This is a genomic window from Neisseria wadsworthii 9715 (genome assembly GCF_000227765.1).
In the GTDB taxonomy this organism is placed as follows: domain Bacteria; phylum Pseudomonadota; class Gammaproteobacteria; order Burkholderiales; family Neisseriaceae; genus Neisseria; species Neisseria wadsworthii.
The window spans coordinates 2,127,558-2,185,228 of record NZ_JH165159.1; the positions used below are offsets into that span (position 1 = coordinate 2,127,558).

Here is a 57,671-nt window from a genome sequence, read left to right on the forward strand (position 1 = left end):
ATCGGCCAGTATCAAACGACGGTAAAACTCGGTCAGTTCTTCCCGTGGCAAGGCGGGTAAATGGCGGGTTTCCGCTTTGGCCAAAAAGCCACGCAATGGGGAGGTGAAGTTACGGTCGGTTATTTCTAACATGGCGGCATAGCCATATACGGCGGCTATCCATTGCCTGATTTTTTCAGCGGTGGCCGTTGCATTGCGGGCGGCTATACGCTCAATTACGGCTTTCATGTCTGATACGGTTGTACCGTCTATCTGTTGCCCTCCGATATACGGGAAAACGTCTTTTGAAAAGTGATTGAGAATGCGGGCGGCATTGTCGGGCTTCCAGCGGTGCAGATTCTCGCTATGCCATCGGCGCGTTATTGCTTCAAAGGTATTCAGTAGGGCGACCTGCCTCTCTTGCTTGGCATGTTGCTTGGCTGCGCTGGGGTCTTGCCCTGCTGCGATCAGGCGGCGGGCATTTTCGGCAGCTTCTCGGGCTTCGCTTAAAGACACGGTGGGATATTTGCCGATTGAAAGTAATTTTTCTTTGCCGTCTATGCGGTATTTCAGCCACCATAACTTCCCGCCCGCTGGTGTAACCTGTAAAAACATACCCTTGCCATCTGCTAGTTTGTATGGCTTGGCATTCTTTATTTGGCGGTCATTTAGCGCCATTTTTTGGGGGGATTGGGGGTATTTTTTAGGGGTGTTTTTTCAGATAACCCTAAATATACCCCCGTTTTTTGGTTTATTCAATTAGACGGGATTTTACTGTATTGGATAATTAAGGCCGTCTGAAAATGCCCTTTATCAGGCTGTGATCCTTGCTATACTTGAATCTTGGTTTATGGCATTAGACGGTATTAGACGTAAAAAAACAGCCCGAAAATTGAGCTGTTTTCTTTTGATGGTGCCGACAATGAGACTTGAACTCATACGACCTAAGGTCACCACCCCCTCAAGATGGCGTGTCTACCAATTTCACCATGTCGGCATAAATTTTATTGTGTGTCGGAAGCCGATTTTACCGGACTTGTTGCACCTTGTTGTTCCGTTTCTGCCGGAGCATTTTTCTGCTGTACCGTGCTGAAATCCAAACCATGTTTGGGAACATGAGTATTAATATATACCAAGCTCAGACAGCTGGCAAAAAAAACCGTTGCGGCAATAGCTGTGGCGCGGCTTAAGAAGTTTGCATTACCAGCCGAACCGAAAACACCTTGTGCGCTGCCGCTTCCACCGAATGTAGCGCCTGCATCCGCGCCTTTACCTTGCTGCATCAGCACCAAGATGATTACGGTAATCGAAGCAAAAATATTCAATAACCAGATAACGGTTTTAATGGTTTCCATAAATGTTCTTTAAGCATCTTGGGCGGCTTGGATAATCGCGGTAAACGATTCGTATTTAAGCGATGCGCCGCCGACCAAAGCACCGTCTACATGAGGAACGGTAAAAATCTCGGCTGCGTTTTTATCGTTTACACTACCGCCGTAAAGAATGCGGATATTAGCATCTTCTCCACATAATGACAAGATTTCGTTGTAAATGAAATCATGCATATCTGCAATTTGTTCTTTTGTGGCCACTTTGCCGGTTCCGATTGCCCATACCGGCTCATAAGCAACGGCGAAATGTTTGGTTTTAAGGCCTTTAAATACGGAAAGCTGATAGGCCACGGCTTCTTTCTCCCGGCCGTCTTCCCGCTCTTTTATACTTTCGCCTACACATAAAAGCGGCGTGAGGCCGACATTGAGTACGTTTTCGATTTTATGGCGCTGCACGTCGTTTTTTTCATTGAAATACAAGCTGCGCTCCGAGTGGCCGATTAAAACAATGTCAACACCTACATCTTTCATCATTTCGGCCGACACCTCACCGGTATAAGCGCCGCTGCCGTTAAAACGGCTGACATCTTGTGCACAAGTGTGGATTTTGTTTTCCAACACGATTTTAACGGCATTATGTACTTGAGATAAATAAACTGTGGGCGGTGAAATGCCAATACAGACATTGTCCATTTTGGGTAGAGAGCGCAATTTGTGAACCAACGCATTATTATTCTGCAACTGGCCGTTCATTTTCCAATTGCCGATAACCCATTTTTTGTCCCACATGGTTTGATTCCTTTCTTATCTCTTTTCAGACAGGCATTGCCGACGCTGCCGATTGTACCGCAAATTATTTGTAGCGTCTTGAAGTTTTGTAGCACGCTGTAATCCAACATGATATAGTAATCCGGTTAACGCGGCGAAAGGCTGAAAAGCCCTCCAACCAGCCACAGCTTCACCGGCAATCTATAATATTTTTAAGTAATACAACACACGATAATATCAAAAATGCACGAAATCACTTTTTCATCATCCGACAAATCGGAAATTTATCAGGAACTTCTGCCGCAAATCGAAGCATTGATCGATGGCGAGCCTAATTTTATTGCCAACCTTGCCAATATTACTGCCGTATTAAAAAGCGCTTTCGATTGGCTTTGGGTTGGCTTTTATTTGGTTGACAACGATAATTTGGTACTCGGCCCGTTTCAAGGGCCGCCCGCCTGCACCCGCATCGCCCACGGTCGCGGCGTGTGCGGCCAGAGCTGGGCGCAGGCACAAACGATAATTGTTCCTGACGTGAACCAGCATCTCGACCATATCGCCTGCTCTTCGCTTTCGCAATCCGAAATTGTGGTGCCTGTTTTCAATCAGGCCGGGCAGGTCGCTGCCGTCTTGGATGTTGATGCTGAAGAAACCAACCAATTCGACCAAACAGATGCTGAATTTCTACAAAAAATCTGCCATCTAATCAGTCGGCAACATTTTTCTAAAGCATAATCTAAATGCCTGTCTGAAAATGCAGTTTACCGTTTTATTATCCGCTCTGGTATTTTCAGACAGGCATTGTTGTTAAAACGAAGGCAAAAGCATTATAATCAGCGCCAAACCACTATTCACACTATAAAAATCAATGGAGTAAATCAATGGACTTTCAAAAAGCACGTTTCAACATGGTAGAACAGCAAATCCGTCCGTGGGACGTGCTGGACTTTGATGTTCTGGATGCCTTGGATGCCATTCCGCGCGAAGAATTTGTGACTGAAGAGCAGAAGCCTTATGCCTATGCCGATGTTTGCCTGCCTCTGCCAAACGGCGGCAAAATGCTGGAGCCTAGAATTGTTGCCCGCTTGATACAAGGTCTCGCATTGAAAAAAGGTGACAATGTATTGGAAATCGGCACCGGTTCAGGCTACGCCACCGCGCTTTTGGCCACACTTGCCGAGCAAGTGGTATCCATCGATATGGATGCAGGCCAGCAAACACTCGCAAAAGCTGCATTGGATAAAATAGGCTTAACCAATATCATTTACCAAAATGGCGACGGTTTGGCCGGGCAAGTGGGCGGCGCACCGTTTGATGCGATTTATGTCGGCGGCAGCGTACCGGATGTGCCTGAAGTGTTGAAAAGCCAATTGAAAGACGGCGGCCGTTTGGTGGTTATTGTAGGCGGCTCGCCAGTTCAACATGCGCTTCAAATCACGCGCAACGGTGATGAATATACTTCGTTTACTTTATTTGACACTTCGGTTACAGGCCTTCAGGCGCCTACCGTTGCCAAGCCTTCGAAATTTCATTTTTAAAAGTCTGTCATTCCCGCGAGCTGCTTAAATAAGCAGCTTGTTTTTATAGCGGGTTTGCATACCCGGCAGGAATACGCCACACTTAACACACTCACCCGATTATGAACGATATTGTCCAACTCTCCCCCATTGAACTAAAGGCCTTTCTCTCCAAGCATCCTGATGCGGTTTTATTGGATGTTCGCGAAGACGAAGAAGTGGCTTTTTGCAGCCTGCCGAATCATGTCCATATTCCGATGAATATGATTCCTTTGCGCCACAATGAATTACCCGACGACAAGGCCATCGTGCTCTACTGCCACCACGGCATACGCAGCCTGCATTGCGCCATGTACCTGGCCGAGGCCGGTTTCGATCAACTTTACAATTTGAAAGGCGGAATTGATGAATGGTCGCAAACCGTGGATCCCTCCGTACCGCGCTACTGATTCTATCCGGCATTTCCCAGCACCCTACAAACCAGACAACACCCTGCTAAACTCATGAAAATATCAGTTTAGCCAAATTTTTAAGCCTACTTAAATCAGTTTAACCAAAATAAAAATACCGCTTAGTTGATTTTTCAACCGAATATCTATAATATGACCGCCTGAGCATCAGCTTCACAACAACATAACAACAGGCTCATTCTTTGAGATTTTAAAGGCAATGCCTGCGTTTTAAGGCTATTATCCTACAACTACGGTGAATAAAATGCGTAAATTACTTACTTTATTTTTTGGCGATCCTAAAAATGTCGTATTAAACAGCAAAGAAGACATTCAAATGCATGCCGATAAATTGAGCATGTTGACTGATGAAGAAAAAGAAATTTTGACCGATTATCTAGCTCATGCCGAAGTGAACCAGCGTTTGCCCGGTACTGCTAAAAACCCCAATTACCGGTACGGCGTAAGCGTGGGTCAGGCTATAGACAAACAAAAATACCTAACCAATTAAAGCAGCCAATCCGGAAAACACAGAAATGCCTGTCTCAAACTTTTTCAGACAGGCATTTATTATTACCCGGCCACATCTATACAAAGATATTTCAATTCCAAATATTCATCCACACCGTATTTGCTACCCTCGCGCCCCAGGCCGCTTGATTTTACGCCGCCGAACGGGGCAACTTCGTTACTGATCAAGCCTGTGTTCACGCCCACCATGCCATATTCCAAGGCTTCGCCCACGCGCCATTGGCGGGCGGTGTTTTCCGTATAAAAATAAGCGGCCAAGCCAAATTCCGTATCATTGGCTGCGGCTATCACCTCTTCTTCGGTTTCAAACCGGAATACGGGGCACAAAGGGCCGAAGGTTTCCTCGGCAGCCACTTTCATACCGGCATTCACATTGCATAACAAAGTCGGCTCGAAAAAAGTGCCGCCCAAGCTGCTGCGCTTACCGCCGACCAAACATTTTGCGCCTTTGGCCAACGCATCTGCGATATGCTCTTTAACTTTGGCAACCGCTTTTTCATCAATCAACGGCCCTTGGTTTACGCCCTCTTCCAAGCCGTTGCCCAGTTTGAACGCGGTCATGCGTGTCGCCAACTTGCTGCAGAACGCATCATAAACCGAGGCGTGTGCATACACCCGGTTCGTGCAAACACAAGTTTGGCCGCTATTGCGGAACTTGCTGGCCAATACGCCTTCTACTGCTTTATCCAAATCGGCGTCTTCAAACACAATAAACGGCGCATTGCCACCCAGCTCCAAGCTGAGTTTTTTAATCTGCGGTGCGCTCGTTTCAAAGATTTTGATCCCGATTTCGGTCGAACCGGTAAAGCTGATTTTGCGCACGGTTTCATTTTCGGCGAATGTTTGGCTGATTTCACCCGCGCTGCCGCTCACCACAGCCAGCAAATCCTGCGGGATGCCGGCTTCGTATGCCAATACCGCCAACGCATACGCGCTCAAAGGCGTGAGGCTTGCCGGCTTAACCAACATCGCGCAGCCCACCGCCAAAGCCGGAGCCGCTTTGCGGGTAATCATGGCGGCCGGGAAATTCCAAGGCGTGATTGCGGCGGCTACACCGATCGGTTGGCGGATCACCAGCAGCTTCTGCGTGGGTTTCACACTGGTCAGCACATCGCCGTCGATGCGGCGCGCTTCTTCGGCAAACCAGCGGATAAAGCCTGCCGCATAATCGATTTCTCCGCGCGCTTCCGTGAGGCTTTTGCCCTGCTCCATCGTCATTAGGCGGGCGAGGTTTTCTCGATTGCTTTTAATCAAACCGTACCATTGCCACAAAATATCGGCGCGCTCCAATGCGGTTTTGGCCGCCCAAGCTTTTTGCGCCGCCGCGGCGCGTTCAATCAAAACATTGAGCGCGGCTTTATCAGTTTTACGCACATAGGCCAGCGTTTCGCCCGTGGCAGGGTTGTTCACTTCAATTCCCTCTGCCAACGGGGAAAACGAAACATCCGGATGCGTTAATAATGGTTTTATCGTTTTCATAAATCCTCCAAATGATGATGCCTGTCTGAAACCGTTTTACTTTGCAAACCACATGCGGCTTGTTTTCAGACAGGCATGCTCTCCAGTTAAGCAACTTGATTTGCCATACAACATTCAGTTGCAGCCATCATACGCCTCACACAACCTGCACGCAATTTACCGCCTCAGCATAATGCCGTACAAAGAGCCGCGGGCATCAAGCGATTCATGCTATATTTAAGGCCTGTCTGAAACCTTTTCAAACAGGCCTTTTTCATTTCACCCGACACAATCCATGAGCAAACACATCCTTCTCGGCATCAGCGGCGGCATCGCCGCCTATAAATCCTGCGAACTTGTGCGCCTGCTGAAAAAGCAAGGCCACCGCGTTACCGTTGCCATGAGCCGCGCAGCGGCGGAATTCGTATCACCGCTCACGTTCCAAGCGCTCAGCGGCAACCCCGTTTTATCGGAAACGCACAACGGGGAATCGGGCGGCAACGGCATGGCGCATATCAACCTTACCCGCGAAGCGGATATTTTTCTGATTGCGCCCGCCAGCGCCAACACCATCGCCAAAATCGCCAACGGCATTGCCGACAACCTGCTCACCAACCTTGCCGCCGCACGCAAATGCCCGCTGGCCGTGGCGCCCGCCATGAATGTGGAAATGTGGTTCAACCCCGCCAACCAGCGCAACATCGCCCGCCTTCAGAGCGACGGCATCACCGTGTTCCAGCCCGTATCCGGCGAACAAGCCTGCGGCGAAACCGGCGTGGGGCGCATGCCCGAAGCGGCCGAGCTAGCCGAGCTGCTGCCCGATTTGTGGGCCGAAAAATCCCTGCAAGGCAAAAAAGTGCTGATTACCGCAGGCGCTACTTTTGAAGCCATCGACCCCGTGCGCGGCATCACCAATATTTCCAGCGGCCAAATGGGCATGGCGCTCGCCCGCGCCTGCCGCGCCGCCGGAGCCGAAGTTTCGCTGGTTTACGGGCAAATTCAGACAGGCATTCCCGCAGGCTTGGCGCATGCGGAACAGGCCATAAGCGCCGAAGCCATGTATCAGGCCGTGATGAAGCAAGTGCCGCAGCAAGACGTGTTTATCTCGGTGGCAGCCGTGGCCGACTACAAAGTCAAAAACAGCAGCGCGCAAAAATTGAAAAAAGAAAGCGGCAAACCGCCCGTCATCGAGCTGGCCGAAAACCCCGACATCCTCGCATCCGTTGCCAAGCTCGATAAGCCGCCTTTCTGCGTGGGCTTTGCCGCCGAGAGCGAAAACATTATCGAACACGCCCGCGCCAAACGTTTGCGCAAAAACATCCCCATGCTGGTGGCCAACGATGTGGCCGTAGCAATGGGCAAAACGATCAACCGAATTACCATTATTGACGACGCAGGCGAAACCGCATTTCCCGAAACCGATAAAAATCAGGCAGCAGCAGCGATTGTTTCCCGGCTGGCAGAATTGCTGGCATCAGTCAACCCCTGTCTGAAAGGCTAAGCCCGACATGGCACATCAACGACGGCGAAGAAGTGTTTGCCGTGATAAACGGTACGGTTGCACTACCTTATAAACGGCTATCCGTGATTGGCAACACTGTACCGGCAATGCCTGTCTGAAAACCTCGAAAAGCCTTTCAAGCTTCGGCAAATATTTTTCAGACAGGCATTGGTAGCGATTATGAACCCACGCAAAATCATCCATATTGATATGGACGCGTTCTATGCCTCGGTAGAACTGCGCGAGCAGCCGCATCTGAAAGGGCTGCCCGTGGTTGTGGCTTGGGAGGGGCCGCGCTCGGTGATTTGCGCTGCGTCTTATGAAGCCCGCCGCTTCGGCCTGCATTCCGCCATGTCGGTCGCCTCCGCCCAAAGGCTCTGCCCGCAAGCCGTGTATATTCCGCCGAACTTCCCGCTTTACCGCGAGATTTCGCAACAAGTCCACGCCGTTTTCCGGCAACACACCGATTTAATCGAACCTTTGTCGCTCGACGAAGCCTATCTCGACGTAACCCGGAATTTTCAGAATATCCCTTACGCCAGCCAAGTCGCCAAAACCATACGCGCCGAAATTTTCCGGCAAACCGGGCTCACCGCTTCGGCAGGCGTGGCGCCAAACAAATTCCTCGCCAAAATCGCTTCCGATTGGCGCAAACCGAACGGGCAGTTTGTTTTGCCGCCGGAAAAAGTGGCAGAATTTTTACACACCCTGCCGCCGGAAAAAATCCCCGGCGTGGGCAAAGTAACCCGCCTCAAAATGCAGTCTTTGGGCATCGACACAGTAGGCGATCTGCTGCGTTTCGAACGCGGCGAATTGGCCAACCTGTTCGGCAAATGGGGCTACCGCCTCTATGAATTGGCGCGCGGCATAGACAACCGCGCCGTTAAACCCAGCCGCGAACGCGTACAGATTTCCACCGAAATCACGCTGCCCGAAGATTTGCCGCTCAATCAAATCCTGCTGCACTTACCGCACCTTGCCGATGATTTATGGCAACAGGCCGCGCGTAAAAAAGCGGCTTTCCGCAGCGTAACGCTCAAGCTGAAAACCGCTGATTTCCGCATCATTACCCGCTCGCAAACATTTTCTTCCCCCTTGCCCGATGCCGCATCGCTTTTACAGGCGGCGCACCAGATTTCCACACGCCTCCCACACACCCTCCACGCCACCTACCGCCTAATCGGGCTGGGCGTGAGCCATTTGGAACCAAACGACCAACAGACCATGCTTTGGTCTTAAATGCCGCCGTATTACAAAATTAAGTTTCACAGCTATAGAAAGCATAAAATATTAAATTTTCCGGGTATATTAAAATATTTTCAAAAATACCCAAAACTTAGAATATTTTCAATAAAATCATATATTTGTAAATATGTTATAATATGCGTGTCAAATATAAAAAAGCGGTTAACGCTTTTATCTGTATTTGCTGTCATTGCGACCAAAGGTCACTCAATAAAAACACCCATGCCGGCCACCCTACCGGTTATGCACTACAAATGAAAGGAGCAGACATTGACCGCCAAATCCCCCAAACCACACAAAGAAACATCATTCAGGGGCGCATCGCAGGCCCCTTCGCCGATTAAGTCCGACCAGCCGGATACCCGAATCGATAAATTTACCTTTTTCGGAGTATTGTTCATTCTTCTCGGCGTAACACTGCCTTTAATTGCCTTTCCCGAGCAGGGTGCCGAATGGGTGGCGCAAACCAAAAATTTCGTTACCGACAAACTCGGCTTCGCCTATCTGGCCTTCGGCATTGTTTCCGTTATTTTTGTGATTTACATCATCTGCTCCGACATCGGTAACATCAAACTGGGTCGACCGGAAGAAGACATTGAATACAAAACCAGCTCTTGGGCCGCCATGATGTTTTGCGGCGGTATCGGCGCCAGTATTCTTTACTGGGGCATTCTTGAGTGGGCTTATTATTATCAAGGCCCGCCTTTCAACGTCGAACCCAAATCGCCGGATGCCGTCCGCTGGGCGTCTTCCTACGGCATTTTCCACTGGGGTCCGGTCGCTTGGGCGATTTACATGGTGCCCGCCATCGGCATCGCCTATTTCAGCCATGTGCGCAATTCGCCTGTTTTAAAAGTGAGCCACAGCATGATGCCGCTCTTAGGCGAACGCCTCGCCCGCAGCAACTTGGGCAAGCTGGTTGATGTGTTTTTCGTATTCGGTATGATAGGCGGCGGAGCCACCACGCTCGGCCTGGCCTCGCCCATGATTACCGAAGGATTGCACACGCTGCTTGGCACACCCAATTCCATCCATATGCAGCTGGGTGTCCTGCTGGTTACCACCATGATTTTTGCCTACAGCGCATATCAGGGCATGAAGCAAGGCATTCAGAAACTCTCCAACATCAATTTCTATCTTGCCATTGGTTTTGTTATTTTCGTCTTGATCTGCGGCCCCACCGTATTCATTCTCAATACAGGCATCGAGTCCGTCGGCCGCTCGATTACCAATATCGTACCCATGATGACCTGGACCGAAGCTTTCGGCGAATTCGGCAACCACGGTTTCAAACAAACCAATTTTCCGAAAGACTGGACCGTATTCTATTGGGCATGGTGGCTGGTCTATGCCCCTACCATCGGCCTCTTCATCGCCAAAATTTCACGCGGCCGCACCATCCGCCAGATGACGGCCGGCTCCATCTTTTTCGGCTCGCTCGGCTGCGCCGTGTTTTTCATCGTATTGGGCAACTACGCTATGTATCTGCAACTGAGCGGTTCGCTGGATGTAGTATCGATACTCAACAACCAAAGTGCCAACGCTGCCATCTTCGCCGTATTGAACACTTTGCCGATGGCCAAAATCGTGATTGCCACGTTTGTGTTTTTGGCAATTTTGTTTACCGCCACCACATTCGATTCGATTTCCTACATCCTCGCTTCCGTGGTGCAACACGAAGTAGACGGCGAACCGCACCGCTGGAACCGCCTATTCTGGGCATTTTCACTCTGCTTTATGCCCGCCGCACTGATGTTTCTCGGCGGCTTATCCACCCTGCAAACCGCTTCGATTTTCGCCGGCGCACCGCTGCTGATTATCATGTCGCTGATGATGGCATCCATTATCAAAGCCGCCAAATACGACCTGCATTACCAGCCCGACTACTCGCTGCGTACCATCCACATCGAAGAGCTGCCCGACAATTCCCCCTGGGAACACGGTGAAACTTCGGAAGCCCCCGAAGGCTCCGTGTTGGCTCAAATGGCCATCTACGAAGAACAACGCCAACAGCAGCAGGCGCAACAGGAAAAAGAGTCATCATAAAGCGTTGCCTGCTTAATACAACAATGCCTGTCTGAAAAACCGTTTCAGACAGGCATTGTTTGATGCTTTTACATCGGATTACCACGTGAAGCCTATAGTTAATCCACTTACATAAGAACGATACTGTCATACTCGGGCTTGACCCAAGTATCTCCTAAACTTATTGGAACTCAAGATACTCGGGTCAAGCCCGAGTATGGCGAGTGTACTATTTTTAAGTTGATTCACTGTAACCCGTTCTGCCCACATTGCCCTAGGCTCTTAAACTGCCACAGAAACACAACCATAATAAAACGCCGGTAAGTCAAAACTTACCGACGCCTGAATGAGGGCGGCGAGCCCAACCCCTGGCACTGATTCCTCAGAGTGGGCTGCTAGCTTCCGCTCCTGACCCGTTGCTCCGAATTACCATGCAGGGAGACCCGCCATAAAGAAACGGAATTATATTGGGTTTGCGGCAAAATGCCAAGCAGTAAATCGCAATTTCGCCGCCCGATCCTTATGCCTGTCTGAAAACGAGTAACGAAGGTTTCTACGGAGCTAAAACGGTTTTTCAGACAGGCATAAAAAACTTCACCAATTGCCACGCCGCCCAAGCGGCAACCAGCAGGCCGGTTATCAGGCGGATACTGCGTTTTTGCAACAAATCTTTCAATTGTGCGGCAAACCAGCCCATAGCCAACAGGTTCGGCAGGGTGCCGAGCGCAAACGCCAGCATATACAACCCGCCTTTAGCCACGCTGCCGCTGCCTAAAGCATAAAGCGAGGCGCTGTAAACCAAACCGCAAGGCAGCCAGCCCCACAAAAGCCCGACGCCGAAACAGGCCGGAACGCTTTTGATGGGCAATAATTTATTCAAAATCGGATTCAACCGCTGCCAGATGGGCCTGCCTAAATTTTCAACTTTTCTCACGATCCCGGAAAGCCCGGCCAGATAAAGCCCTAAAAACAACAGTAAAACATTAGCCGCTATCAGCAAACCGTTTTGTAACACTCGCGTTTGGTCTAACGAAACACCAATCTGGCCGAGCGCACCCACCAGTATTCCAATCAAGGTATAGCTGCTTATCCGACCGAGATTAAGAAGCACAATCAACCAAAATCGGTTGATATGCGGCGGCAACTGAAGGGCAAACGCGGAAGACAGCGAACCGCACATGCCTACACAATGCCCGCCGCCGAAAAAGCCGATGATAAAAAGGGATAAAAGAGTAATATGGTCGCTCATGGTTTGGTTGATGGATTATATTTTGTTTAGATGCTACCGAGATATACAGAATCTTAATTGTAGCCGCTTTTGAGTTTAATCAAATCCGGCACATCATTTAATTCATTACCATCATGCAAAACTGTTTATAATGCCTGTCTGAAACAGCTGATGGTTTCAGACAGGCATTATCGCCAAACGGCTGTTTAACAGCCAAGCCTTTTATCAAAAATTTCACTTAGCGCACTGTTATCAGGTAAGATGGTGCGTTTTTATTATTTACTGTTTTATGTCGCCGAAAATTTACCCGCTAACCCACCGCCAAAACACTGCTGTGATTGTGTCCAGCATGGTTATGGTCGGGTTTGGCCTAATGTGGGTAATGATCGGCCTCAACCTTCTTGCAGGCGGCGGTCACACTCAGAAATACATGCTGTTTGCCCTGCTCACAGTTTTATTATATTTTTCCTATATTACTTGGCGTTCCGCGCGCAAACACCGCGCAAAAGCCGACAGTCTCCGCCTTTTGGTAATGATGGACGAAATCGGTATCCGCTGGCTTTATTATGACGCATATAACGCAGCGATTTACGACTATAAAGAAGATGATGACGAGCGGTGTTACGTGCAGCAAGACATGCCGTGGAAAAGCATTCTCGATGCTTATGTGGAGCACCCGAAATACTACCATACCATAGGCAAACTGGTGGTAGAGCTTAAAGGCGAAGATGACCGGCCGGTCAGATGGGAGCTACCGCTCAATTATTTTGAAGACAAAGAAATCGCCCAAATATTTGTGGATGAAATGCTGTATATGCTTGTGGTAACCAGATAAGCATCCTTAAAAACTTTTCAGACAGGCATTAATGCCTGTCTGAAAAGTTTTGAAGCGGAGTATTTATGTTGTTAGACATCAACCGCCACTCTCCGGCGGTGTTCAAAAAAGAAACCCGATTGCTGATTGCGCTGGCATTGCCCATGATGCTGGCGCAAATTGCTGCGGTGGGCGTGGGCTTTGTCGACACCGTGATGGCGGGCGCCGCGGGTAAAGACGACTTGGCCGCCGTGGCTTTGGGCAGCTCGGCCTTTGTTACCGTCTTCATTACCTTTATGGGCGTGATGAACGCGCTAAATCCCATCCTCTCCCAGCAGTTCGGTGCCGGCAAACATGCCGAAGTGGGCGAAACCGGCAGGCAGGGCCTGTGGTTCGGCCTGTTTCTCGGCTTGGCCGGCATGGTGCTGCTGCTGGCTGTGATCAAGCCGTTTATGTGGTATCTCACCTTATCGGAAAACGTGGAAAGCATGTTGGCGCAATACCTTTTTTTCGTGGCGCTCGCCATGCCCGCCGCCATGCTGCACCGTTCGCTGCACGCTTATGCTTCCAGCCTGAACCGCCCCAAGCCGATTATGTGGGTGAGCTGGGCGGCGCTGTTTCTGAATATTCCGCTCAATTATATGTTTGTGTACGGCAAATTCGGCATGCCCGAGCTGGGCGGCGCCGGCTGCGGCCTGGCTTCGGCTTTGGTGTTTTGGTTCAACGCGCTTGCCTTGTGGCTTTATGTGAAAAAAAACGCCTATTTCCAACCGTTCGGCTTGAGCGGCGGCTTTTCCAAACCGGATTGGGCAGTGTTAAAACAAATCTGGAAGCTGGGCTGGCCGATCGGCTTGTCTTTCTTTTTGGAAGTGAGCCTGTTTTCATTTATCGTGTTTCTGATTGCCAAATTCGGCGAAGATTATGTGGCCGCGCAACAAGTGGTTATCAGCTTGACCAGCGTGATTTATATGATTCCTCAAGCGGTGGGCGCCGCGGCCACCGTGCGCGTAGGCTATGCTTTGGGCAAGCTGCAAAAACAGCGCGCGCGCTATATCTCGGGCGTTTCTATGGCGGTAGGCGCGGTGTTGGCAGTGTGCACCCTGCTGTTGCTGACCTTACTGCGCCACCCGCTCGCCGCCATGTACACCAACGATGCCGGCGTGTTGGCGATTGCCACGCAAGTGTTGCTGTTTGCCGCCGTATTCCAGCTGGTTGACTTCACGCAATGTATTGCTTCTTATGCCCTGCGCGGCTATAAAGTAACCAAAGCCCCCATGGTGGTGCATGCCATTGCCTTCTGGGGATTGGGGCTGCTGCCCGGCTATATTTTGGCCGACGCGGCAGGCATGGGCATCTACGGATATTGGACCGCATTGGTACTCTCGCTCAGCGTAGCGGCTTTTGTATTGGTGTGGCTTTTGGAAAAACACAGCCGACAAATGGCGCTACGGAGCCGCGCATGAATCTTCAGCATCATGTTGACCTGCAACCTTTCAACACTTTCGGCCTGCCCGCACGCGCACGCCATTTTATCGAATTAACCGACCCGCAAGAGCTGCCCGCATTGTGCAGACTGCCTGAATTTCAACGCGATACCGTTTTGTGGCTGGGCGGGGGCAGCAACATTTTGCTCATGGAAGACTATCCCGGCCTGGTGGTTAAAATGGCCAATAAGGGCATACGCGAAATCAAGCGCGGAAATGGTTCGGCCTATATCGAAGCGCAGGCGGGCGAAGTGTGGCACGATTTTGTGCTGCACACGATCAACATGGGCTTGAGCGGCTTGGAAAACCTGAGCCTGATTCCCGGCACGGTCGGCGCATCGCCCGTACAGAATATCGGCGCATACGGCGTGGAAGTTAAAGATGTTATCGAATCGGTTCGCTGCTTTGATTTGGATACGCAGCAGTTTGTCGAGCTGGATAACGCCGCTTGCCGCTTCAGCTATCGGGAAAGCCTGTTCAAGGAGGCGGGCAAAGGGCGCTATGTGATTGTTTCCGTGGTGTTTGCACTAAAAACCGAATTCACACCCAATATACGCTATGGCGATTTGGCCGCAGTGTTGGCGGAAATCTGCGGCAGCCGTTCACCTGAAGTCATAGACGTTTCCCGTGCCGTATGCACCATCCGTTCGTCCAAACTGCCCGACCCGAAAGTGTTGGGCAACACGGGCAGTTTTTTCAAAAACCCCGTTGTATCCTCAGAGCATGCCGCAAAACTGGCTGAACAATATCCCAATATGCCCGCCTACCCGCAGGCCGACGGCTCGGTCAAGCTCGCAGCAGGCTGGCTGATCGACCAATGCGGCTTAAAAGGCCACACCATAGGCGGCGCAGCCGTGCACGATAAGCAAGCTCTGGTTTTGGTTAACAAAAACCACGCCTCGGCAGAAGATGTACGCCAACTTGCCCTGCATGTCCGGCAAACCGTATCCGACACATTCGGCGTAACCCTCCACACAGAGCCCGTTTGGCTGCCCGAAACACGCGCGCTTTAATATGCCAATGCCTGTCTGAAACAGGTAATACGGTTGCCGTCAAGCCAAACCTTTCGGCTTGACGGCAAAATACGTTACACTTCAACCTATCAAACCGTTCCAACCAACAAAAATACCAAAGCGAGATTCTATGAGCATCAACCTGAAAAACCGCCATTTTCTCAAACTGCTTGATTTCAACCGCGAAGAAATCAACTACCTGCTGGATTTATCCGCCCAGCTCAAAGCCGATAAAAAAGCAGGCCGCGAAACCCAGCGGCTGCAAGGCAAAAACATCGCTTTGATATTTGAAAAAACCAGCACCCGCACCCGCTGCGCCTTTGAAGTGGCCGCCTACGACCAAGGTGCCAAAGTAACCTACCTCGGCCCCAGCGGCTCCCAAATCGGCCACAAAGAAAGCATGAAAGACACCGCCCGCGTGCTCGGCCGCATGTACGACGGCATCGAATACCGCGGCTTCGGCCAAACCATCGTGGAAGAGTTGGCACAATACGCCGGCGTACCCGTGTTCAACGGCCTAACCGACGAATTCCACCCCACCCAAATGCTGGCCGACACCCTTACCATGCGCGAACACAGCGACAAACCGCTCAACCAAATCGCCTACGCCTATGTGGGCGACGCTCGCTCCAACATGGGCAACTCGCTGCTCCTTACCGGCGCCCTGCTCGGTATGGACGTGCGCATCGGCGCCCCCAAGCACCTTTGGCCCGCCGAAGAGCTGATTAACAAAGCACACGAGTTGGCCCGCCAAAGCGGCGCGCGCGTATTGCTTACCGAAAGTGCCGAAGAAGCCGTAAAAGGCGCCGACTACATCCACACCGACGTTTGGGTATCCATGGGCGAGCCGGAAGAAGTGTGGAAAGAACGCATCGCCCTGCTCAACCCGTTCCGCGTTACGCCCGAGCTGATGGCCGCCTCAGGCAACCCCAAAGTCAAATTCATGCACTGCCTGCCCGCCTTCCACAACCGCGAAACCACCGTAGGCGAATGGATCTACCAAAACTTCGGCCTCGACGGCGTGGAAGTTACCGAAAGCGTGTTTGAAAGCGAAGCCAGCATCGTATTCGACCAAGCCGAAAACCGCATGCACACCATCAAAGCCGTATTGGTAGCAACGATGGGCAGCTGAGCGGCATAACAAAACAAAAATGCCTGTCTGAAAAGATTGCCATGGTTTTTTCAGACAGGCATTCCATTTCGCTATACTTAAAGCAATATTAAACCAAGCCGCCTGATTGCAAATTAGGCGGTTTTTTGTTTTCCAAAGAAGTGAATGCTTGTCTGAAAAGATTCCACAGAATTTTTTCAGACAAGCATTTTTTTAGAGGTTGACAACCTAAGCAAGAAATTCTGTTTGCATAAAATTAATTCAATTTAAACAAAATAACCAAGTTTATTAAAACTTTTAAAATATTTGAAATGAATTTAACAAAATGCTATTTTGTATTCTGTATAAATAACCCCAGTAAGATTTATGACGATGCCTTAGTTACAACAAATAGCCAATAAATTGATTTCTTTATTACTTAAGAAAGCTGTTCACTCCATGAAAATTGAAAACCTCCATCGTCTTTTTCGGCTTAATTCCATTCTTATTTTCTGTTACTTAGTTATTCTGTTTTTGCTGGTATTTGTTGTCGATTTCAGGCTTAACTTAATCGAAATCCCAGGTGCTATGTATTTGGAAAGCAAGTCCCTGTTTCCGGTTCAAGCTTTCAATTCCATAACTGTAACCATACTGGTAGGCACGTTTCTTTTGATTCTTAACATACCCGCCGTATTCAATATTATAAAAACATTCTTAGAAAACAAAGATGTAGATTATTTTTATGATTTAAGGAAAAGACATATTTTTATTTATTATTATGGATATGGAATTTTGCATCCACATAGAATTTGGTGGCAAATAAAAGAAAAAACTTTAATGTTCAAAATAGCCGCAATATTTTTTTATTTTTACATGATATTTATTTTATTGCATTGGATGTTTGGTTGGACTTTTGTCGACATTCCTCCACCTCATACTTTAGTTGTTTTGATTTCCAAATTTAAAGCAATTTTATATTTATTAAATGTTGTTATTTTCTGTAGTACAAGTTTTCTTTTGTTATCTGTTATTTCAGGTATTTTTTTAATCATTTATTCATTTATTGATATTGATGAAGAATTTTAATATTAGGAGCTAGATATGGGAAATTGTGTATATGTCAATCCAAATCGTACCAAGCAAATGGATTATAACGATTTAATTGGCGCAGGATTAAGCTCTGCCGATGCAGGCGCAGTACAGGCATTAAACAGATACGACTTAAGCGAACTGGCCAAAATGCCAGCCGCACGAGTGTTTAACGCCGCCGGATTTCTGATTTCCGGCGCACAAGTTGCAGCTGAAACTTACAAGGGCAATTACGGTCAGGCTTTTGTTGAAGCGGCGGCAACAGCAGGTGCATATTTAGGAGGAAGTATAGCTGGAACTTTAGGCACATTAGTATCCCCAGGAGCAGGCACTGCTGTTGGCGCAGGTATAGGTGCTTATGGGGGAGCTTTACTCGGCAGGGAAGTCGGAGAATTTATACTATGGCAATACCGCCAAATTACAGAAGGGCATCATTGGACATGTCCTAAAGAATATGAAGAATTTACCGATGCCAACCGTAGCGGTAAATTCCATGTCTTACGTCCAGATCCGCTAACGCTCGACCTCGATGGTGACGGCATAGAAACCGTCGGTACCAATGCTTACAAAGGCGCGCTTTTCGATCATGATAAAGACGGCATTAAGACCGCGACTGGCTGGATTTCGGCGGATGACGGAATTTTGGTAGTCGATAAAAATTTAGACGGTATTATCAATAACGGCGACGAGCTTTTCGGCGACAACTATACCCTGAAAAACGGGCAAACAGCCGCCACCGGTTATGCCGCATTGGAAGAGTTCGACAGCAACGGCGACAAAATCGTAGATGCGAAGGATGAAAATTTTGACAAACTGCGCATTTGGCGTGATTTGAATCAAGATGGTGCCAGCCAAAAAGAAGAGTTGTTCACGCTGAAAGAATTGAATGTCCAGTCGTTGAGTGTTGCGTATAACGATGTAAATAAGAATTTAGGCAACGGTAACCGTTTGGCGCGGGAAGGCAGCTATACCACAACTGAAGGCAAAACCCAGAAAATGGGTGATTTGCTGCTGGCCAACGATAATTTGTTCAGCCGTTATACCGATTCGGTACCGATGACTGAAGAGCAAGCGAAAGCCGCGAATCTGCAAGGCATAGGCCGTTTGCGTGATTTACGCGAAGCCGCCGCATTATCCCCGGATTTGGCTGCAAATTTGAAGGCTTATTCCGAAGCAGAAACCAAACAGGCACAAAAAGCATTGCTCGACGGCTTAATCGACAAATGGGCGCAAACTGATCCGCTATATGGTACGGGCATCCAATTCCTGCCGCCCAGCATTAAAACGGAAAATGAAGGCGTGGCATTGACACGAGGACAAGTAGAAGCGGCCAAGGTTTTGATTCCTTCAAAAGAATATCTTGCTATGGTAGACAGCACACTGCAAAAAATTGCGGCGCTGGATGCTTTCTCCGGTTTGAAATCCAATACGATTTATGTAACTTCTAATCAGGATATTCTGAGGTTTTATCAAACAACGGTAAAAACTTACGGGCAGCTATCAGACAATATTTATCAGGGCTTGCTGTTCCAAACCCGTTTGAAACCTTATTTGGAAGAAATCGGCTTTACTGTTGAAAACAACGAATTCAAGCTGGATTATTCAAAAGTTTTGGAAAAGTTCAACGAAGTACACGCCAAAGACCCGCAAAAAGCACTTGTAGATTTGGGCGAGTTTATCATTCACGGTAAACATGGTGACAATTTTGACAAATTATCTGAGTTGTTTACGGAATATGTTTATCAAGCATCCGAAATAGGGGTTTTGGGCGCATATGCGGAAGCGTTAGGCAAAGATTTCTGGGATTTTCAAAAAGGCACGGAAAAGAACGATTCTTTAAATAATTCGGGTGAAAAAAAACTGATCAACTATTTGGGAGGTAGGGATGGTAACGATGTACTCAACGGGGGAGACAGAAAAGATGTTTTAGAGGGAAATTCGGGGGATGATGAATTACACGGACGGGGAGGCGACGACCGGTTAGTCGGCGGCACAGGAAACGATAAACTCTATGGTTCCTACGGTGCAGATAAGCTGATCGGAGGTACGGGAGACGACTACTTGGAAGGAGGACGCGGAGCCGATATTTATGAATTTGCCAAAGGGCACGGTCATGATGTGATTTATGAAGACGATGGCTACTCAATCGATACTATCCGTTTAAATAATATTACCTTTGCGGAAACTAAGTTTGCCGCAAAAGAAAGCAGCTTAATTTTATCCGGCTATCACGATGGCGATTCCATTACAATTAAAGACTTTTTTCGATCCGACAAACATCAAATTGAAGCATTCCAATTTGATGACAGGCTCGTAACCCTTGAAGAACTTTCTCAAGAAGGAATCAAATTAGAAGGTACCGATGGCGATGATTCGATGAGTATGTATCATTGGTATGATACGGCGTTCTCTTATCAAACTTCGGTCTATGCCGGAGCGGGTAATGATTTTGTTTCAACGGCCGATGCGGCTGACTTTTTAGATGGCGGAGCCGGCGACGATACCCTCCATGGAAACGGAGGAGCGGATACGCTTATCGGCGGAACCGGGAATGATTATTTGGAAGGAGGCAACGGTGCCGACACTTACGTATTTGAAAAGGGGCACGGTAAAGACGTTGTTTGCGGTAAACCGGATGGGGATTTAATCCAGTTAAATGATGTTACCTTGCAAGAGGTGAGGTTTTCCAAAAATGATAAGGATTTAATCCTGTTCGGTTACAACGAAGACGACTCCATCACGCTTAAAGACTTTTTCGTCAATATGTCTTATGAAATTGAAAGGTTTAAATTCAAAGATCAAGAAGTGGTTTTCTTTGATCTGATAAGAAGCTATGAAGGGGTGAAATTGGAAGGTACTGACGGTAATGACTCGATCAGCTTCAGCCCGACCCGTTGGCTCGGGAAAGGTATTGTTGATGCAGGTGATGGAGATGATACGGTTACGGGAACCATAACGGCAGATATATTAGAAGGAGGAGCGGGAAATGATAAGCTTTACGGCAAGTTGAGCGCAGATAAATTGATTGGCGGAACCGGGAATGATTATTTGGAAGGAGGCAACGGTGCCGACACTTACGTATTTGCCAAAGGGCATGGACATGATGTGATTTATGAAGGCAAGGCTGACAAATCAAAAGATGAAATAATATTAACGGATATTAATCTTGATGAAACCCAATACTGCAAAGATGGCAATGACTTAATACTATTCGGCTATAACCAAGGAGATTCAATTACGGTTAAAGATTTCTTTTCAGACATTAATCATCAGATTGAATTATTTGAATTTAAAGATGAATCGGTATTCGCGCCTGAATTTGATAAATATCTCAGCACCGAAAACAATATGACAAATTCTATGTCTGTATTCAGCTTTAAATATGATGAGGAGAAAACTTCATTAGAATCTGTAATTGGTTAATTCCTTAAAACCTAATCAATGCCTGTCTGAAACCTTCAGGACAGGCATAGTCATTCATCTCCCAAATACCTTAAAAGCAAGCCCGCAGGCATTCTTTTACCAGTTCCGGCCCGCGGTAAACCAAGCCGCTGTATATCTGTACGGCGGCGGCGCCCAGCCGTATTTTCTCCGCCGCATCGCCGCCCTGTGTAATGCCCCCCACACCGATAACCGGTAGTTTGCCGTCAATCTGCGCCACCAATTCTTTCAACACGGCATTGCTTTTCTCCCGAACCGGCCGGCCGCTCAAGCCGCCGGCTTCGTTTGCCAGCTTGTGGTTGCCTAAAGGCGTTTTGTCTATGGTGGTGTTGGTGGCGATGATGCCGTCCATTTCCACTTGTTTCACCACATGGGCAATGTCGGCAATTTGTGCCTTATCCAAATCGGGAGCAATTTTCACGGCCAACGGTATATATTTGCCATGCTGCGCCGCGAGATTGGCCTGTTTGTTTTTTAAGGCTTCGAGCAGCGCGCTCAATTCGTCGCCCCCTTGCAATGCACGCAGGTTTTTGGTGTTGGGAGAGGAAATGTTTACGGTGATGTAGCTTGCGTACGGATAGGCTTTTTCGAGGCAGATTAAATAGTCATCGGCGGCCTGTTCAATCGGGGTAACGGCGTTTTTGCCGATATTGATACCCAAGATGCCTTTGAATTTGCTGCGCTGAATATTGCGTATCATGGCGTCGATGCCGTGATTGTTGAAACCCATACGGTTGATTACCGCCATGTGCTCCGGCACGCGGAACAGGCGCGGCTTGGGGTTGCCTTCTTGCGGTTTGGGTGTAACCGTGCCGATTTCGATAAAGCCGAAACCCAATGCGGCCAACGCGTCGATGTGTTCGCCGTTTTTATCCAAGCCGGCTGCCAAACCTACTGGATTGGGCAGGTTTAAGCCCATCAGCCGTGTGGGGTTGGTTTGGTTTTCGGTTTTGCCGAGTATGCCGAATTGGTAGGCTTTGTCCAACGCGGCCAGCGTGAAATGGTGGGCTTTCTCAGCATCGGTTTGAAACAGAAACGGTCGCAAAAATGAATACATGGCGCTTGGCTTTCATGAAGAAACAGGATAAGCACATTTTAACCGAATAATGCCTGTCTGAAACGGCTTTCAGACAGGCATTATGACTGCTTCGGTGAATCGATTCAGAACAGTTCCGCCGTCGCAGGGCAATAAAAAACCGGACTCTCAAAAGAATCCGGATTCAGCAAATCCTTACGGCTGCTTATTTTTTCTTCAGGGTAGCAGGTGCGCTAGCAGCATCTACAGGCGCGCTGGCAGCGTCAACAGGAGCGCTGGCAGAACCTACTTTTACAGGTACATCGCCTTTAGGAGCAGCCAAAACTACACCAGACACCAAAGCAGCAGCAACGATAGCAACATATTTTTTCATAAGTTCTTCCTTCATCTATTAAAGTTACAATTCACATATTTTTGATAAAACAACATAAAATTTATGCTATTTGCAAGATAAGAATGTATTCAGAGTAAAAAGTTCCTATTTTTTCAGATTTAAACGGTTTTTACATTTCCCAAACTGCATCCAAACAATAATGCCTGTCTGAAATTATTCAGACAGGCATTATTGTAGAAACAACAGCTTATCCCAAACTCACCATCTCCAATTGTTCTAAGCTTCTACCCAAAAAACGCTCCCCGATTGTTTGGAAACGTAAAGGAATATCGCTCACATAAAAACGGTAATCTGCCTGCATACCGCCGTTATCATTGAGCAAACCGTTCTGCGCCAACGCCTGCGCGGTCGCTTCGGCAGTGGTTAAAGCCGAATCCACCAGCGTGACGCCCGGCGCTTCCTCTCGCAAGAGCGGCTTGAGCAGCGGATAATGCGTACAGCCCAACACCAGCGTATCAATGTCTTCCGCCAAGAGCGGTTTCAGATATTCGCGCGCGGTCAGGCGGGTTACTTCATGATCGAGCCAGCCTTCTTCCACCAGCGGCACAAACAAAGGGCAGGCCTGCGACTGCACGCGCGTTTGCGGATTGTGCGAATGAATGGCGCGGGCATAAGCATTGCTGTTAACCGTAGTATTGGTGGCAATCACGCCGATACGGTTGGTTTTCGTAACCGCAAGCGCCGCCTCCGCACCGGCGGTAATCACGTCCAGCACCGGCATATTGCCCGCCATCTGGCGCACACGCTGGCCCGCTACCGCCGCAATGGTGTTGCACGCAATCACCAATGCCTTCACTTCGTTCTGCAGCAGAAAATCGACAATCTGCGCCGTAAACGTTTCAATCGTGGCACGTGATTTCACGCCATACGGCACGCGCGCGGTGTCGCCGAAATAAACAATATTTTCCATCGGCAGCCGCTCCATCAGCGCACGCACCACGGTCAGCCCGCCCACGCCGGAATCAAAAACGCCGATGGGGCGCCGGTTGATTGTGTTCATAAATTCGCTCTTAAACTCTTCAGCAGCAAGACAAACGGTTTATCAAAGCGGCTATTGTACACTGATTTGCCGGTATGATTTTAATCAAATTTAGCAATCGGCAAGGGTTTGCAAAGCGTGCCAATTCACGCATAATTAGCGCTTTATAAAGTTTCAACCGATTACATATATGTATATGGCGTTTTCCCCAGCTCACACTATTTTTCTACCCGACGAAGCAGCCACCGCCGCACTGGGCGCCGCTCTCGCACCTGCGTTGGCCGCACCTTTGGTGATTTATCTGCAAGGCGGGTTGGGGGCGGGGAAAACCACATTCACACGCGGCCTTTTGCGCGGCGCTGGCTATACCGGTACGGTAAAAAGCCCCACATACGTCTTAGTCGAATCTTATCCTCTGGATAAATTCACCCTGCACCATTTCGACCTCTACCGCTTTGCCTCGCCCGAAGAATGGGAAGATGCCGGGCTGGACGAGCTTTTCGGCACAGATAGCGTGTGCCTGATCGAATGGCCGCAACAAGGCGGCGCATTGGTACCCGCAGCCGACATTACCGTAAATATCGAGCATCAGGAAACCGGCAGGCTGTGCACGCTCACTGCCCACACAACCGCCGGCCGGCAAAGTTTGGAAACATGGAAAAAAAATTAACCCGCCGTCAAATCGTCCGAGGCGCAGCAGCCAGCCTGCTTTTAAGTGTGTCGCCGATTGCCTTGGGCAAAAAGGCCACGCCGCAATTTATTGCCGTGCGTATTTGGCCTGCCAGCGCCTATACCCGCCTCACCATCGAAGCCAGCCAGCGGCTCGAATACAAGTTCTTCACACTGGATAATCCTCGCCGCTTGGTTATCGACATCAGCGGCGTCACGCTCAACAGCGCGCTACAAGGGCTGGGTGGCAAAGTTCAAGGCAACGATCCTTATATTGCCAGTATCCGCGCCGGGCAGAACTCGCCCAATGTGGTGCGTGTGGTGATTGATTTGAAAACAGCGGTCAACCCGCAGGTATTCGGCCTGAATCCGGTGGCCAACTTCAAACACCGCTTGGTGGTCGACCTCTACCCGACCGTAGCACCCGATGCGCGCGACCCTTTGATGGCGCTTTTGGAAGACTATTCACAAGGCAAAATCACCAATCAGGGCACAGGCAGCGGCACGCCGCCGGTGCAGCAACCCGATACCGCCGATTACGAACCTTCCGCGCCATCCAGAGGCAGAAAGCGCCAAGCTATTGTGGTGCTTGACCCCGGGCATGGCGGTGAAGATCCGGGCGCAATCGGCCCGAGCGGCCTGCGCGAGAAAGATGTAGTGCTCGCCATTGCACGCATGGCTAAAAAACGCTTGGATTCCATGGGCTACAAAACCTACCTCACGCGCAACGAAGATGTGTTCATCCCGTTGGGTGTGCGCGTGGCCAAAGCACGCAAACTGAAAGCCGACGTTTTCGTTTCCATTCATGCTGACGCTTTCACCAGCCCCAGCGCGCGCGGTACGGGCGTTTATGCGCTCAGCACCAAAGGCGCCACCAGCGCAGCGGCCAAATTCCTCGCACAAACGCAAAACAATGCCGACTTAATCGGCGGCGTGCGCACCGTGGGCAACCGCCACGTTGATAACACCATTCTCGACATGACCCAAACCGTAACCAACAAAGACAGCCTCACGCTTGGCGAAGGCGTGTTGAGCGAGCTGGGCAAACACAACAAACTGCATAAAGGCCATGTCGACCGCGCCAACTTCGCCGTATTGCGCGCGCCGGATATTCCGTCGATTCTGGTGGAAACCGCGTTTATTTCCAACCCCACCGAAGAGAGCATGCTCGCCGGCAACAGTTTCCGCGAAAAATGCGCCGACGCCATCTCCGGCGGCATCAAGTCTTATCTGGCAAAAGCGGTATTGCGCCGTTAGCCCCCGGAAACACCAATGCCTGTCTGAAACATTTTTCAGACAGGCATTTGCTATACAGACCTTGCTTTTATGACACCCGAACACCTGCTCCACATAGACCGCGAACACATCTGGCATCCCTACACCGCCATGCCCAACACCCTGCCCGTGTATCCCGTTTCACACGCGCATGGCTGCACGCTCACGCTGGCCGACGGCACGCAGCTGATAGACGGCATGTCGTCATGGTGGGCCGCCATCCACGGCTACAACCATCCCCGCCTGAATGCCGCCGCATGCGCGCAACTGGAAAAAATGTCGCATGTGATGTTCGGCGGGCTGACCCACGAACCTGCCGCGCGTCTGGCGGAAAAACTCGTTGCCCTGCTGCCGGAAAGTCTGAACACCATTTTCTTTGCCGACAGCGGCTCCGTCGCCGTAGAAGTAGCCATGAAAATGGCATTGCAATACCAGCAGGCACAAGGCCTGTCTGAAAAACGCCGCTTCGCCGCTGTCCGCTCCGGCTACCACGGCGACACTTGGCACGCCATGTCGGTATGCGACCCCGTTACCGGCATGCACGGCCTGTTTGGCAGCAGCCTGCCCGTGCAATATTTCCTGCCCCAACCCGCTACCCGTTTTCACGAACCCTGGCAGCCGGAAAGCATGGCGCCTTTGCGCAGCCTGCTGGCCGAACATGCCGACACCATCGCCGCACTGATTTTAGAGCCCATCGTGCAAGGCGCCGGCGGCATGTATTTCTATCATCCCGAATACCTGCGCCAAGCGCGCCGCCTGTGCGACGAGCACGGCGTGTTGCTGATATTCGACGAAATCGCCACCGGCTTCGGCCGCACCGGCAAACTGTTTGCCCTCGAACACGCCGCCACCGCGCCCGACATCATCACGCTCGGCAAAGGGCTGACCGGCGGCTACCTCACACTGTCCGCCACCGTTACCACCCGACAAGTGGCGCACACCATCAGCCAAAGCGCCTCATCCTGCCTGATGCACGGCCCCACTTTTATGGCCAACCCGCTGGCTTGTGCCATTGCCGCCGAAAGCATAGACCTGCTCATCGAAAGCGATTGGCAAAACCGCGTCAACACCATTGAGGCCTGTCTGAAAACCTTGCTCGCACCTGCGGCTCAGTGGCCTGTGGTAAATAACGTGCGTGTACTGGGCGCCATCGGCGTGATTGAACTCAACGAGCCGGTAAATATGCGCACTCTGCAGCCCCGATTCGTTGCCAACGGCGTGTGGGTACGACCGTTTGGCAAGCTGGTTTACATCATGCCACCTTTCACCATCAGCCAAGAAGAGCTTGCCCGCTTGGCAGAAGGCTTGCTCAAATCATTGCGGCAGGAATACGGGATTTAGCATGCAGCATTTCCAGACCCGGCTCGAACAATTGGCGGCGCAAAACCAACTGCGCCGCCTTTCCCGCATTCCCGAGTGCCGCCTCAATTGCAGCAGCAACGATTATCTCGGTTTAAGCCGATCCGCCAAATTGCAGGCCGAGTTCCTCAACCGCTTTTCAGACAGGCATTTGCCTGCTTTCGGCAGCACCTCATCCCGCCTACTTTCCGGCAATTCCGAATATCATGAAGCGCTCGAAGCCACGCTGCAACAAGCCTACGGCCGCCCCGCCCTGCTCTTCAACAGCGGCTACCACGCCAACATCGGCATCCTGCCCGCCATTGCCGACAAAAACACCTTGATTTTGGCCGACAAACTGGTACACGCCAGCCTGATAGACGGCATCCGCTTATCCGGTGCACCCTACAAACGCTTCCGCCATAACGACACCGCCCAACTCGCCCGCCTGCTAAACGAACATGCCGCCCAATACCGCCATGTCATCATCGTTACCGAAAGCATTTTCAGTATGGACGGCGACTTGGCCCCGCTCGCCGAACTCGTCAATCTTAAAAACCGACACCCCAACATATTGATTTATTTGGACGAAGCCCATGCCGTGGGTGTGTATGGCACAGGAGGATTGGGGCTGGCAGAGCACGATGCCTGTCTGAAAAGCATAGATATTTTGGTCGGCACATTCGGCAAAGCCGCCTCCTCCGTCGGCGCATATGCTATTTGCAACGATACTTTAAAAGCCTACCTCATCAACACCATGCGCCCGCTGATTTTCAGTACCGCCTTGCCCCCCCTCAACGCAGCCTGGTCGGATTTCGTGTTCCAAAAATTCCCTTTCTGGCAGGCAAAACGAGAACATCTCAACCACATCTCAATCAAATTAAGAACCGCCATCCAGCAACGCGGCCTGCCCATGCCGAGCCAAAGCAACGTCGTGCCCTACATAACCGGCAGCAACCAAAAAGCCGAACAGCTCGCAGCAGAGCTGCAACAGCAAGGTTGCTACGTTCTACCCATCCGCCCGCCCACAGTCCCCCGCAACACCGCCCGCCTGCGCTTTTCATTAACTGCCGATATGCAGGAAAGCGATATCGACTGGCTAATTTCTTTATTGCCTGTCTGAAAACAAAATTAAACAAAACAATTACATAACTGATAATCCACACCCTAACTGACAAGTTTCAGCACAGCCGCACAAAGAAATAAGCCTCTTTCAAATAACAAATCCTTGATATAAAAATGCTTACGATTGCTTATTTAAAATAAATAAATTGCAAATTTACCCTTTATTACAGAAATCAGCTTGCAGATTGAATCGGCTTATGGCACTTTGAATACATCAATGCAAAGCAGCAAGCTATAGGAACGCATTGATTATAAAATAGATTAATTTAATTCATAAAAACTACATAAGGAGCAAAACTATGGCAACACAATTCTTCATGCCCGTACAAAACATTTTGGGCGCCGGCGCCTTAGCTGAAGCAATGGACGTTATTGCTGCTCTCGGTTTGAAAAAAGCCCTGATTATTACCGATGCCGGCTTAAGCAAACTCGGCGTTGCAGAGCAAATCGGCAGCCTGTTGAAAGGCAAAGGTATCGACTATGCCGTGTTCGACAAAGCACAGCCCAACCCGACCGTATCCAATGTAAATGCCGGCTTGGAGCAGCTGAAAAACTCAGGTGCTGAATTTATCGTTTCTTTGGGCGGCGGTTCATCACACGACTGTGCCAAAGCCGTTGCCATCGTAGCGGCAAACGGCGGCAAAATCGAAGATTACGAAGGTTTGAATAAAGCCAAAAAACCCCAGTTACCCTTGATTTCCATCAACACCACCGCAGGCACAGCATCCGAGATGACCCGCTTTGCCGTAATTACCGATGAATCGCGCCATGTGAAAATGGCCATCGTTGATAAAAACGTTACACCCCTGCTATCGGTGAACGACCCTTCTCTGATGGAAAACATGCCTGCGCCGCTTACCGCCGCCACCGGTATGGACGCGTTAACGCACGCAGTGGAAGCCTACGTTTCAACCGGCGCTTCCCCCATTACCGATGCCTGTGCGGTGAAAGCCATTGAGCTGATTGCCCGCTACCTGCCCACAGCAGTACACGAGCCGAAAAACAAAGAAGCGCGCGAACAAATGGCTTATGCGCAATTCTTGGCCGGCATGGCGTTTAACAATGCTTCATTGGGCTATGTACACGCCATGGCCCACCAGCTGGGCGGTTTCTACGACCTGCCTCACGGCGTCTGCAACGCCCTGCTGTTGCCGCATGTAGAGCGCTTCAACCAGCAAGCAGCCAAAGAGCGTTTGGATGAAATCGGCCAAATCCTAACCAAAAACAACAAAGACCTCGCAGGTTTGGATGTCATTGACGCCATTACCAAACTGGCAGGCATCGTAGGCATCCCCAAATCATTGAAAGAATTGGGTGTGAAAGAGGAAGACTTCGATGTGTTGGCCGACAACGCCTTGAAAGACGTGTGCGGTTTTACCAACCCGATTCAAGCCGACAAACAGCAAATCATCGGCATCTTCAAAGCCGCCTTTGATCCTGCATAAGGCTTTAAGCGGGTTTTACCCGAAAAAAAACCTTAACTCCTAACTTTTACCTGCCAAATACTTATAAATTTGGCAGGCTTTTTATTGACAACACAACAAATAATGCCTGTCTGAAAACTTTCAGACAGGCATTATTCAAACTTAAATATCCGTTCAATCAAAAAGCATTCCAACGCGCTAACATTAAACGGTTTATCAATTAATGGTGATGGCCATGTTCGCCATGCACGTGGCCATGATCGATTTCTTCGGCGGTAGCCGGGCGAACATCCTCAACCGTCGCCTTAAAGCGGATTTTCATACCCGCCAAAGGATGGTTTCCATCCATTACTACTTTACCGTCCGCCACATCCGTTACACGGAACACAATCACACCGAATTCCGGATCATCCGCTTCAAACATCATGCCTACTTCAGGTTTAGTAGGAAGCACATCGGCATGCTCAATACGAACCAGTTGAGCATCTTGCTCGCCAAACGCATCATCCGGCTGCATGACCACATCTACCGTATCACCTACTTTTTTCTCGTGCAGCGCTTCTTCCACCAAAGGGAAAATACCATCATATCCACCGTGCAAATAAGCAATCGGCTCTTCGGTTTTATCAATTAATTGGTCGTTGGCATCAAACATCTCATAATGCAGCGTTACCACAGTGTCTTTTACAATACTCATCTGTATATTCCCTCGGTATTAATTTAGGTTTGAGCGCGCATTGTAACACACCCCACCCAATAAACACGATGTCATATAAAGCAAAGCTTTTTCAGTAATTTGTTATATTCCGTATTAGTATCCAAATGAAGATTCAACCAAAATTAAGGGCTACTTAACAGCAAAAAACAAGATACTATTAAAAACCCATAATATTCCTATATTATTGCATTTGTTATGCTATAAATTGCTGTTGCCAATCAACAACACAATCTATGAAAAGACCGCTTTTTTATTTCATGACAGCATAATTTTACACTTCACCACAACAAAATAAACTATTGAAATTAATCGATAAAAAAATATCAATTCTGTAAATCTGAAATTATTTCACTAAAACAGGGAACTCTTGAGGTGTTATTACTGACTAATCAGCCATAATCCCAAATTAAGCATGTTCCTTTGAACTGATTGCATTGCAATCAGCGCTCGTGCATAATTACGGAAAATTCAGTAATGAATTTGTAATCAAATTTAGTTAGACATTTAATATGTTTAACCTTTTGATGGTTTTAACTCCCTTAATTGATCAAATAAGAGAAGGTACATTAAAATGAAAAAAACTTTGTTTGCTGCTGCCCTGATGTCTTTGGCTTTGGCTGCCTGCGATAACAAACCAGCTGCCCAATCAGCAAGTGAAGCTGCCGCTTCTGCCGCTTCTGTTGCTGAAAATGCTGCCGCTTCTGCTGCTTCTGCTGCCAATGTAGCTGCTTCTGAAGCTCAAGCAGCTACTTCTACCGCTGCTTCTAACGTTGATGCTGCCGCTTCTAAAGTTGAAGCTGCTGCTGATGCTGCCGCTTCTAAAGTTGAAGCCGCTGCTGATGCTGCCGCTTCTAAAGTTGAAGCCGCTGCTGCTTCTGTTGCTTCAGCTACTAAATAAGCAAGCGCATATTATTCTCTAAGTTCTATAAGAATAAACAAAAATGGAATGCTTTAAAAAGCATTCCGTTTTTGTTTTCAAACAGGCATTCAATTCATTCAGCCGAAAACTCAATATTCCCTCCCAAGCAGCAAAGCAAGACCGTAGTACATCAAGCCTTTTTAGCCATAACAAATAAGCTTAACTTTGCTACGGCGTTGCTACACCTTAGCTCAAAGAGAACGATTTTGTAAGCTGCTGAAGCAGCAACAAAATCAGTCCTGTACTACTTGTACCGTCTACGGCTTGCTGCCTTGTATCAAAGTTAAGTTTATTTGCTATGCTAAAATGCCTGTCTGAAAAACTTGAACTTTCAACCCTCTATCCATTAATATGACGGTTTTATCTCCCAGAACACACTCCATGCCCGTCAGCAACCCTTTCTCTGCTCTTAAAAACCTGCTGGACGCATCTGAAATAGTAACCGACCCCATTCCCCTGCTCACAGACCAGCGTGGCCGCTACACCGGTTCGGCCGATATCGTGTTGCAACCCAAAAGCATTGAAAACGTGCAAAAAATCATGCGCTTTTGTTTTGAGCACAGAATTCCCGTTACCCCGCAAGGCGGTAATACAGGATTATGCGGCGCAGCGGTTCCGAATGGCGGTGTACTTTTGAATTTAAGCAAACTTAACCGCATCCGCAATATCAACCTTGCCGACAACAGCATAACCGTTGACGCGGGCTGCATTTTGAAAAATGTGCAACAAGCCGCCGAACAAGCGGATCGGTTTTTTCCATTAAGCCTAGCGAGCGAAGGCTCCTGCCAAATCGGTGGCAATATTGCTTGCAATGCAGGCGGACTCAATGTTTTACGCTACGGCGCCATGCGTGATCTGGTTATCGGTTTGGAAGTAGTGCTACCTGATGGTGAATCCATTGAGCACCTTACCCCTTTACACAAAAACACCACCGGCTATGATTTGCGCCATTTATTTATCGGTAGCGAAGGCACATTAGGCATTATTACTGGCGCCACGCTCAAGCTGTTTGCACGCCATCAAAGCAAATCTACTGCTTGGGTGGGCACACCCGATATAGAATCCGCCGTACATCTTCTTTCTCTTGTGCAAGCCAGCTTTGCCGAACGTTTAATCAGCTACGAACTCATCAGCGATTTTGCATTAACATTGTCTTCCGAATTCAGCAAACTCAGCCCGCCTACCCAAGCGCCTTGGCATGTGTTAATTGAATTGGGCGATTCCCTACCCCATCAGAATTTGGACGACATCCTGGCCGAATTTCTTTATGAACAAGGCTTTGAGAACGCTGTATTGGCGCATTCCGAAGCAGAGCGTATGGATTTATGGATTTTGCGTGAAAATATTTCTGCATCTCAGCGCAAGCTCGGCGCCAGCATCAAGCACGATATTGCTCTGCCGATTAAACATACTGCCGAATTTATCAAACGTTGCGCTACCGCTTTAAAAACGGCTTACCCCGAAATCCAAATCGTCGTATTCGGCCATCTAGGCGACGGCAGCCTGCATTACAACACTTTCCTGCCGCAGGTTTTAAGTAACGAAGTATACCGATACGAAGATGCCATTAATACCATTGTTTACAATCATGTAATTGATTTAGAAGGAACCATTGCCGCAGAACACGGCATCGGTCAAGTAAAAAACCAATGGCTGCCACAAGTACGCTCTAAGGCTGAAATTGATTTGATGCGCGCCATAAAGGCCCAGCTTGACCCTCACAACATCCTTAATCCAGGAAAACTGCTTCCCTAATTTTCAGACAGGCATTAAGAAAATGTTTAAAAAACTCACTCTTTTCTGCACCTTACTGGCAGGTAGCGCGTTAGCTTCTGCTTTCAACTGGCACACGCCCGAAATAACCAGCCGCTTATGGAAAATCAGTAAAACCGGACAACCTGATTCTTATCTGGTCGGCACTTTCCATATCGGCACAGCCCAACACAGCACACTACCGCCCAAACTCGACAATATCGTCAAACAAAGCGATTTATTCATTTCCGAAGTGATCGTCCCCATCAAACCCAATCGGACGCTCACTAAAGACATTCAAGCCATGCAGAAGCAAATGTTTGACTTCAGCGGCAACACACTCAGCCAAAAAATCGGCAACCAGCGGGTTCAACTGCTGACACAACGCTTAAACAGCGCACCCAAACTCAGCGCGTTCACCCAAAATATCGAAAGAGCCGAACCGTGGGCCGCCATGATGATGGATATGAATATCCGCCCTCAAGGCTATGAATCCGAATACGGCGTAGATTATCTGCTGAGTCAAGCCGCAATCCGCCACAACATCAAACGCGACAGCTTGGAGCGCTATACAGAGCTTCCCTACCATTTCAAAAAATTGCCCTTATCCCGCATCATCGAGCAGATGGATTTTTCGGAGCGCTATAAAAAAGAAAGCCACGACATACTGATCAAAATGTCCGGCTTATATTACGATAAAAAGTATACTGAACTATTCCGCTTCAATGCCGATTACAACCGCTACAACCATATTCCCGATTTTCCCAAAGAAAGCATCCGCTTTTGGCAAAGCTGGCTGGAGCAGGATTTGCTCGTTTCCCGTAACCAAAAATGGATGCCCAAACTCTTACAGGTATTGCCCAATCAAAAAACCTTGGTTGCCGTGGGCGCAGCGCATCTGGTCGACGACAGCGGCCTGATTCTCCAACTCCGCCAACACGGTTACACGGTAGAACCTATCGCAGAATAACCCGAAGTACACCATGGATAAAACCGTATACCTCTATACAGACGGCGCTTGCAAAGGCAACCCCGGCGCAGGCGGCTGGGGCGTATTATTGCGCTACGGCAGCCACGAGAAAGAACTGTTTGGCGGCGCAGCTGAAACCACCAACAACCGTATGGAGCTTACCGCCGTTATCGAAGGGCTTAAAACCCTCAAACGACGTTGCCGCGTAGTCATCTGCACTGATTCGCAATATGTCAAAAACGGCATGGAAAACTGGATACACGGCTGGAAAAAAAACGGCTGGAAAACCTCTGCCAAAAAACCGGTTAAAAACGAAGACTTATGGCGCGAGCTTGATTCATTGATCGGCGGGCACGAAGTATCATGGCAATGGATTAAAGGCCATACAGGACATCCTGAAAATGAACGTGCCGATGAACTGGCCAATAAAGGAGCGGCGCAGTTTTTAAGCTGAATACATAAATAATGCCTGTCTGAAAGCGAACTTCTTAAGAAGCCAAAACTTTCAGACAGGCATTGCTTTTGAGAGCTAGGCGCTTTAACACCTATTGATTCGCAATCGCCTTAACCGCATCCTCACGGTTCTCAATCACCTGATCAATCAAACCGTATTCTTTAGCTGCTTCAGCCGACATAAAATTATCACGGTCAGTATCGCGCTCCACTTTTTCCAAAGGTTGGCCGGTATGCTTCGCCAAGAAATAATTCAGTTTTTCCTTAATTTTAATCAGCTCGCGCGCATGAATTTCAATATCGGAAGCCTGACCGCCCAAGCCGCCACTAATCAGCGGCTGATGAATCATAATCCGGCTGTTGGGCAATGCAAAGCGCTTTCCTTTAGTGCCGGCCGACAGCAAAAACGCACCCATACTGGCCGCTTGTCCCAAGCAAAGAGTCGACACATCAGGCTTAACAAAATTCATGGTATCAAAAATCGACATTCCCGCTGTAACCGATCCACCGGGCGAATTGATATAGAAATAGATGTCTTTATCCGGATTTTCGCTTTCCAAAAACAACATCTGAGCAACCACCAGATTGGCGGTGTGGTCATTAACAGGGCCTACCAAAAAAACAATGCGCTCTTTAAGCAAGCGTGAATAAATATCAAAAGCGCGCTCACCTCGACCGCTTTGTTCAATCACGGTAGGAATCAGGGTATTGGCTGTAATTTCGGGAATCATCACAACTCCTTATTTAAAAATCGGAAAGCACCAAAGCGTTGCCACTTCGGTGCTTTGCATTATTTCGGCACCGCTTGCGCGGCATAATCGGCCTTAAGCTTGTGCGCCCATTACTTCGTCAAACGACAAAGCCTTTTCATTCACTTTTACCTTACCCAGCACATAATCCACCACATTGGCTTCTACGGCTAGAGAAGTCGGGCCTTGTAAACGTGATTTGTCTGCAAAATACCAATCAATCACTTCTTGCGGATCTTCATAGCTTTCTGCAAACTCGTTCACAATCGCTTTGATTTGTTCTTCGGTAGGTTCCAGTTTATGCTCTTCTACCAAAGCGGCCAGAATCAGGCCCAGTTTTACACGGCGCTCTGCTTGCTCATTAAACATTTCGGCAGGCAGATCCAGTTTAGCAGCATCGGCCATACCTTGGTTCACAAAGTTTTGTTTCATTTCCTCAGCCAAACGCTGGGCTTCTTCGCTCACCAACGCTTTCGGAACCTGCAAACCTTCGGTTGCGGCCAACAAGGCTTCCATCGCAGCTTCTTTGGTTTGCGCGTCAACGCGGCGTTTCACTTCACGCTCTACGTTTTTCTTCACTTCTTCACGCATTTTAGCTACATCGCCATCGGCAATGCCCAAAGCTTTGGCAAACTCTTCGTCCACTTCCGGCAATACCGGCTCAGACACGTTTTTCAACGTAATGGTAAACACTGCGGTTTTACCAGCTACGTCTTTACCGTGATAATCTTCGGGGAAGCTAACTTCCACGTCTTTTGCTTCGTTTTCTTTCATGCCCAAGATGCCGGCTTCAAATTCAGGCAGCATCTGACCCAAGCCCAAAACGAAAGGATAGTTTTGCGATGTACCACCCTCAAACGCCACGCCGTCGATTTTGCCTTCAAAATCAATGATCACACGGTCATCGTTTTTTGCTTCACGTTCAACATGGTTATAGCGGGTGCGTTGCTTACGCAGAATATCTACGGTTTTTTCTACTTCTTCGTCGCCTACTTTAGCAGTTACTTTTTCCACTTCCTGAGCTGACAAATCGCCTACTTTCACTTCAGGAAACACTTCAAAAACGGCAGCTACTTTGAGTGAATCTTTATCGTCTTGCTCTTCAACCGGCTCCAAACGGGGGAATCCGGCCACTTTCAATTCTTGCGCCACCACAGCATCATAAAATGCTTTTTGAGCCATTTCGTTCAACACTTCGTTTTGAACGCCTGCGCCATACATGGACTCTACCATTTTCAATGGCGCTTTACCCGGACGGAAGCCATCAATGCGCACACGGCGCGCGGTTTGTTTCAAACGCTTTTCCACTTCGGCATTCACTTCGCTCCAAGCCAGCGACAGGATGGCTTTGCGTTCTAAATTTTCTAATGTTTCAACAGTTACGCTCATCGTAAACCCTTAATTCTTTTTGTGTTAACAAGCAAGCAGGCATTTGGGCCGCTTGAAAATATCTGTATGCCGCCCAAAGGCAGACAAAATTTAAAACGCAAATTGTATCATAATGTTGGTAAGAATGATATGGAAAACGGCAACGACCTTGCGAGTTCTCTTATGGTTGCAAACCCTTTTTCAGACAGGCATTAAGCCGGGCTATCCGGCCGGCTTCATCATGCGCAGAATTTCATGCATCATGCCGTCCGGCCTTTTCTCCACCAAAGCGAATAACACATCCGATGATGATGCGATTACCGTACTGTCACAACATTGCTCGGGTTCTACCCTGGCCGGAGCAAGCAAATCCATTTGCGGCAAAATATAAAAAAACGCATCGTCTTTTAAAGGCAACCCCTCTCCCGGCTTGAGATAACGCCCATGCCAACCGTTGGGATTGAGCGGTGCTGATTGAAACGCTTGCCCTTCTACAGCAAAACCCACGCCTCTCACCAGCGATACAGACTGGCATTTATCCGCCTCGATTCCGGCATCCCTGAGCACCGCCTTACCCGGCTCACCGGACGATAACGCCAGCTGTTTCACCAGCTTGGCCGCTTTGTCGGACAGTCTGTCGTCGGTATTCAGGCCAACCATCTTGCTCGGGTCGGCTTGAATGCTTCCATAATATTTGCATGTTAATTCAATGTGATAGCAAACACCATTAAGCTTCGCTACATAATCCAACGCACCTAATGTCTGTTTACCGGATTCATGCCGAACCGGCAAGTTGCGCGCCAATAGCTGTGTATGCGGCGCACGGGCCAACCAAAAAGCCAGCAAACTTTCGGCATAAAATCCCAAACGGTGCCCGAACGGTGCTTCGGCAGCCAAGTGTTGTTTGAGTGGTTCCGGATTGCTATCCAGCTCGAGCAAATAGCGGAAGCCTTGTTCGCCCAATAGTTGGCGCACCGGCAACTCGCGGCCGGTTTGCCATAATGCAGGCGCAGTAAGAATGCTTGCCAGCGCACGTACATCTTTATCTGTAAGCCGCCACCATAGTGCGTCTAAAGCATAATTCATAATTATCCGGCTTAAATATCAAAGTTTTCAGACAGGCATTATATAGCTAGGAAAGCATCTTAAAATTTTTTTTCCAAACTCATAAACCATTGCGATTGCTCACGAGACGAAGAATCCACATTGCTGTCGATTTTGGAATAGCGGTAATCGATTTTAGGCGCTACGCCTTTCCAACGCCGCGGCTGGTAAGAGAGCGAGGCGCTGGCATTGTATTCATTGTCTTTCCTGCCGATGCCGTACAGCGGCTCCGAATGGCTGAATTCACGCCGGCCATACTGAACGGAAGCACCTGCTTTAATGCCGCCTTCAAACTGGCGCGAGATGCCGGTGCGAAAGACCGTTCGGTCGGACGAGCGTGTTTCGTTACGCGTGAGATCGGCCCGATAATCCGCACCTGCGCTGATTGCCCATGCGCTATTGGGGCGCCATTCGGCAGTACCGGATACGCTGTTGATGTTGCCATCATAATATTTTGCATGATCGGGATTGTTGTAACTGCGGTTAACACTGGAAGCGGAAAGCGACACGCGCCAGTTATCATTGAATTTATTATTGTATGCCGCAGAAGCGCCGGTGTTGAGTGTGTATTTTTCGCTGCCCAGCCAGCTTTGTTCGGTGTATGGTGTAAACGACCAACTTTGTTTACCTGCGCTGCTGCGGTAGCCCGCAGCCAGGCGGACGGAACGGGTGCTGCGGTCGTAATAATCCCAATAGTGCGTACCGCCGCTGGTGAGTCCGAGCCTCAGGCGGTGATTGCCTTTCAGACTGAAATCATGCTCGGCGCCCAGATTGTAGCGCAAAGCATCATTATTTTTGTCCGGATAACGGTTACCGGCAAGTAGTGTTTTTTGATCGCGCGGAATATACCCTTGATTATTGCGGACATGGCTCAGGTTGACAGGAAGCTGCCAAACATCGGATGCTTGCAAACGCTTGCCGAAATCACCGGCACGCGGTGCGGAGCGTGCGGCAGAAAGGTTGTGGATTGTAGCCGCACGCGCTTCCTGCCAATCAGGGCGTTGCGCCAACACGCGACGGTATAAGGCTTGCGCCTGCATATATTCGCCTTGACTGCTGCGCCAGCGGGCTTCTGCATAATCAGCGAATACTTGATCAGCCAGAAAGCGGCTGCGGTATTGTTTCAGCAACTCGGGCATATTTTGCCAATCTTGTTTGGCAAGCGCGGCTTCCAGCTCTGATTTCAGCTCGCTATCGGGAAGCGGCGCAACTTCTATCTGGCGGTAAGGCAAGTCCGAAGCGGGCTGTACTTCGCCATCAGCGGCGACAACTCCGCAAAACGAAGCAAATAAACTCAATAACAAGACTGCACGTTTCATAACAAATATGCAAATAGGATTTTTAAAAAAGAATTGTGCCTAAAGGTTGGGAGTAAGACAAGTGCGCCGGATTTGCGGTTGTAAAACGGGATTGTTTTTAAGTTGGAGACAACAATAGAAATGCCTGTCTGAAAAGCTTTTCAGACAGGCATTTCTAATAAGTAAAAAGCTGTTTACAGACCGAAGTTAGGCTGCACCAGCGCACATTTTTGGCGTTCCCGGCGGCTACGGCGGCTGCGCCCCGCAATTTTGCCGCAGGCGGAACCGGCGTCTTTTTCTTCTGAGCGGCGGCCGCGCGATTCGCTTCCCGAACTTGCTCGTTCGGCACGCTCGCTTCTCTCGCTTTTTTCACGGCGCGGGGCGCGTTGTTGCGTTGGGCTTTCGGCTGCATCATTGCCCCAACGCGGCTCGAAGCCCTCAATCCGTTCAAGAGGGATATCGTTGCCGGTCAGCGCTTTGATGGCTTCAAACATCTTCTGCTCGTTTTCATCCATCAAAGAAATCGCCACACCGTCGGCACCTGCGCGGCCTGTGCGGCCGATTCGGTGCACATAATCTTCCGGCTGGGTGGGCATTTCGTAGTTAATCACAAAAGGCAGTTCGGCAATATCCAAGCCGCGTGCGGCAACATCGGTAGCCACCAGAACACGCAGACTGCCTTCTTTAAAAGCGTTCAACGTTTCCAGACGGGTTTGCTGCGATTTGTCTCCGTGGATAGACTGCGCGGAAATCTCGCTGCGCACCAGATTGCGGGTAACTTGGTCCACGCTTTGCTTGGTTTTGCAGAACACGATCACTTGATTCATGTTCAAATCCACAATCAAACGCTCCAGCAAGCTGCGTTTTTTGGCGGTGTCAACCGCAATCACATGCTGCTCCACATTGGCATTGGTGGTGTTTTGCGCTGCCACTTCAATTTGCTCGGGACGATTCATAAAATCATTGGCCAATTTGCGGATGGCCGGGGAGAAAGTGGCGGAAAACAGCAGGGTTTGCCGCGGTTTGGGAAACATTTGCATGATGGTGCGGATATCGTCGATAAAGCCCATGTCGAGCATGCGGTCGGCTTCGTCGAGCACCACGATTTCCACTTTGTTTAAGTTGATGTTTTTTTGTTTGACATGGTCAAGCAGGCGGCCCACGGTGGCCACAACGATTTCGCAGCCCGCGCGCAGTTCGGCGGTTTGCTTATCCATGCTCACGCCGCCGAATAAAACGGTATGGCGCAGCGGCAGGTTTTTGATGTAGCCCTGCACGTTTTGGTCGATTTGGTCGGCCAACTCGCGCGTGGGCGTCAACACCAGCATACGCACCGGATGCATGGCGGGTGAAGTGCTTGCTGTGGCATAGCGTTTCAGCCGCTCGAGGCTGGGCAGCATAAATGCGGCGGTTTTTCCGGTGCCAGTTTGGGCTGCGGCGAGCAAGTCGTGGCCAGCCAAGGCTTTGGGAATGGCGGCTTCTTGAATGGGCGTGGGGGTTTCATAGCCCTGTTCGGTCAGGGCGGAAACGATTTCGCCGCCTAAGCCGAGTGCAGAAAATTGATTCACGTTGTTCTCCGTTGGAATAAGTGTTGTTACGCCTGATGCGCTGATAGGGAGAAAGTAAAATATTATGACACACTTTGCCTGTATCCGCCTGTATTGCGCTCAATTTGCTCAAGTATGCCCACTTAATAGGCAGAGGCAAAGATTAAATAATTCAAGCTATTGTTTTTACATAACTTTCAGACAGGCATCACCTAAATCTATAACATTTCTTTTCATTTTATTACTCATTTTGGTTTTCAATATATTTTTTCATAAATAGCAGGCACTTAAATGTATTTCAGCAGCCGCTCTGGCCAATTTTTACACTGGTACAAAGAAACTAATAATCAATGCCGCACTCTGAAAACGAAGTGTTTACGAAGATAAGTAAACCTTGATATTTCAAACCAAATGAAGGAACTGTGATTATGAATAAAATGCTGATTGCCGCTATCTCTGCCGGCCTGATGCTTAGCGCCTGCTCTTCAATGGGCGGCAAAGACAAAGCTCCGGCTAAAGAACAAGCGCCTCAAGCCAGCGTAGAGCAGGCTTTGCAGGAATGTAAACAAACTGTCGGCGCAACTGCCGACCGCGCCGCTTTCGACGCTTGTATGAAATCTAAAGGTTTCGAGCGTCCGGCTCCTCAGGCTCCGGCTCAACCTTAAGCCGAACCTAAAAAAAATCGTGTGTGCAAACAGCCCTGTTCCTCCGACAGGGCTGTTTGCTATGTTGTGTTTGAAAGGGCAATGCCTGTCTGAAAGCGCTTCAGACAGGCATTGCCGCCCCGAAATGCTCCTGACAGAAACTGACACACCCCGTTTTTATAATGCCTGTCTGAAACAACCGTTTGCAAGTCGACACAACTTAAGGAGGCAGCATATGAAAACATTCACGCTTTACACCGTCAACCCCTCGCGCGGCAGCATGATACGCTGGATGCTGGAAGAATGCGGCGCGGATTACGACACGGTTACCCTGTCGTTGGGCGCGGATTTGAAAACGCCGGAATATCTCGCGGTCAACCCGATGGGCAAAGTCCCTGCGCTCAAGCACAAAGGCGAAACGTTTACCGAAACCGCAGCCATCCTCACCTACCTTGCCGAGCAATTTCCTGAAAAACACCTGATCCCCGAAGCAGGCTCGGTTGAACGCGGGCAATATTACCGCTGGCTGTGCTTTTCGCTGCACCTGGAATACGCCGCAATGGATAAATGGCGCGGCATCAGCAATAATGATATGCAACGGCAAGCCATAGGCTACGGCGACTTGGATACCGCCCTGAATACCCTGCGCCGACATTTGCAAGGCAGGGAATATATGGTCGGCAACCGCTTCAGTGCGTTGGATATTTATTACAGCGGCCTGCTTGAATGGTTGATTGCCTACGCCCAAATCATCCCTGCCGAACCTGTGTTTACCGAATATATGTCGCGCCATCTTGTACGCCCCTCGTTTGCCCGGGTTCAGGAATTGGAAAAACAGTAAAATTACACGATGACCCGCTCCGAACGCCTGCTGATTTTGTTGCACCATTTGCGGCAAAGCCGTTATCCCGTTTCCGCCGACCAGCTTGCGGCGCAACTGGGTATCAGCTCGCGCACGGTTTACCGCGATATTGAAACGCTGCGGGCGCAAGGCGCGGAAATCGAAGGCGGCGCGGGCGTGGGCTTTGTATTGCAAAAAGCAGGCTTTGTGCTGCCGCCTTTGATGTTTGACGAAAATGAAATTGAATCGGTGGTGTTAGGCATGCGCTGGGTGGTGGCCAATGCAGACGGCGCGCTGGCCGAGTCGGCCAAATCCGCGCTGGGCAAAATAAATGCTGCGCTCCCGCAAAGCCTGTCTGAAACACTCAACCGGCAAGCGCTCTACCCCGCTTCTACCTGCAAAAACAGCTATTCCGAGCAAGAACATTCTATTTTGGAAACCATCAGGTTTGCCCTGAGAACCAACCGCCGCCTGTCTTTCGACTACACCGATGTCAACCGCCAAATCAGCCGCCGCACCGTTTGGCCGCTGGCAGTGGGCTATTTCAACGAAGCACGACTAATGGTGGCTTGGTGCGAACTGCGGCAGGATTACCGCCATTTCCGCCCCGACCGAATCGCCCAAGCCCGCGTCGGCGATACATACCCCACCCCGCGCAAAATCTTGCTTGACGAATGGCAGCGCAAGGAAGGTGTGGATTTGCAGAAATTTGATTTCTAATAAAATGAAATCTCCAACCAACCAGAAACGCAATGCCTGTCTGAAAAACTTTCAGACAGGCATTGAAATTATCAGTCTTCGCGTACCATGCAGCTTGAAGTCGGCTTACTCCCAAGCACCATCAATCTTTTTATGCCCTTTCCTGAGCCAAAACACATAGCTCACCGGCAGCCAAAGCAAAGCAAACGTGCTGCCAAACAAAAAGCCCAAATCCGGTGCCACCATATCGCCAAACACATACAAACCTATGGTAACCACCACGCTATAAAACAACCATGCGCCGATATTGAGCAGCCAATAATTGCGCACGTTCACTTTCGGGTTCCACACCAGCCAAATCAGGCTGTAAATACTGGTTAAAAAACCGCCCGACGCATAAGCAACCATCAGATAATCGCCTGGCGAGCGGAACAAGTTCATAAATTTGGCTACACCCCAAACCACAGCTATAGGAATCACATGCAGGATAAAAATCGGAAGCAGCAGCTTCAACCGGTTCATCATATAAAGCCTGTCTATCTTTCTATATTCAATCATAATCAACACAAATGCCTGTCTGAAATATTCAGACAGGCACATTTCATTTCAGGTTTTTTTTCACCGTATTAAAAAAGCCCCGCAGCAAATCAATATCTTCGGTTTCGGTTCCGGCACGCGCAAACAAACTCTGCATGCGACGCATCATGCGCTCGCCGTTGCGGCGGTTGAAAAAGCCGATATCGTCCATCAAACTTTCCATATGCTTGACCATACCCGCAATCTGCTCATGGGTAGCAGGATGGGTTTCCGCTGCAAGATGGTCCATCGGCAAACCGACTTGGCTGAAGATTTCATAACTCACTACCTGCACGGCTTGTGCCAAATTCAGTGAAAAATAATCCGGATTCCCGCTGATGGTCATCAGCCGGTTGCAACATTGCACTTCTTCAATGCTCAAACCAAATGTTTCATTGCCAAACACTAAAGCCACTTTGTGCCCTGCTGCCGCTGTTTGCAGCAATTCAGGCACCAACTCGCGCGGGGTTTGCAGCGGTGCAGTCAGCTCGCGCTTACGGCTGGTCAGTGCGCAGCTAATCACAGTATCCGATACGGCTTCTTCCAAGGTGGCAAAAACACGCGCGTTTTCCAACACATCCACCGCGCCGGAAGCCAGAACAAAACTTTCCTCCGGCAATGTAAAACTGTGTGGGTCGGCCGCATCAAATTGCGGCGGCTCGGCCGTCATCGGAGTTTGCATCAATTGAGGCGCCACAAGGTCCAGATGATGCAGGCCCATGGTTTTCATCGCGCGCGCTGCCGAACCGATATTGGCAGGATGGCTGGTACGGGTTAATACGATGCGTATGTTGTTTAGATAATCAGGAATACTCGGTTTTGTCATTGTATCTAGTGGTTATTTTTCCAATCAGGCGTATAATACGGCTTTCAAACAGCAAAAGGCCAGCCGCCTGCGCTGAACCTGTTCTTTAAAAATCGTTAAACGTTTGCCCGCCCGTTATTCCCAAGCCGGCTTCTTAAAGCAATGACTGTTTTAAAATGATTCGGCTCTATTGTAACGGCTTGCCGCAATATTTTATATAGGATATCCCGATGAACCCGATTCTCAACACCGCTCTGAAAGCCGCCCGCAAAGCAGGCAGCATGATGACCCGCGCTTCCAATAATCTTTCCAACATCAAAATAGACAGCAAAGCGTTTAACGATTTTGTTTCCGATATCGACCGCGAATCCGAGCGTATTCTGATTGAAACGCTCAAAGAAGCTTATCCCCATCATAAAATCACCACCGAAGAAACCGGCGCACACGGCAATGCCAAAGCCGAATACGAATGGATTATCGACCCATTGGACGGCACCACCAATTATCTGCACGGCCATCCGCAATATGCGGTTTCTATGGCGCTGCTGCATAAAGGCCAGTTGCAGGAAGCCTTGGTGTTCGCCCCCGAACGCAACGATTTATACATGGCATCCCGCGGTCAAGGCGCGCTGTTAAACGACCGCCGCATCCGCGTTTCTTCCCGTATCGACTTAAATCAATGCCTGATCGGCACCGGCTTTCCCGTAGTCGACCAAAGCATGATGGATGATTATCTGAACATTCTGCGCGCTTTTCTGGAACGCACGGCAGGCGCACGCAGGGAAGGTGCCGCCTCATTGGATTTATGCGCACTAGCTTGCGGCCGCTTCGACGGTTTCTTCGAATTCAACCTGAAACCTTGGGATGTTGCCGCAGGTGCACTGATTGCCAAAGAAGCCGGCGCCATTATTACCGATATGCAGGGCGAACAAACTTGGCTGGAAACCGGTAACATCGTCGCCGCCAATCCCAAAGTTTTAGCGCAAATGCTGCACATTATCGGCACACATCTGAAATAACCGGATAACTTACCCGGTTCAACAAGGCTGTCTGAAATTGATTTTCAGACAGCCTTTTCCCACACGACGCCAAATCCATTACAATACCTGAAATCATCGTTCTCTAAATGCATAAGGCAACACCATGATCGCAATCATCGGCGGTAGCGGCCTGACCCGCCTGCCCGAAATCAACATCATACATAGGCAAATTATCCGCACACCTTACGGCCTGCCCAGTTCTCCCGTTATCACCGGCAAACTGGGCAGCCATGAAATCGTTTTTCTCGCACGCCACGGCCTCAACCACACACTCGCACCACATGAAATCAACTACCGTGCCAATATTTGGGCACTGAATTCACTCAACGTGAGCGGTATTATTTCCGTATCCGCCGTGTCTACCCTAAACGGTTTGCCCGTTGGCGCATTGGTATTGCCAGACGATTTAATCGACTATACCTATGGCAGAGGCGACACTTTTTTTGAAGGTTCAAATTGTGAAGTAACCCATATCGACTTTTTCCATCCTTACGACACCCAGCTACGGCAACGTCTGCTGGAGCATGCCAAGGAGCGGAACATTACCATCCATTATCAGGCTGTATATGGCTGCATCCAAGGGCCGCGCCTGCCCACCCGGGCAGAAGTTCGACGTTACAAAAAAGACGGCGTAGATATTCTGGGCATGACCGGCATGCCTGAAGCCTCACTGGCTCGCGAACTCGATTTACCTTACGTACACCTCTGCGGCGTTATCGGCAAAGCCGGTTGCGAAAACGAATCTCCTGACTTTAGAAACAATCAAGAGCACCATGCGATGCAGAGCATCCGCCAACTTTTAGTCAATATGTAAACCAAGGAAGGGCTGTTTGATATGCAATGCCTGTCTGAAATCAAAATCGGTTTAATCTCCACCAGTGACCGCGCCAGTAAAGGTATTTATGCCGACGAAGGCATTCCCGCATTAAGAAGCTGGCTGAAACGCGCCGTAAAAAACCCAATTCATTTCAGCGAAGCGCTGATTCCCGATGAACAACAAGAAATCGAAACCACGCTCAAACGCATGGCTGATAAAGACAGTTGCGATTTAATCTTTACCACTGGCGGCACCGGCCCTGCCCTACGCGACATCACGCCCGAGGCTACGCTTGCCGTTATCGATAAAGAAATGCCTGGTTTTGGAGAACAGATGCGCCAAATCAGCCTGCATTATGTGCCCACTGCCATCTTATCCCGCCAAACTGCCGGCATCCGCGGCAAATGCCTGATTGTTAACTTACCCGGCCGCCCAAAAGCCATTGAAGAAACTCTTGGCGGCGTACGCGATGAATCAGGCAATATTGTGGTGCACGGCTTATTCAGTGCCATACCTTATTGCATAGATTTAATCGGCGGCGGCTTTATCGAGACCGATGAAACTGCGTGCAAAGCATTTAGGCCAAAGCAGAAATAACGCAAATACTTCGTATATAGTGAATCAACTTAAAAATAGTACGCTCGTCATATCTTTCTTGAAAGAATGCCTGTCTGAAAGATTTTTCAAACAGGCATTCTTATCATTCTGAAATGTTCTCGCCTCATCCTTATTTTACCGTCAGTTACCTTAGAAACATACTCAGCTCAAACCTGATTAAAACGAATGTGCTGTTTTTCGTTGATTCATCACAAGTTTCGTCCATCATAAAATCACCTGCCTGTCTGAAGGGCTATACAATCTACTGTCTTTTCAGACAGGCAATTAAAAAGCCCTGTATAAAACAGGGCTTTTCTACCACCGGCCTCGAAATTAACGTTCGCTCAAGGCCTGCTTCATACGGGTAATCGGTTTGATGAGGTATTGGAATACTGTTTTCTCGCCAGTCTTCACATCTACTGTGGCCACCATACCCGGAATAATCGGCATATCTTTACCATTGCGGTCTTTCAAACTATTGGAATCTGTTTGTACTAAAATACGATAGTAAACTTGGTTAGGATCCAATTTCAATTCATCAGTGCGCGCCTGATTACTGATGGTATCGGGACTGATTAAAGTCACTTTACCATCCAAACCACCATAAATCGCATAATCATATGCACTGATTTTAACCACAGCCGGCAAACCTGGGCGCAAAAAAGCAACGTCTTGCGGGCGAATATAGGCTTCAACCAATAATTTCTCATCCAAAGGCACAATATTCAGAATATCTTGGCCTGCATTTACCACACCGCCGACTGTATTGATTTTCACATCTTTCACGATACCGCGCAGAGGAGCACGAATTAACGAACGTGATACCGGGTCTGCGCGCATAGCCATATTTTCTTTTGCTTGCGCCAGCTCAGATTCAGTTTGTACCAATTCGTTATTGGCATCTGCCATATAGCGGTTTTGACGTTCTGCAATTTGAGCAGCCAAATCACTGGATTCACGCTGCATGCGCAAAAGCTCTACTTCAGAAACCACACCTTGTTTAACCATAGGCGCAGTAATTGAGATTTCACGATCCAAAGCCGCTTTACTCATACGCAACCCTTGAACAGCATCCACCACTGCACGACGACGCGCAACATAAGCAGCTTGCTCGCGCTGTTTCAAAGTCGGGCTGATACTGCTTGGGAAATTCAACGGGCCGCCATAAGCTTCAGCTTTCAAACGGGCAACCATCGCTTCCAAGTTGGCAACTTTCGCTTCACTTTCACGTAACACAGCAGAGCTTCGGGTATCATCAAGGCGCAATAGAATCTGCCCTTTTTCAACAATGTCACCTTCTTTAACTTTCATTTCGGAAATCGTGCCTGGATCCAAGCTTTGAATCACCTGTTCTCGGCTACTTGGAATGACACTGCCATTACCTCTGGTTACCTCTTCCAAAGGGCTGTTGTAAGCCCAAATGACGAAAACGACCAAAAATACAAAAAACAGGATAATGACCCAAAACTGACCATGATGCTTCTCTTTTTGCAAAGCCGCATTAAGGTCATTCACGAGTTTCAAATCACTGGATTTAACGCTTTCCTGATTGTTTTGTTCACTCATAATGACAAAAACCTTATACCTATTTTCATGAAAAGGCTGCTGAAAAAAGCAGCCTGCTTTTCAAATCACTATTAACCGTTTGCTTGACGGATACCTTGTTGCGCGGCTCCTGCAGCAGCTTGCTGATTAGACTGCTGCTCGTTTTGCATTAATTTTTGCAATACTAGATCACGCGGACCATCCATTACAACTTTACCGTTATCCATCACAATAATACGGTTAACAATCTGCAATACTTGCGGACGGTGTGTTACAACCACCATCGTTTTATCTTTACACCATTGCCCCACTGCATTAAGTGCCAGGCGCTCAGTAGCCTGATCCAGACCGGTGGTCGGTTCATCAAGCAGCACAACTTTCGGATTACGCAAAGTCATTCGTGCCAAAGAAATAATTTGTTTTTGTCCGCCGGACAAGCCCAAACCATCCTCACCCAAAGGCATATCTAAACCTCGCGGATGGTTTCTAATAATTCGGTCGAGACCAAAACGTTTCAAAGCAACCAGCAATTCTTGGTCAGTTGAAAACCCGTCGGTACGTGCCAAATCCATATTTTCACGCAAAGTACCTAAAAATAAACGGGGAGACTGGCTCAACAGCAAAACTTTATTACGCAAAAAGTTCGGGTCAATTTGGCGCATATCCACACCATCTAGAGTAACATTACCCGAAGAACCATCATATAAACCGCTGGCTAACTTGAGCATCGTGCTCTTACCGCTACCAATACGGCCAAGCACCCCTACTTTTTCACCTGGACGGATATTAATATTTAAGCCAGAAACAGCAACCGCACCATCTTCGCCATATTTAAAAGACACATTTTCAAAACCGATAGCGCCTTGAACATTGTCTAAAGTAATATATTTACGTTCAGGTTGACGCTCAATCGGACGTTGAACAATATTGTTTACACCGCTAAGTGCCAACTTTGCTTGTTGAAAACGCGTAGCCAAGCCTGCGATTTGAGCCAACGGTGCTAATGCACGTCCGGATAAGATAACTGACGCGATCAAAGCACCCATCGTAATCCTATCATTTGGGTTTTCCGCATGAATCAGGTAGGTGCCCAACAGAACCAAAAATACAGTGTTTAACTGCTGCATCGCAACGGCGAAGTTGATCATAAAGTTACTGGTATCTTTCACTTTAATGGAGGAGGCAGAAGTTTTGGCAGTGTATTCATCCCAACGTTGTTGCGCCCAAGTGGTTGCATTATTGGTTTTCAATGTTTCAATGCCTTCCAACGCTTCTACAGCCAAACCTTGACGCTGAGACGACTCTTTCATTGATTCATTGATATAACGTGACAAGGGACGTTGAACCAAGAAACCAACAACGATAACAATAGGAATAATTGTCAATGGAACAAGTGCCAGCTTTCCACCTACGATTCCGATTACAGAAACAAACAACAATAAGAAAGGTAAGTCAACCAGAGTTAACAAACTGGCACTAGTCATAAACTCACGGACAGATTCAAACTCACGCAAGTTATTCGCATACGAACCGGCAGATGCAGGCCTGTCTGCTAAGCGCAAAGCCATAACGCGACGGAACAGTGCCGAACTGATGATCAAATCAGCCTTCTTACCGGCAATATCAGTCAGATGGCCACGAATCAGTTTAGCAATAAATTCAAAAGTAATTGCCAAAACCACACCGATACTCAATACCCAAAGCGTTTCATAAGCTTGGTTCGGAATGACTCGGTCATATACATTCATCACATACAATGAGCTTACCAAAGCCAAAAAATTAATGATAAATGTTGCTAGAATTACTTGGTAATAATACCCTTTAAAACGCCAAATAACTTTCCAAAACCAAGCTTTCGGCAAATCATATTCAGGCAGATCGGAACGGGCATCTGATACCATTTTAGGTTTGATAAACCAGCAGTAACCCAAGTAAAGATCAGATAATTGCTCATGGCTTAATTCTTGAGCCAACCCGTCTGCCTGCCTAATATGGTAGGTACGGTCACGGCCTGCACCGTTTATCTTAGTGATTACGGCAGCTTCTTCATTATGCAGGATTGCCACAACCGGAACTGCCAACGACGGTATTTCATCCAAGCTTCGCTTAGAAAGTGTATTCTCAAAACCGTGGCTTCTCAGAACTTCTTTCAATGAATGAAAATTAACATTGAGTTTTTTATCTCTAACTACCTCAGCAGACAAAACGGCTTCAGATACAGGAGAACCCAATATCTGTGTTGCTAAAGCAATATGTTCGATAATTGATTTCATGGCTTTTATTCAATCGTAAATTCTAAAATATTTAAGTCTGTTTTATTCTTCAGGCGCAATTCCAGCCCAATTGGCAATTTGAGCTTGGGCAGTCAGATACTCCAAAGCCGCATCGCGAAAATCATTTCTTGCCGTAATATTTTCCTGCTCAATATTGGCGAGCTCGTTGTACGCACCTAAAACATCTGTTAATGTGCGACGCGCAACTTTAAATTGCAATTCATATGCTTTCACTACTTCTTTTTGAGAAACAATATGTTGTGCAGTAATTCCTGAGCGCAGCTCACTCTGAGCCATATCCATTTCAGCAGTTTTCGCCCGCTCAGCCACTTCACGCAAAATCTGATCTAGCTTTGAATCTGCAGCCTCCACTGTGTGCGAATTTTTATCTACTGTATGACGAGCTGCTTGATCGAAAAAGTTCCACGATAAATTCAAATAAACTTGTTTAGTTTCTTTCGTGGCAACACCTTCTAGATTGATTGCCGGTTTTCTAGCAGCTTTTGATGCCTGTAATTCGTAAAAAGTGCTCTCGCGCTCCGCCTTTTGTGCAAGGTAGCTAGGGTTTACACCATTATCCATACCTTTATAACGGCTTATAAGTGTTCGTGTCGTTTCGGTACGAAATGGATCTTTTAAATCTTGGGGACGTAAGGATGTGACCGTGTATTTAGATAACCGACTTAAAGCCAACTCCATAGTACGTGTTAATTGTGCAATAGTTGTTTGTACCTGCAATCGCCTAGCTTCCGCCTCAATCAACTCAGAACGCCTACCAGTATCATACTTAGCCACTACGCTTAAATCTTTTAATAGCTTATTATGTCGATTTAAACTTTGTTGATTAACTTCGATGGATTCCTTTGCACGCAATGCAGTCAAATATAATTTGCCTATTTCACCCCCCAACTGTTCTTGGGTTTCATAGTATTTATATTTGTAATAAATTTCTTTTTGTTTGTCTCGATTAACCGAAGCAGTAATTCCACCCCACGAATACAGGTTAAGACTACCTTTCAAACCAACGGAATTCTTTAAGTCATCATCAGCATCTTTATTGTCTTGCATCAACACTTGGGTACCGGTCAAACCAACAACCGGATAGTGCGCTGCTTTCGAGGCTTTTGTAGTACTTTCAGCAGCAGCCAAATTTGCCCTCGCTTCTAATAAAGAGGGATCCGCCACTAAAGACTTCTGTAAAATTTCTCGTAATTCTTTTGCGGCAACCGGTTGGCTCACTAAAAGTATAGTAATAGAAAGTGCAGAATAGCGCTTCAAAAAAACCGATTGTTTTATAGAGATGCTTTTGCATATTTTTAAACTTAATTCTTAATTTACACTATTACCCTATGAACCATCCATGCCAACATAGTTCACAAGCATATAGCCAATTCAAAACTATTGCAGAATAACACCATATTGCAATTTATTCACGCAATCAGTGACAAAAGGTTGCCTTATTTGTTAAAAGTGTGGTGTAGCCATGTTCCGATTCTACGCCTTACATAAGGAAAAACAAAGCCCTCACTGTGTTACAGCAGGGCTCGGTTTTTAAAATAGCAAATATTAACGTTTCTTACCAGTTACAGTTGCAACCGCCAAATTAGCATCGCGTTTCAACGCAACGCTGCTCACACCTTCAGGATAAGCAACGTCTGTCAAATGAAGAATGTCGCCTGCTACTACGTTTTCACAGTTCAACTCTAAAAAGGCCGGGATATTTTTAGGATTAACAATACAATCAACAGTAGTGCTTAACACAGAAACACGACCACTTTGCAATTTTACTGCCTGAGATTTTTCAGCATTAACAACATGCAAAGGCAAACGCATGCGTAAAGGCTTATTAAAATCTACTACTTGGAAATCAATGTGTTGCACTTCCTGACGGAAAGGGTGGATTTGAAAATCACGAACAATTACATCGTAAACTTTACCATCTAAAGACAACTTAATCAATGTAGTATGGAAAGATTCCTTCTCCAATGCATAGAAAACGGTTTTATGATCAACCGCAATAGCAGTGGCTTTCTGGTCTTCACCATATAAAACTGCTGGCGTTTTACCTTCGCGACGCAGGCGGCGGCTCGCACCAGTACCTTGAGCTTCACGAACAGCAGCTTGAATTTCGTATGACATAATATAAATACTCCAAAAAATTAAACAATACTGTCCTTAAACCGCGACCAGTATCAGACAGCAGAATTATGGGAGAAATATCGCTCCCGGTGCTACAAGTTCTTCGTTAAATAAATAAGAAACGGACTCTTCATTACTAATTCGTCTTACCGTTTCAGCCAACAAACCGGCAATGGTTACTTGGCGGATTTTCGAACATTTCTTTCCTTCTTCAGACAAGGGGATGGTATCTGTCACAACCACTTGATCAATATCTGAAGAAGCAATCCGGCTTATCGCCTCACCTGAAAAAACAGGATGAGTAGCATATGCCAATACACGCTCCGCTCCCCTGTCTTTCAAAGCCGAGGCGGCTTTACACAAGGTATTTGCAGTATCGATCATATCATCAACAATCAAACATGTACGACCTTGTATATCACCAATAATATTCATTACTTCTGCCACATTAGCTTTGGGGCGCCGTTTATCAATAATTGCCAAATCAACATTCAGCATTTTTGCAACTGCGCGGGCGCGCACAACACCGCCGATATCAGGGCTCACAACAGTCAAATTCTCTATACGTTGCTGTTGTATGTCATTAATTAAAATCGGCGTAGCATAAATATTATCCACAGGGATATCAAAAAAACCCTGTATTTGATCCGCATGCAAATCAACTGTTAAAACTCTGTCAATCCCGGCAGAGTACAGCATATTAGCCACAAGTTTAGCTGAGATAGGCACACGAACAGAGCGCGGTCGACGGTCTTGTCGTGCATAACCAAAATAGGGGATAGCCGCTGTAATCCGGCCCGCGGACGCCCTTTTTAACGCATCAGCCATAGTCAATACTTCCATCAAATTATCATTTGTGGGCGCGCAAGTAGGCTGCACAATAAAGACATCTCGACCACGAACATTTTCCAACAACTCAATGGCAACTTCACCATCTGAAAATCTGCCCACAGAGGCATTACCTAATGAAATACCTAAGTGTTTGACCACATTTTTTGCCAATTCAGGATTAGCGTTCCCGGTAAACACCATCAAGCTGTCATATGCTGCCATTTCGTCATCATCCAAGATCGTTTTTTTGCACTCAGGAAACATCGTTAGCTTCCTTGTTTCTCAAAATTAATTTGGAAACGTATTATACGCGTCTACCGCATTTCATCAAAGCACAAACGGCATTTTTTACGGTTAAACGTAATAAAAGCGTGCAAGCTAACTTACACGCTTTTGTTTGGCTGGGGATGTAGGATTCGAACCTACGAATGCCGGAATCAAAATCCGGTGCCTTAACCAACTTGGCGAATCCCCAATAATTCGGTTGGCTGGGGATGTAGGATTCGAACCTACGAATGCCGGAATCAAAATCCGGTGCCTTAACCAACTTGGCGAATCCCCAACGCTTCAAAGTATTATATATCAAACAAAGGGTGTTGCGGTAAACCTTCTACGCAAAATGCCTGATATTTTTTTGAAACATTACTGTAGATTATTTCAGCTTTTTCTTTAGAGCTTGTTGAAACAAACACACAAGCCCCAGAACCCGTCATTAACGGATTACCATATACTTTCAAATCTTCGAAAGCTGCAAAAACTTGCGGATACTCTTCAAACACAACCTTTTGCATATCATTTCTAAAAGGCTGCAATGCTTGAAAGCAGGCGATTATCCTCGTTTTTGAATCACGCGTCAAGTTTTTATGTGAAAAAATCTTCTCGGTACTCACATGTACGTCCGGCTTGATTATTACATACCATTGCTTCGGTATATCCATCTCAGTCAATTGCTCACCGATGCCTCTAGCAAAAGCATTACGCCCGAATATAAAAAACGGCACATCCGCACCCAGCTGCACTCCCAAATTCATTAGTTGCTGCCGGTTTAAGCCACATACCCATAAACGGTTTAAGGCAATCAGCACGGTTGCAGCATCCGAGCTACCTCCTCCCAAGCCACCGCCCATAGGTATTTTCTTTTCCAGCCAGATATCTACACCAAGCTTACTTGCTGTTTGCTTTTGTAATAATTTGGCAGCACGTACAGTCAAATCATGCTCCGGGTCCACACCAGGTATTGGTGTATGCAACACAATTGCACTATCTTTTCGCACATTAAGATACAAGGTGTCATACAAAGCAATCAAACAAAAAATACTTTCCAGTTCATGATAACCATTGCTGCGACGACCTGTAATTCTAAGATCCAGATTTAACTTCGCCGGAGCCGGAAAAGCCTGAACATTTGCAGGGATACTCATTGCATGCCTCTTGCGGCGCATTGCGTGGCTGCCTGCGCATCCCGAGCAAGAGGCTGCATGTTGTCAAATATCAGTCGCAAGGTAAGCTTGCTGCTTTCCAGCAATAACACTCGCGGCATTCCGTTTTGGTTGAGCTGCCTTGTAATCGTCCAATTAAATTGCTGCAGGCGCCCATCGCTGGAAACATGATGAGGCACGCCTTTCACCCATTGCCCCGCTGCCCAGATATTCAAATATTGTACCGGCAATTCATAACCCAAAAGCTGCTCACTTAACTCCTGCGCTGTTGCGGCACTAAAGATTTTACCGTTACTGTCTACCGCTACCACGCCTTGTGCATCCTGACACAATTGCCCCATGGTACTACCCAACGGCGTGTTCACATCAATGGTTTGCACACCATTTTGATACGTCCAGTCAAAATTAGCATACGAACCTTTTTCGTTTACCTTAACAGCCAGACGGCCATCGGCATTAAATTCATTCAACTCCCCCTGTTCTCTCCAAGCATCCGTTTTGGGGTAAATCGAAGTACAGGCACTTAATACCGCGCTAATTAGCAATATTCCTGCAATATGGGAAAATTTCATCATATTTGCTTCCTCGTGTAAGCGATGCCTGTCTGAAAGATTTTCAGACAGGCATTAATTCAACATTTCAATACCCTGCAAACAGCAATATTGACTGACCGTATTCAACCGGGGTACAGTTATTTTGTTTTAGGCAACACCACACCTAATCGTTTCATCGTTTCCAGCAAAATCGAACGCTTACCTTCTTTTTCCTTCAAGCCTTTTTTAAACACTTCTTTGGCTTGCTCCCTTCGGCCAAGTTTCCAATATGCTTCGCCTAAATGAGAGGCAACTTCAGGGTCAGGCTGCTGCTCGAAAGCAAATTCCAAATAAGGCAAAGCGGTGGTGGTATCGCCCTTTAATAAGTATGCCCAACCCAAACTATCGTTGATTGCGGCAGATTCCGGCTCCAAGCGATAGGCTGCTTCAATCAATTGAAACGCTTCTTCTATATTATTTCCGGGCGCACTCAACATGGTATAGCCTAAAGCATTCATACCCTCAACACTATCGGGGCGCAGCTCACGATAGCGTTTCAAGTCGGCAATGGCTTTTTCAGGTTCGTTCAGATTATCGGCATAAATGATGGCACGTTGATACAGCACATCGGCCAGCTTTTCTTGGTTATCTTTCTGTTTATTGACTTTTTCATAAAGAGCATTGATTTCTTGCACTGCCTGACGCGGATTTTTATGCTTTACCAAAGTGAATAATTGCACCCTGAATAAATCTTCATCGGTAAAAAAGTTACCTTGCTGCTCAGGCAGGTTTTGTGCGGCTTTCACATGTTCTGTTGCTTTTTGCCAATTACCCGATTCTGCTTCGATTGATGCGCTCAACACCAATCTGTCAAACGCATATCCAGGGGCTTTGATTTTTGCTGCCCATTCGCGTGCCGCCTGATGATTTTTTACATCGGCATAACGCATGGCTGCAACAGCCGCCGCCCGGCTTCTCTGCTCCTGCGTACCAATGTTATAAACTTGTTCCAGATAAGACAAAATAACCGGCAACTCTGCTTTTTGCGTAATCGCCAAAAGCGCTGCCTGCATATAAAGATCTGCATCCGGTTTTTCTTTTAAAAGCTCTTGCAGCAGATCATAGGCTTCAGAATATTTTCCCGAATATATCAGACCTTCCACTTGAAGCTCGCGCCATACTGTGGAAAGCTGATTTGTTTTTGCTTCGGCAAAGAATTTATTCAAAATTTCAGGATTCTGCTGACCGATCAGACGCAATGTAAACATTGTAGCAGGCACAATTTGGGTATCCAGTTCGGTTAACCGTTGCAAAGCCTGAATTGCACCTTGCTCATCATTGGCCAACGAGCTGAAAATCGCCTGTGTAATAACTGCTTCCGGCATGTCGGGATAAGGCTTGGTTGCACGTTTGACTTTACGGTCAACGCGCTTGGCAAATTCCGGATGCTCTATCGCGGCTTGAGCCAGCTGCAAAAATAATTTGCGCTTGCTTTCGCTATCCGCTTTTTCCATAACCTTATCAAAGTTTTTCTCAACTGCACTAAACTCCTTCAGGGTCAAGCTGCGCACCCAAGCCATACGCTGCTGCGCCTCGCTTGGCTCAGGTTCAATTTCTCGCCAACGCTGGTAAATCGTTTCAGCCTGTTCATAAGCATGCAGGCTGATTGCCATTTCCATAGCCCGCTCCCCAACTTTGGGATCTTTGGTCCGGTTAAACGCAACCATATAACTTGCCAGCGCCGTAGCAACATCGCCTTTTTGCAGGGCAATTTCACCACCCAAAAGGGTAAACAGTTCGCTGGAGCGTTTGACCAAACGCGCGCGGCGCTCATATTCGCTAATCTGTGGTTCTTCTTTTGCTTTTTTTGCAGCCGACTCAATAAACTGATAATCGGAAGACTGCGGCACTTCATTAGACGCGAAAGCAGGCAAAGCAACGCTTAACAATAATGACGATACTAGCGGTTGAAAACGTTTTTGAAAAAAAGGCATAACATTCCCTTTGGTGTGGCATATCCAGCGGTCGCTTTAATACCTAAAAATTTGTTGAGCGGCTGCTGTCAGAGTGTGTAGCGCGTCTTGGACAATAAATTATGGAAGCTGCGCACCCGTATCTTTCTCAAACCGATACAGCAAATCCCATATCTAAAATCAACTGCAACACTTTAATTCATTAATTACCGAGTAAAAATAAATCGCTACTTTATCACAAGGCATAAAGCAAAGGCGATTTTTGCAACAATTAACGAGAGGTGCAAAAGCTTTTCAGACGGGCATATAATGCCTCCAATGCCTGTCTGAAAACCATAAATTATGAACACTGAAACCTTGCGCGATTTCCTCAAAAGTTTGTCTTCTCAACAACATGGCTTATTAAACAAGCGAAATACGCTTTTTATTGAACAGCCCGCCGATTCATTCCGGCCTGCCGCCGTTTTACTCGCCTTGGTGCCTCGTCAGGAAGAATGGCAGATATTACTGACCAAGCGCGCAGAAACCCTCAAACACCATACAGGGCAAGTTGCTTTTCCCGGTGGCGGGTATGACACAGAAGACGCTTCTCTCACCGAAACCGCCTTGCGGGAAGCACACGAAGAAGTCGGCACGCCTTGCCATACGTGGGAAACTTTCGACATTATTCCACCGTGCTACACTCCCAGCGGTTACGCTGTTTATACCGTGCCCGCTTTATCTGAAACCGAACCTCGGCTCACATTGAACCCGAGCGAAGTGGCCGAAGCTTTCTATGTGCCGCTATCGCTTGCACTGGATACGGCTAACTACCAACAACGCATATTCCAATATCAAA

General features: G+C 48.1%; 53 protein-coding genes, 3 tRNA genes and 1 other RNA gene (1 of these 57 only partly in view). 29 read left to right on the forward strand and 28 right to left on the reverse strand.

All coding sequences use genetic code 11. The features are described from left to right. The 4 genes from HMPREF9370_RS09910 to tpiA all read right to left on the reverse strand — a co-directional run. The coding region (locus tag HMPREF9370_RS09910; RefSeq protein ID WP_009117361.1) for a tyrosine-type recombinase/integrase at positions 1–657 on the reverse strand (657 nt) is incomplete at its 3' end. 233 nt (positions 658–890) lie between these two features. After that, a tRNA-Leu gene (locus tag HMPREF9370_RS09915) sits at positions 891–976 on the reverse strand. Between the two features lie 7 nt (positions 977–983). Continuing rightward, on the reverse strand, positions 984–1,334 hold the full coding sequence (gene secG, locus HMPREF9370_RS09920) for a preprotein translocase subunit SecG (RefSeq protein WP_009117362.1): 351 nt from the start codon (positions 1,332–1,334) through the stop codon (positions 984–986). A gap of 9 nt (positions 1,335–1,343) precedes the next feature. Then, positions 1,344–2,099: a triose-phosphate isomerase gene (gene tpiA, locus HMPREF9370_RS09925; protein ID WP_009117363.1), complete on the reverse strand. Its 756-nt coding sequence runs from the start codon at positions 2,097–2,099 to the stop codon at positions 1,344–1,346. A 222-nt stretch (positions 2,100–2,321) separates the two neighbouring features. Between tpiA and msrC the strand changes: the two genes are divergently transcribed. The 4 genes from msrC (at position 2,322) to HMPREF9370_RS09945 (ending at position 4,555) form a co-directional block, all read left to right on the forward strand. Further along, a complete protein-coding gene (gene msrC, locus HMPREF9370_RS09930) occupies positions 2,322–2,813 on the forward strand; it encodes a free L-methionine (R)-S-oxide reductase MsrC (protein WP_009117364.1) in 492 nt (163 codons plus the stop codon). Positions 2,814–2,959: 146 nt separating this feature from the next. Further along, entirely contained in the window at positions 2,960–3,616 is a 657-nt protein-coding gene (locus tag HMPREF9370_RS09935; protein WP_009117365.1) for a protein-L-isoaspartate O-methyltransferase family protein, read from the forward strand. Between the two features lie 101 nt (positions 3,617–3,717). After that, positions 3,718–4,044: a rhodanese-like domain-containing protein gene (locus HMPREF9370_RS09940; protein ID WP_009117366.1), complete on the forward strand. Its 327-nt coding sequence runs from the start codon at positions 3,718–3,720 to the stop codon at positions 4,042–4,044. Positions 4,045–4,309: 265 nt separating this feature from the next. Beyond that, positions 4,310–4,555, forward strand: a complete 246-nt coding sequence (locus tag HMPREF9370_RS09945; RefSeq protein WP_009117367.1) for a hypothetical protein — start codon at positions 4,310–4,312, stop codon at positions 4,553–4,555. Positions 4,556–4,617: 62 nt separating this feature from the next. Here the strand turns inward: HMPREF9370_RS09945 and HMPREF9370_RS09950 are convergent, their stop codons facing one another. After that, entirely contained in the window at positions 4,618–6,054 is a 1,437-nt protein-coding gene (locus HMPREF9370_RS09950) for an NAD-dependent succinate-semialdehyde dehydrogenase (RefSeq protein ID WP_009117368.1), read from the reverse strand. A 274-nt stretch (positions 6,055–6,328) separates the two neighbouring features. Between HMPREF9370_RS09950 and coaBC the strand changes: the two genes are divergently transcribed. The 3 genes from coaBC to HMPREF9370_RS09965 all read left to right on the forward strand — a co-directional run bounded on the left by coaBC (position 6,329) and on the right by HMPREF9370_RS09965 (position 10,825). Further along, positions 6,329–7,534, forward strand: coding sequence for a bifunctional phosphopantothenoylcysteine decarboxylase/phosphopantothenate--cysteine ligase CoaBC (gene coaBC, locus HMPREF9370_RS09955; protein ID WP_009117369.1), 1,206 nt, complete (start codon positions 6,329–6,331; stop codon positions 7,532–7,534). 180 nt (positions 7,535–7,714) lie between these two features. Further along, positions 7,715–8,773 carry a DNA polymerase IV gene (gene dinB / locus HMPREF9370_RS09960; protein WP_040667161.1) on the forward strand — a complete coding sequence of 353 codons (1,059 nt, stop codon included), beginning with the start codon at positions 7,715–7,717 and terminating at the stop codon, positions 8,771–8,773. Positions 8,774–9,049: 276 nt separating this feature from the next. Further along, entirely contained in the window at positions 9,050–10,825 is a 1,776-nt protein-coding gene (locus tag HMPREF9370_RS09965; protein ID WP_009117371.1) for a BCCT family transporter, read from the forward strand. Between the two features lie 330 nt (positions 10,826–11,155). Here the strand turns inward: HMPREF9370_RS09965 and ffs are convergent. Then, positions 11,156–11,252: signal recognition particle sRNA small type (gene ffs, locus HMPREF9370_RS11695), an RNA gene on the reverse strand. A 126-nt stretch (positions 11,253–11,378) separates the two neighbouring features. Beyond that, entirely contained in the window at positions 11,379–12,053 is a 675-nt protein-coding gene (locus HMPREF9370_RS09970) for a sulfite exporter TauE/SafE family protein (protein ID WP_009117372.1), read from the reverse strand. 268 nt (positions 12,054–12,321) lie between these two features. Between HMPREF9370_RS09970 and HMPREF9370_RS09975 the strand changes: the two genes are divergently transcribed. The 6 genes from HMPREF9370_RS09975 to HMPREF9370_RS12540 all read left to right on the forward strand — a co-directional run bounded on the left by HMPREF9370_RS09975 (position 12,322) and on the right by HMPREF9370_RS12540 (position 20,945). Then, positions 12,322–12,867 (forward strand): hypothetical protein, encoded by a 546-nt coding sequence (locus HMPREF9370_RS09975; RefSeq protein ID WP_009117374.1) that lies wholly within the window; start codon positions 12,322–12,324, stop codon positions 12,865–12,867. 65 nt (positions 12,868–12,932) lie between these two features. Further along, positions 12,933–14,309, forward strand: a complete 1,377-nt coding sequence (locus HMPREF9370_RS09980; RefSeq protein WP_009117375.1) for an MATE family efflux transporter — start codon at positions 12,933–12,935, stop codon at positions 14,307–14,309. Further along, on the forward strand, positions 14,306–15,343 hold the full coding sequence (gene murB / locus HMPREF9370_RS09985; RefSeq protein ID WP_009117376.1) for a UDP-N-acetylmuramate dehydrogenase: 1,038 nt from the start codon (positions 14,306–14,308) through the stop codon (positions 15,341–15,343). Before HMPREF9370_RS09980 ends, murB begins: the two co-directional genes overlap by 4 nt. A gap of 136 nt (positions 15,344–15,479) precedes the next feature. Then, positions 15,480–16,475: an ornithine carbamoyltransferase gene (locus HMPREF9370_RS09990; RefSeq protein WP_040667652.1), complete on the forward strand. Its 996-nt coding sequence runs from the start codon at positions 15,480–15,482 to the stop codon at positions 16,473–16,475. A 417-nt stretch (positions 16,476–16,892) separates the two neighbouring features. Next, positions 16,893–17,519: a hypothetical protein gene (locus HMPREF9370_RS09995; RefSeq protein WP_009117378.1), complete on the forward strand. Its 627-nt coding sequence runs from the start codon at positions 16,893–16,895 to the stop codon at positions 17,517–17,519. Positions 17,520–17,534: 15 nt separating this feature from the next. Beyond that, the gene (locus HMPREF9370_RS12540) at positions 17,535–20,945 is read left to right on the forward strand and encodes a calcium-binding protein (protein WP_244963448.1); all 3,411 of its coding nucleotides are present in this window, start codon (positions 17,535–17,537) and stop codon (positions 20,943–20,945) included. A gap of 70 nt (positions 20,946–21,015) precedes the next feature. Here the strand turns inward: HMPREF9370_RS12540 and HMPREF9370_RS10005 are convergent, their stop codons facing one another. From HMPREF9370_RS10005 to murI, 3 genes are all read right to left on the reverse strand, one after another. Then, on the reverse strand, positions 21,016–22,020 hold the full coding sequence (locus tag HMPREF9370_RS10005) for a quinone-dependent dihydroorotate dehydrogenase (protein ID WP_009117380.1): 1,005 nt from the start codon (positions 22,018–22,020) through the stop codon (positions 21,016–21,018). Between the two features lie 184 nt (positions 22,021–22,204). Beyond that, positions 22,205–22,372, reverse strand: coding sequence for a hypothetical protein (locus HMPREF9370_RS12100; RefSeq protein WP_156320810.1), 168 nt, complete (start codon positions 22,370–22,372; stop codon positions 22,205–22,207). Positions 22,373–22,580: 208 nt separating this feature from the next. Then, entirely contained in the window at positions 22,581–23,393 is an 813-nt protein-coding gene (gene murI / locus HMPREF9370_RS10010; RefSeq protein ID WP_009117382.1) for a glutamate racemase, read from the reverse strand. A 175-nt stretch (positions 23,394–23,568) separates the two neighbouring features. On the opposite strand from murI, the gene tsaE reads away from it, so the two are divergent. From tsaE to HMPREF9370_RS10035, 5 genes are all read left to right on the forward strand, one after another. Next, positions 23,569–24,042, forward strand: coding sequence for a tRNA (adenosine(37)-N6)-threonylcarbamoyltransferase complex ATPase subunit type 1 TsaE (gene tsaE, locus HMPREF9370_RS10015; RefSeq protein ID WP_040667656.1), 474 nt, complete (start codon positions 23,569–23,571; stop codon positions 24,040–24,042). Further along, positions 24,027–25,298, forward strand: a complete 1,272-nt coding sequence (locus HMPREF9370_RS10020) for an N-acetylmuramoyl-L-alanine amidase (RefSeq protein WP_009117384.1) — start codon at positions 24,027–24,029, stop codon at positions 25,296–25,298. Before tsaE ends, HMPREF9370_RS10020 begins: the two co-directional genes overlap by 16 nt. A gap of 69 nt (positions 25,299–25,367) precedes the next feature. Further along, entirely contained in the window at positions 25,368–26,657 is a 1,290-nt protein-coding gene (gene bioA / locus HMPREF9370_RS10025) for an adenosylmethionine--8-amino-7-oxononanoate transaminase (protein WP_009117385.1), read from the forward strand. A 1-nt stretch (position 26,658) separates the two neighbouring features. Then, entirely contained in the window at positions 26,659–27,777 is a 1,119-nt protein-coding gene (locus tag HMPREF9370_RS10030) for an aminotransferase class I/II-fold pyridoxal phosphate-dependent enzyme (RefSeq protein ID WP_009117386.1), read from the forward strand. A 301-nt stretch (positions 27,778–28,078) separates the two neighbouring features. Beyond that, positions 28,079–29,224, forward strand: coding sequence for an iron-containing alcohol dehydrogenase (locus HMPREF9370_RS10035; protein ID WP_009117387.1), 1,146 nt, complete (start codon positions 28,079–28,081; stop codon positions 29,222–29,224). Between the two features lie 199 nt (positions 29,225–29,423). Here the strand turns inward: HMPREF9370_RS10035 and HMPREF9370_RS10040 are convergent, their stop codons facing one another. After that, a complete protein-coding gene (locus HMPREF9370_RS10040; protein WP_009117388.1) occupies positions 29,424–29,900 on the reverse strand; it encodes an FKBP-type peptidyl-prolyl cis-trans isomerase in 477 nt (158 codons plus the stop codon). Positions 29,901–30,492: 592 nt separating this feature from the next. Between HMPREF9370_RS10040 and HMPREF9370_RS10045 the strand changes: the two genes are divergently transcribed. The 4 genes from HMPREF9370_RS10045 (at position 30,493) to rnhA (ending at position 34,016) form a co-directional block, all read left to right on the forward strand. Further along, complete coding sequence (locus HMPREF9370_RS10045; RefSeq protein ID WP_009117389.1) at positions 30,493–30,819, forward strand: hypothetical protein; 327 nt, start codon at positions 30,493–30,495, stop codon at positions 30,817–30,819. A gap of 402 nt (positions 30,820–31,221) precedes the next feature. Then, positions 31,222–32,595 (forward strand): FAD-binding oxidoreductase, encoded by a 1,374-nt coding sequence (locus HMPREF9370_RS10050; RefSeq protein WP_040667163.1) that lies wholly within the window; start codon positions 31,222–31,224, stop codon positions 32,593–32,595. Between the two features lie 22 nt (positions 32,596–32,617). Next, the gene (locus HMPREF9370_RS10055) at positions 32,618–33,562 is read left to right on the forward strand and encodes a TraB/GumN family protein (protein WP_009117392.1); all 945 of its coding nucleotides are present in this window, start codon (positions 32,618–32,620) and stop codon (positions 33,560–33,562) included. Between the two features lie 13 nt (positions 33,563–33,575). Then, entirely contained in the window at positions 33,576–34,016 is a 441-nt protein-coding gene (gene rnhA / locus HMPREF9370_RS10060; RefSeq protein WP_009117393.1) for a ribonuclease HI, read from the forward strand. 91 nt (positions 34,017–34,107) lie between these two features. Here the strand turns inward: rnhA and clpP are convergent, their stop codons facing one another. The 5 genes from clpP to HMPREF9370_RS10085 all read right to left on the reverse strand — a co-directional run bounded on the left by clpP (position 34,108) and on the right by HMPREF9370_RS10085 (position 40,147). Further along, the gene (clpP, locus tag HMPREF9370_RS10065; RefSeq protein ID WP_009117394.1) at positions 34,108–34,746 is read right to left on the reverse strand and encodes an ATP-dependent Clp endopeptidase proteolytic subunit ClpP; all 639 of its coding nucleotides are present in this window, start codon (positions 34,744–34,746) and stop codon (positions 34,108–34,110) included. A gap of 93 nt (positions 34,747–34,839) precedes the next feature. Further along, a complete protein-coding gene (gene tig / locus HMPREF9370_RS10070; protein ID WP_009117395.1) occupies positions 34,840–36,153 on the reverse strand; it encodes a trigger factor in 1,314 nt (437 codons plus the stop codon). Positions 36,154–36,354: 201 nt separating this feature from the next. Then, positions 36,355–37,218, reverse strand: coding sequence for a DUF1853 family protein (locus tag HMPREF9370_RS10075; protein WP_009117397.1), 864 nt, complete (start codon positions 37,216–37,218; stop codon positions 36,355–36,357). A gap of 59 nt (positions 37,219–37,277) precedes the next feature. Further along, on the reverse strand, positions 37,278–38,555 hold the full coding sequence (locus tag HMPREF9370_RS10080) for a surface lipoprotein assembly modifier (protein ID WP_009117398.1): 1,278 nt from the start codon (positions 38,553–38,555) through the stop codon (positions 37,278–37,280). 173 nt (positions 38,556–38,728) lie between these two features. Then, positions 38,729–40,147 carry a DEAD/DEAH box helicase gene (locus HMPREF9370_RS10085; protein WP_370992370.1) on the reverse strand — a complete coding sequence of 473 codons (1,419 nt, stop codon included), beginning with the start codon at positions 40,145–40,147 and terminating at the stop codon, positions 38,729–38,731. A gap of 362 nt (positions 40,148–40,509) precedes the next feature. On the opposite strand from HMPREF9370_RS10085, the gene HMPREF9370_RS10090 reads away from it, so the two are divergent. The 3 genes from HMPREF9370_RS10090 to HMPREF9370_RS10100 all read left to right on the forward strand — a co-directional run bounded on the left by HMPREF9370_RS10090 (position 40,510) and on the right by HMPREF9370_RS10100 (position 42,286). Beyond that, positions 40,510–40,746 carry a hypothetical protein gene (locus tag HMPREF9370_RS10090; RefSeq protein WP_009117400.1) on the forward strand — a complete coding sequence of 79 codons (237 nt, stop codon included), beginning with the start codon at positions 40,510–40,512 and terminating at the stop codon, positions 40,744–40,746. 214 nt (positions 40,747–40,960) lie between these two features. Beyond that, positions 40,961–41,566, forward strand: coding sequence for a glutathione S-transferase family protein (locus tag HMPREF9370_RS10095; RefSeq protein ID WP_040667166.1), 606 nt, complete (start codon positions 40,961–40,963; stop codon positions 41,564–41,566). Positions 41,567–41,575: 9 nt separating this feature from the next. Beyond that, positions 41,576–42,286 carry a helix-turn-helix transcriptional regulator gene (locus tag HMPREF9370_RS10100; RefSeq protein WP_009117402.1) on the forward strand — a complete coding sequence of 237 codons (711 nt, stop codon included), beginning with the start codon at positions 41,576–41,578 and terminating at the stop codon, positions 42,284–42,286. A gap of 105 nt (positions 42,287–42,391) precedes the next feature. Here HMPREF9370_RS10100 and HMPREF9370_RS10105 read toward each other — a convergent pair whose 3' ends face one another. After that, a complete protein-coding gene (locus tag HMPREF9370_RS10105; protein WP_009117403.1) occupies positions 42,392–42,865 on the reverse strand; it encodes a hypothetical protein in 474 nt (157 codons plus the stop codon). A 1-nt stretch (position 42,866) separates the two neighbouring features. Next, a complete protein-coding gene (locus HMPREF9370_RS10110; RefSeq protein WP_009117404.1) occupies positions 42,867–43,667 on the reverse strand; it encodes an RNA methyltransferase in 801 nt (266 codons plus the stop codon). Between the two features lie 209 nt (positions 43,668–43,876). Between HMPREF9370_RS10110 and HMPREF9370_RS10115 the strand changes: the two genes are divergently transcribed. The 3 genes from HMPREF9370_RS10115 (at position 43,877) to mog (ending at position 46,100) form a co-directional block, all read left to right on the forward strand. Then, entirely contained in the window at positions 43,877–44,665 is a 789-nt protein-coding gene (locus HMPREF9370_RS10115) for an inositol monophosphatase family protein (protein ID WP_009117405.1), read from the forward strand. Positions 44,666–44,789: 124 nt separating this feature from the next. After that, positions 44,790–45,500 carry an S-methyl-5'-thioinosine phosphorylase gene (locus tag HMPREF9370_RS10120; RefSeq protein ID WP_009117407.1) on the forward strand — a complete coding sequence of 237 codons (711 nt, stop codon included), beginning with the start codon at positions 44,790–44,792 and terminating at the stop codon, positions 45,498–45,500. A gap of 21 nt (positions 45,501–45,521) precedes the next feature. Then, positions 45,522–46,100 carry a molybdopterin adenylyltransferase gene (gene mog, locus HMPREF9370_RS10125; protein ID WP_009117408.1) on the forward strand — a complete coding sequence of 193 codons (579 nt, stop codon included), beginning with the start codon at positions 45,522–45,524 and terminating at the stop codon, positions 46,098–46,100. Between the two features lie 333 nt (positions 46,101–46,433). Here mog and HMPREF9370_RS10130 read toward each other — a convergent pair whose 3' ends face one another. The 10 genes from HMPREF9370_RS10130 to HMPREF9370_RS10175 form a co-directional block, all read right to left on the reverse strand. After that, positions 46,434–47,666: an HlyD family type I secretion periplasmic adaptor subunit gene (locus tag HMPREF9370_RS10130; protein ID WP_009117409.1), complete on the reverse strand. Its 1,233-nt coding sequence runs from the start codon at positions 47,664–47,666 to the stop codon at positions 46,434–46,436. 71 nt (positions 47,667–47,737) lie between these two features. Continuing rightward, positions 47,738–49,918, reverse strand: coding sequence for a type I secretion system permease/ATPase (locus HMPREF9370_RS10135; RefSeq protein ID WP_009117410.1), 2,181 nt, complete (start codon positions 49,916–49,918; stop codon positions 47,738–47,740). A 42-nt stretch (positions 49,919–49,960) separates the two neighbouring features. After that, a complete protein-coding gene (locus HMPREF9370_RS10140; RefSeq protein ID WP_009117411.1) occupies positions 49,961–51,196 on the reverse strand; it encodes a TolC family protein in 1,236 nt (411 codons plus the stop codon). 288 nt (positions 51,197–51,484) lie between these two features. Next, positions 51,485–52,057, reverse strand: a complete 573-nt coding sequence (locus HMPREF9370_RS10145; RefSeq protein WP_009117412.1) for a 50S ribosomal protein L25/general stress protein Ctc — start codon at positions 52,055–52,057, stop codon at positions 51,485–51,487. A 66-nt stretch (positions 52,058–52,123) separates the two neighbouring features. Next, on the reverse strand, positions 52,124–53,110 hold the full coding sequence (locus tag HMPREF9370_RS10150; protein ID WP_107688277.1) for a ribose-phosphate pyrophosphokinase: 987 nt from the start codon (positions 53,108–53,110) through the stop codon (positions 52,124–52,126). Positions 53,111–53,286: 176 nt separating this feature from the next. Next, positions 53,287–53,363, reverse strand: a tRNA-Gln gene (locus HMPREF9370_RS10155). Between the two features lie 10 nt (positions 53,364–53,373). After that, a tRNA-Gln gene (locus HMPREF9370_RS10160) sits at positions 53,374–53,450 on the reverse strand. Between the two features lie 13 nt (positions 53,451–53,463). Next, on the reverse strand, positions 53,464–54,309 hold the full coding sequence (gene ispE / locus HMPREF9370_RS10165; RefSeq protein WP_040667170.1) for a 4-(cytidine 5'-diphospho)-2-C-methyl-D-erythritol kinase: 846 nt from the start codon (positions 54,307–54,309) through the stop codon (positions 53,464–53,466). Then, entirely contained in the window at positions 54,306–54,899 is a 594-nt protein-coding gene (lolB, locus tag HMPREF9370_RS10170) for a lipoprotein insertase outer membrane protein LolB (protein WP_040667658.1), read from the reverse strand. Before lolB ends, ispE begins: the two co-directional genes overlap by 4 nt. 119 nt (positions 54,900–55,018) lie before the next feature. Further along, a complete protein-coding gene (locus HMPREF9370_RS10175; RefSeq protein ID WP_009117416.1) occupies positions 55,019–56,854 on the reverse strand; it encodes a tetratricopeptide repeat protein in 1,836 nt (611 codons plus the stop codon). A 321-nt stretch (positions 56,855–57,175) separates the two neighbouring features. On the opposite strand from HMPREF9370_RS10175, the gene HMPREF9370_RS10180 reads away from it, so the two are divergent. Then, on the forward strand, positions 57,176–57,671 hold the 5' portion of the coding sequence (locus tag HMPREF9370_RS10180) for an NUDIX hydrolase (protein WP_009117418.1). Its footprint extends 107 nt past the window's final position; only the first 496 of its 603 coding nucleotides appear in the window; it begins with the start codon at positions 57,176–57,178; the stop codon falls past the right edge of the window.

What these genes read in the sequence shown, in the direction of transcription:
- HMPREF9370_RS10100 (WP_009117402.1), top strand. Translation starts at nt 41,576, where the DNA reads ATGACCCGCTCCGAACGCCTGCTGATTTTGTTGCACCATTTGCGGCAA.
- HMPREF9370_RS10095 (WP_040667166.1), top strand. Translation starts at nt 40,961, where the DNA reads ATGAAAACATTCACGCTTTACACCGTCAACCCCTCGCGCGGCAGCATG.
- HMPREF9370_RS10090 (WP_009117400.1), top strand. Translation starts at nt 40,510, where the DNA reads ATGAATAAAATGCTGATTGCCGCTATCTCTGCCGGCCTGATGCTTAGC.
- msrC (WP_009117364.1), top strand. Translation starts at nt 2,322, where the DNA reads ATGCACGAAATCACTTTTTCATCATCCGACAAATCGGAAATTTATCAG.
- tsaE (WP_040667656.1), top strand. Translation starts at nt 23,569, where the DNA reads ATGGCGTTTTCCCCAGCTCACACTATTTTTCTACCCGACGAAGCAGCC.
- tig (WP_009117395.1), bottom strand. Translation starts at nt 36,153, where the DNA reads ATGAGCGTAACTGTTGAAACATTAGAAAATTTAGAACGCAAAGCCATC.
- bioA (WP_009117385.1), top strand. Translation starts at nt 25,368, where the DNA reads ATGACACCCGAACACCTGCTCCACATAGACCGCGAACACATCTGGCAT.
- HMPREF9370_RS10080 (WP_009117398.1), bottom strand. Translation starts at nt 38,555, where the DNA reads ATGAAACGTGCAGTCTTGTTATTGAGTTTATTTGCTTCGTTTTGCGGA.
- HMPREF9370_RS10050 (WP_040667163.1), top strand. Translation starts at nt 31,222, where the DNA reads ATGCCCGTCAGCAACCCTTTCTCTGCTCTTAAAAACCTGCTGGACGCA.
- rnhA (WP_009117393.1), top strand. Translation starts at nt 33,576, where the DNA reads ATGGATAAAACCGTATACCTCTATACAGACGGCGCTTGCAAAGGCAAC.
- HMPREF9370_RS09935 (WP_009117365.1), top strand. Translation starts at nt 2,960, where the DNA reads ATGGACTTTCAAAAAGCACGTTTCAACATGGTAGAACAGCAAATCCGT.
- HMPREF9370_RS10075 (WP_009117397.1), bottom strand. Translation starts at nt 37,218, where the DNA reads ATGAATTATGCTTTAGACGCACTATGGTGGCGGCTTACAGATAAAGAT.
- HMPREF9370_RS09970 (WP_009117372.1), bottom strand. Translation starts at nt 12,053, where the DNA reads ATGAGCGACCATATTACTCTTTTATCCCTTTTTATCATCGGCTTTTTC.
- ispE (WP_040667170.1), bottom strand. Translation starts at nt 54,309, where the DNA reads ATGAGTATCCCTGCAAATGTTCAGGCTTTTCCGGCTCCGGCGAAGTTA.
- mog (WP_009117408.1), top strand. Translation starts at nt 45,522, where the DNA reads ATGCAATGCCTGTCTGAAATCAAAATCGGTTTAATCTCCACCAGTGAC.
- HMPREF9370_RS12540 (WP_244963448.1), top strand. Translation starts at nt 17,535, where the DNA reads ATGGGAAATTGTGTATATGTCAATCCAAATCGTACCAAGCAAATGGAT.
- HMPREF9370_RS09945 (WP_009117367.1), top strand. Translation starts at nt 4,310, where the DNA reads ATGCGTAAATTACTTACTTTATTTTTTGGCGATCCTAAAAATGTCGTA.
- HMPREF9370_RS09995 (WP_009117378.1), top strand. Translation starts at nt 16,893, where the DNA reads ATGAAAATTGAAAACCTCCATCGTCTTTTTCGGCTTAATTCCATTCTT.
- lolB (WP_040667658.1), bottom strand. Translation starts at nt 54,899, where the DNA reads ATGAAATTTTCCCATATTGCAGGAATATTGCTAATTAGCGCGGTATTA.
- HMPREF9370_RS10020 (WP_009117384.1), top strand. Translation starts at nt 24,027, where the DNA reads ATGGAAAAAAAATTAACCCGCCGTCAAATCGTCCGAGGCGCAGCAGCC.
- HMPREF9370_RS10030 (WP_009117386.1), top strand. Translation starts at nt 26,659, where the DNA reads ATGCAGCATTTCCAGACCCGGCTCGAACAATTGGCGGCGCAAAACCAA.
- dinB (WP_040667161.1), top strand. Translation starts at nt 7,715, where the DNA reads ATGAACCCACGCAAAATCATCCATATTGATATGGACGCGTTCTATGCC.
- HMPREF9370_RS10130 (WP_009117409.1), bottom strand. Translation starts at nt 47,666, where the DNA reads ATGAGTGAACAAAACAATCAGGAAAGCGTTAAATCCAGTGATTTGAAA.
- HMPREF9370_RS10005 (WP_009117380.1), bottom strand. Translation starts at nt 22,020, where the DNA reads ATGTATTCATTTTTGCGACCGTTTCTGTTTCAAACCGATGCTGAGAAA.
- murI (WP_009117382.1), bottom strand. Translation starts at nt 23,393, where the DNA reads ATGAACACAATCAACCGGCGCCCCATCGGCGTTTTTGATTCCGGCGTG.
- HMPREF9370_RS10105 (WP_009117403.1), bottom strand. Translation starts at nt 42,865, where the DNA reads ATGTGCCTGTCTGAATATTTCAGACAGGCATTTGTGTTGATTATGATT.
- HMPREF9370_RS10120 (WP_009117407.1), top strand. Translation starts at nt 44,790, where the DNA reads ATGATCGCAATCATCGGCGGTAGCGGCCTGACCCGCCTGCCCGAAATC.
- HMPREF9370_RS10150 (WP_107688277.1), bottom strand. Translation starts at nt 53,110, where the DNA reads ATGGCAGCATATGACAGCTTGATGGTGTTTACCGGGAACGCTAATCCT.
- HMPREF9370_RS10045 (WP_009117389.1), top strand. Translation starts at nt 30,493, where the DNA reads ATGAAAAAAACTTTGTTTGCTGCTGCCCTGATGTCTTTGGCTTTGGCT.
- HMPREF9370_RS12100 (WP_156320810.1), bottom strand. Translation starts at nt 22,372, where the DNA reads ATGAAAAAATATGTTGCTATCGTTGCTGCTGCTTTGGTGTCTGGTGTA.
- HMPREF9370_RS10110 (WP_009117404.1), bottom strand. Translation starts at nt 43,667, where the DNA reads ATGACAAAACCGAGTATTCCTGATTATCTAAACAACATACGCATCGTA.
- HMPREF9370_RS10055 (WP_009117392.1), top strand. Translation starts at nt 32,618, where the DNA reads ATGTTTAAAAAACTCACTCTTTTCTGCACCTTACTGGCAGGTAGCGCG.
- HMPREF9370_RS10035 (WP_009117387.1), top strand. Translation starts at nt 28,079, where the DNA reads ATGGCAACACAATTCTTCATGCCCGTACAAAACATTTTGGGCGCCGGC.
- HMPREF9370_RS10135 (WP_009117410.1), bottom strand. Translation starts at nt 49,918, where the DNA reads ATGAAATCAATTATCGAACATATTGCTTTAGCAACACAGATATTGGGT.
- murB (WP_009117376.1), top strand. Translation starts at nt 14,306, where the DNA reads ATGAATCTTCAGCATCATGTTGACCTGCAACCTTTCAACACTTTCGGC.
- HMPREF9370_RS10115 (WP_009117405.1), top strand. Translation starts at nt 43,877, where the DNA reads ATGAACCCGATTCTCAACACCGCTCTGAAAGCCGCCCGCAAAGCAGGC.
- clpP (WP_009117394.1), bottom strand. Translation starts at nt 34,746, where the DNA reads ATGATTCCCGAAATTACAGCCAATACCCTGATTCCTACCGTGATTGAA.
- tpiA (WP_009117363.1), bottom strand. Translation starts at nt 2,099, where the DNA reads ATGTGGGACAAAAAATGGGTTATCGGCAATTGGAAAATGAACGGCCAG.
- HMPREF9370_RS10040 (WP_009117388.1), bottom strand. Translation starts at nt 29,900, where the DNA reads ATGAGTATTGTAAAAGACACTGTGGTAACGCTGCATTATGAGATGTTT.
- HMPREF9370_RS10145 (WP_009117412.1), bottom strand. Translation starts at nt 52,057, where the DNA reads ATGTCATACGAAATTCAAGCTGCTGTTCGTGAAGCTCAAGGTACTGGT.
- HMPREF9370_RS10175 (WP_009117416.1), bottom strand. Translation starts at nt 56,854, where the DNA reads ATGCCTTTTTTTCAAAAACGTTTTCAACCGCTAGTATCGTCATTATTG.
- HMPREF9370_RS09975 (WP_009117374.1), top strand. Translation starts at nt 12,322, where the DNA reads ATGTCGCCGAAAATTTACCCGCTAACCCACCGCCAAAACACTGCTGTG.
- HMPREF9370_RS09980 (WP_009117375.1), top strand. Translation starts at nt 12,933, where the DNA reads ATGTTGTTAGACATCAACCGCCACTCTCCGGCGGTGTTCAAAAAAGAA.
- HMPREF9370_RS09950 (WP_009117368.1), bottom strand. Translation starts at nt 6,054, where the DNA reads ATGAAAACGATAAAACCATTATTAACGCATCCGGATGTTTCGTTTTCC.
- secG (WP_009117362.1), bottom strand. Translation starts at nt 1,334, where the DNA reads ATGGAAACCATTAAAACCGTTATCTGGTTATTGAATATTTTTGCTTCG.
- coaBC (WP_009117369.1), top strand. Translation starts at nt 6,329, where the DNA reads ATGAGCAAACACATCCTTCTCGGCATCAGCGGCGGCATCGCCGCCTAT.
- HMPREF9370_RS09940 (WP_009117366.1), top strand. Translation starts at nt 3,718, where the DNA reads ATGAACGATATTGTCCAACTCTCCCCCATTGAACTAAAGGCCTTTCTC.